General features: G+C 68.0%; 53 protein-coding genes (1 of these 53 cut by a window edge). 27 read left to right on the top strand and 26 right to left on the bottom strand.

The annotated features are described in order from the left end of the window. Positions 1-1,436: 1,436 nt before the first annotated feature. The 5 genes from ASD13_RS16170 to ASD13_RS16150 are packed head-to-tail and all read left to right on the top strand — an operon-like array spanning position 1,437 to position 5,669. Positions 1,437-2,312 carry a ParA family protein gene (locus ASD13_RS16170; RefSeq protein ID WP_229778783.1) on the top strand — a complete coding sequence of 292 codons (876 nt, stop codon included), beginning with the start codon at positions 1,437-1,439 and terminating at the stop codon, positions 2,310-2,312. Beyond that, positions 2,312-3,283: a ParB/RepB/Spo0J family partition protein gene (locus ASD13_RS16165; RefSeq protein ID WP_082524311.1), complete on the top strand. Its 972-nt coding sequence runs from the start codon at positions 2,312-2,314 to the stop codon at positions 3,281-3,283. Before ASD13_RS16170 ends, ASD13_RS16165 begins: the two co-directional genes overlap by 1 nt. Before the next feature lie 60 nt (positions 3,284-3,343). Further along, entirely contained in the window at positions 3,344-4,792 is a 1,449-nt protein-coding gene (locus tag ASD13_RS16160; protein ID WP_200942495.1) for a sugar porter family MFS transporter, read from the top strand. A 9-nt stretch (positions 4,793-4,801) separates the two neighbouring features. Next, a complete protein-coding gene (locus tag ASD13_RS16155) occupies positions 4,802-5,137 on the top strand; it encodes a hypothetical protein (protein WP_017829903.1) in 336 nt (111 codons plus the stop codon). Between the two features lies 1 nt (position 5,138). Beyond that, on the top strand, positions 5,139-5,669 hold the full coding sequence (locus tag ASD13_RS16150) for a GrpB family protein (protein WP_055871512.1): 531 nt from the start codon (positions 5,139-5,141) through the stop codon (positions 5,667-5,669). 89 nt (positions 5,670-5,758) lie between these two features. Here ASD13_RS16150 and trxA read toward each other — a convergent pair whose 3' ends face one another. The 4 genes from trxA to ASD13_RS16130 all read right to left on the bottom strand — a co-directional run bounded on the left by trxA (position 5,759) and on the right by ASD13_RS16130 (position 11,036). After that, entirely contained in the window at positions 5,759-6,082 is a 324-nt protein-coding gene (gene trxA / locus ASD13_RS16145) for a thioredoxin (protein ID WP_017829901.1), read from the bottom strand. A 64-nt stretch (positions 6,083-6,146) separates the two neighbouring features. Further along, positions 6,147-7,127, bottom strand: a complete 981-nt coding sequence (gene trxB, locus ASD13_RS16140; RefSeq protein ID WP_055871509.1) for a thioredoxin-disulfide reductase — start codon at positions 7,125-7,127, stop codon at positions 6,147-6,149. A gap of 119 nt (positions 7,128-7,246) precedes the next feature. Further along, positions 7,247-8,863, bottom strand: coding sequence for a murein biosynthesis integral membrane protein MurJ (gene murJ, locus ASD13_RS16135; RefSeq protein WP_055871507.1), 1,617 nt, complete (start codon positions 8,861-8,863; stop codon positions 7,247-7,249). Beyond that, entirely contained in the window at positions 8,856-11,036 is a 2,181-nt protein-coding gene (locus ASD13_RS16130) for a DUF6049 family protein (RefSeq protein ID WP_055871503.1), read from the bottom strand. Before ASD13_RS16130 ends, murJ begins: the two co-directional genes overlap by 8 nt. Positions 11,037-11,133: 97 nt before the next feature. On the opposite strand from ASD13_RS16130, the gene ASD13_RS16125 reads away from it, so the two are divergent. The 4 genes from ASD13_RS16125 (at position 11,134) to ASD13_RS16110 (ending at position 14,944) form a co-directional block, all read left to right on the top strand. Continuing rightward, positions 11,134-12,645, top strand: a complete 1,512-nt coding sequence (locus ASD13_RS16125) for a DUF7059 domain-containing protein (RefSeq protein ID WP_157535663.1) — start codon at positions 11,134-11,136, stop codon at positions 12,643-12,645. A 28-nt stretch (positions 12,646-12,673) separates the two neighbouring features. Next, positions 12,674-13,729, top strand: coding sequence for an LLM class flavin-dependent oxidoreductase (locus ASD13_RS16120; protein ID WP_055871500.1), 1,056 nt, complete (start codon positions 12,674-12,676; stop codon positions 13,727-13,729). 99 nt (positions 13,730-13,828) lie between these two features. Continuing rightward, positions 13,829-14,479: a dihydrofolate reductase family protein gene (locus ASD13_RS16115; RefSeq protein ID WP_055871497.1), complete on the top strand. Its 651-nt coding sequence runs from the start codon at positions 13,829-13,831 to the stop codon at positions 14,477-14,479. A 36-nt stretch (positions 14,480-14,515) separates the two neighbouring features. Further along, positions 14,516-14,944: a GNAT family acetyltransferase gene (locus ASD13_RS16110; RefSeq protein WP_055871494.1), complete on the top strand. Its 429-nt coding sequence runs from the start codon at positions 14,516-14,518 to the stop codon at positions 14,942-14,944. A 2,047-nt stretch (positions 14,945-16,991) separates the two neighbouring features. Here ASD13_RS16110 and ASD13_RS16105 read toward each other — a convergent pair. From ASD13_RS16105 to ASD13_RS16060, 10 genes are all read right to left on the bottom strand, one after another. Next, complete coding sequence (locus tag ASD13_RS16105; protein ID WP_055871492.1) at positions 16,992-18,758, bottom strand: alkaline phosphatase family protein; 1,767 nt, start codon at positions 18,756-18,758, stop codon at positions 16,992-16,994. A 66-nt stretch (positions 18,759-18,824) separates the two neighbouring features. Next, the gene (locus tag ASD13_RS16100; RefSeq protein WP_055871489.1) at positions 18,825-19,868 is read right to left on the bottom strand and encodes an ABC transporter ATP-binding protein; all 1,044 of its coding nucleotides are present in this window, start codon (positions 19,866-19,868) and stop codon (positions 18,825-18,827) included. Further along, positions 19,868-20,668 carry an ABC transporter permease gene (locus tag ASD13_RS16095; protein ID WP_235562650.1) on the bottom strand — a complete coding sequence of 267 codons (801 nt, stop codon included), beginning with the start codon at positions 20,666-20,668 and terminating at the stop codon, positions 19,868-19,870. The genes ASD13_RS16100 and ASD13_RS16095 overlap by 1 nt, the downstream gene beginning before the upstream one ends. Before the next feature lie 2 nt (positions 20,669-20,670). Then, positions 20,671-21,498, bottom strand: a complete 828-nt coding sequence (locus tag ASD13_RS16090) for an ABC transporter permease (RefSeq protein ID WP_055871484.1) — start codon at positions 21,496-21,498, stop codon at positions 20,671-20,673. Beyond that, entirely contained in the window at positions 21,495-22,574 is a 1,080-nt protein-coding gene (locus ASD13_RS16085; protein ID WP_055871482.1) for an extracellular solute-binding protein, read from the bottom strand. Before ASD13_RS16085 ends, ASD13_RS16090 begins: the two co-directional genes overlap by 4 nt. Before the next feature lie 40 nt (positions 22,575-22,614). Beyond that, positions 22,615-23,085 (bottom strand): DUF3830 family protein, encoded by a 471-nt coding sequence (locus ASD13_RS16080; protein WP_017829890.1) that lies wholly within the window; start codon positions 23,083-23,085, stop codon positions 22,615-22,617. Continuing rightward, positions 23,082-23,840, bottom strand: a complete 759-nt coding sequence (locus ASD13_RS16075; protein WP_055871479.1) for a gamma-glutamyl-gamma-aminobutyrate hydrolase family protein — start codon at positions 23,838-23,840, stop codon at positions 23,082-23,084. Before ASD13_RS16075 ends, ASD13_RS16080 begins: the two co-directional genes overlap by 4 nt. Continuing rightward, a complete protein-coding gene (locus tag ASD13_RS16070) occupies positions 23,837-25,327 on the bottom strand; it encodes an aldehyde dehydrogenase family protein (RefSeq protein ID WP_055871477.1) in 1,491 nt (496 codons plus the stop codon). Before ASD13_RS16070 ends, ASD13_RS16075 begins: the two co-directional genes overlap by 4 nt. A gap of 115 nt (positions 25,328-25,442) precedes the next feature. After that, entirely contained in the window at positions 25,443-26,468 is a 1,026-nt protein-coding gene (locus ASD13_RS16065) for an Lrp/AsnC family transcriptional regulator (protein ID WP_017829887.1), read from the bottom strand. Between the two features lie 224 nt (positions 26,469-26,692). Then, positions 26,693-29,227 (bottom strand): purple acid phosphatase family protein, encoded by a 2,535-nt coding sequence (locus ASD13_RS16060; protein WP_055871473.1) that lies wholly within the window; start codon positions 29,225-29,227, stop codon positions 26,693-26,695. Between the two features lie 151 nt (positions 29,228-29,378). Here ASD13_RS16060 and ASD13_RS16055 point away from each other — a divergent pair, with 151 nt between their 5' ends. Then, positions 29,379-30,806 (top strand): CCA tRNA nucleotidyltransferase, encoded by a 1,428-nt coding sequence (locus tag ASD13_RS16055; RefSeq protein WP_055871468.1) that lies wholly within the window; start codon positions 29,379-29,381, stop codon positions 30,804-30,806. Positions 30,807-30,812: 6 nt separating this feature from the next. Here ASD13_RS16055 and ASD13_RS16050 read toward each other — a convergent pair whose 3' ends face one another. Next, positions 30,813-31,382: a dihydrofolate reductase family protein gene (locus tag ASD13_RS16050; protein WP_055871466.1), complete on the bottom strand. Its 570-nt coding sequence runs from the start codon at positions 31,380-31,382 to the stop codon at positions 30,813-30,815. A 70-nt stretch (positions 31,383-31,452) separates the two neighbouring features. Between ASD13_RS16050 and ASD13_RS16045 the strand changes: the two genes are divergently transcribed. The 4 genes from ASD13_RS16045 (at position 31,453) to ASD13_RS16030 (ending at position 35,553) form a co-directional block, all read left to right on the top strand. Next, positions 31,453-32,019: a TetR/AcrR family transcriptional regulator gene (locus ASD13_RS16045; RefSeq protein WP_055871463.1), complete on the top strand. Its 567-nt coding sequence runs from the start codon at positions 31,453-31,455 to the stop codon at positions 32,017-32,019. Positions 32,020-32,096: 77 nt separating this feature from the next. After that, on the top strand, positions 32,097-33,425 hold the full coding sequence (locus tag ASD13_RS16040) for a GAF domain-containing protein (protein WP_055871460.1): 1,329 nt from the start codon (positions 32,097-32,099) through the stop codon (positions 33,423-33,425). A gap of 110 nt (positions 33,426-33,535) precedes the next feature. Beyond that, complete coding sequence (gene exaC / locus ASD13_RS16035; protein WP_055871457.1) at positions 33,536-35,086, top strand: acetaldehyde dehydrogenase ExaC; 1,551 nt, start codon at positions 33,536-33,538, stop codon at positions 35,084-35,086. A gap of 65 nt (positions 35,087-35,151) precedes the next feature. After that, positions 35,152-35,553: a DUF779 domain-containing protein gene (locus ASD13_RS16030; RefSeq protein WP_055871453.1), complete on the top strand. Its 402-nt coding sequence runs from the start codon at positions 35,152-35,154 to the stop codon at positions 35,551-35,553. Between the two features lie 12 nt (positions 35,554-35,565). On the opposite strand, the gene ASD13_RS16025 is transcribed toward ASD13_RS16030, so the two are convergent. The 6 genes from ASD13_RS16025 to ASD13_RS16000 are packed head-to-tail and all read right to left on the bottom strand — an operon-like array spanning position 35,566 to position 41,204. Further along, the gene (locus ASD13_RS16025; RefSeq protein WP_055871451.1) at positions 35,566-36,321 is read right to left on the bottom strand and encodes an ABC transporter ATP-binding protein; all 756 of its coding nucleotides are present in this window, start codon (positions 36,319-36,321) and stop codon (positions 35,566-35,568) included. Continuing rightward, on the bottom strand, positions 36,318-37,115 hold the full coding sequence (locus tag ASD13_RS16020; RefSeq protein WP_055871449.1) for an ABC transporter ATP-binding protein: 798 nt from the start codon (positions 37,113-37,115) through the stop codon (positions 36,318-36,320). Before ASD13_RS16020 ends, ASD13_RS16025 begins: the two co-directional genes overlap by 4 nt. Continuing rightward, on the bottom strand, positions 37,112-37,972 hold the full coding sequence (locus ASD13_RS16015) for an ABC transporter permease (protein WP_055871446.1): 861 nt from the start codon (positions 37,970-37,972) through the stop codon (positions 37,112-37,114). Before ASD13_RS16015 ends, ASD13_RS16020 begins: the two co-directional genes overlap by 4 nt. After that, complete coding sequence (locus ASD13_RS16010; RefSeq protein ID WP_055871443.1) at positions 37,969-38,931, bottom strand: ABC transporter permease; 963 nt, start codon at positions 38,929-38,931, stop codon at positions 37,969-37,971. Before ASD13_RS16010 ends, ASD13_RS16015 begins: the two co-directional genes overlap by 4 nt. 52 nt (positions 38,932-38,983) lie before the next feature. Continuing rightward, positions 38,984-40,480 (bottom strand): ABC transporter substrate-binding protein, encoded by a 1,497-nt coding sequence (locus ASD13_RS16005; protein WP_055871440.1) that lies wholly within the window; start codon positions 40,478-40,480, stop codon positions 38,984-38,986. A gap of 28 nt (positions 40,481-40,508) precedes the next feature. Continuing rightward, positions 40,509-41,204: a DUF1684 domain-containing protein gene (locus tag ASD13_RS16000; protein WP_055871437.1), complete on the bottom strand. Its 696-nt coding sequence runs from the start codon at positions 41,202-41,204 to the stop codon at positions 40,509-40,511. 119 nt (positions 41,205-41,323) lie between these two features. Between ASD13_RS16000 and ASD13_RS15995 the strand changes: the two genes are divergently transcribed. Both ASD13_RS15995 and ASD13_RS15990 read left to right on the top strand, forming a co-directional pair. Next, positions 41,324-41,608: a type II toxin-antitoxin system TacA family antitoxin gene (locus tag ASD13_RS15995; protein WP_017829871.1), complete on the top strand. Its 285-nt coding sequence runs from the start codon at positions 41,324-41,326 to the stop codon at positions 41,606-41,608. Continuing rightward, the gene (locus tag ASD13_RS15990) at positions 41,601-42,104 is read left to right on the top strand and encodes a GNAT family N-acetyltransferase (RefSeq protein WP_055871434.1); all 504 of its coding nucleotides are present in this window, start codon (positions 41,601-41,603) and stop codon (positions 42,102-42,104) included. Before ASD13_RS15995 ends, ASD13_RS15990 begins: the two co-directional genes overlap by 8 nt. 39 nt (positions 42,105-42,143) lie before the next feature. Here the strand turns inward: ASD13_RS15990 and ASD13_RS15985 are convergent, their stop codons facing one another. Then, a complete protein-coding gene (locus tag ASD13_RS15985) occupies positions 42,144-43,055 on the bottom strand; it encodes a LysR family transcriptional regulator (RefSeq protein ID WP_055871432.1) in 912 nt (303 codons plus the stop codon). Positions 43,056-43,161: 106 nt separating this feature from the next. Here ASD13_RS15985 and ASD13_RS15980 point away from each other — a divergent pair, with 106 nt between their 5' ends. Further along, the gene (locus tag ASD13_RS15980; RefSeq protein WP_031205827.1) at positions 43,162-44,523 is read left to right on the top strand and encodes an MFS transporter; all 1,362 of its coding nucleotides are present in this window, start codon (positions 43,162-43,164) and stop codon (positions 44,521-44,523) included. A 19-nt stretch (positions 44,524-44,542) separates the two neighbouring features. Further along, complete coding sequence (locus ASD13_RS15975; RefSeq protein WP_055871429.1) at positions 44,543-45,289, top strand: 3-hydroxybutyrate dehydrogenase; 747 nt, start codon at positions 44,543-44,545, stop codon at positions 45,287-45,289. Positions 45,290-45,534: 245 nt separating this feature from the next. On the opposite strand, the gene ASD13_RS15970 is transcribed toward ASD13_RS15975, so the two are convergent. Together ASD13_RS15970 and ASD13_RS15965 are read right to left on the bottom strand one after the other, a co-directional pair. Further along, the gene (locus ASD13_RS15970) at positions 45,535-46,635 is read right to left on the bottom strand and encodes a hypothetical protein (protein ID WP_055871425.1); all 1,101 of its coding nucleotides are present in this window, start codon (positions 46,633-46,635) and stop codon (positions 45,535-45,537) included. Beyond that, complete coding sequence (locus ASD13_RS15965) at positions 46,632-47,600, bottom strand: hypothetical protein (RefSeq protein WP_055871422.1); 969 nt, start codon at positions 47,598-47,600, stop codon at positions 46,632-46,634. The genes ASD13_RS15970 and ASD13_RS15965 overlap by 4 nt, the downstream gene beginning before the upstream one ends. An 80-nt stretch (positions 47,601-47,680) precedes the next feature. Between ASD13_RS15965 and ASD13_RS15960 the strand changes: the two genes are divergently transcribed. From ASD13_RS15960 to ASD13_RS15945, 4 genes are all read left to right on the top strand, one after another. Further along, complete coding sequence (locus ASD13_RS15960; protein WP_082531543.1) at positions 47,681-48,346, top strand: Pr6Pr family membrane protein; 666 nt, start codon at positions 47,681-47,683, stop codon at positions 48,344-48,346. An 83-nt stretch (positions 48,347-48,429) separates the two neighbouring features. Next, positions 48,430-49,443 carry a hypothetical protein gene (locus ASD13_RS15955; RefSeq protein ID WP_055871419.1) on the top strand — a complete coding sequence of 338 codons (1,014 nt, stop codon included), beginning with the start codon at positions 48,430-48,432 and terminating at the stop codon, positions 49,441-49,443. After that, entirely contained in the window at positions 49,440-50,030 is a 591-nt protein-coding gene (locus ASD13_RS15950; RefSeq protein WP_055871416.1) for a GNAT family N-acetyltransferase, read from the top strand. Before ASD13_RS15955 ends, ASD13_RS15950 begins: the two co-directional genes overlap by 4 nt. Positions 50,031-50,053: 23 nt before the next feature. After that, on the top strand, positions 50,054-50,410 hold the full coding sequence (locus ASD13_RS15945) for a hypothetical protein (protein ID WP_229778785.1): 357 nt from the start codon (positions 50,054-50,056) through the stop codon (positions 50,408-50,410). A gap of 10 nt (positions 50,411-50,420) precedes the next feature. Here the strand turns inward: ASD13_RS15945 and ASD13_RS15940 are convergent, their stop codons facing one another. Next, positions 50,421-50,957, bottom strand: coding sequence for an Lrp/AsnC family transcriptional regulator (locus tag ASD13_RS15940; protein WP_055871410.1), 537 nt, complete (start codon positions 50,955-50,957; stop codon positions 50,421-50,423). 204 nt (positions 50,958-51,161) lie between these two features. Between ASD13_RS15940 and ASD13_RS15935 the strand changes: the two genes are divergently transcribed. The 5 genes from ASD13_RS15935 to ASD13_RS15915 are packed head-to-tail and all read left to right on the top strand — an operon-like array spanning position 51,162 to position 56,385. Continuing rightward, entirely contained in the window at positions 51,162-52,745 is a 1,584-nt protein-coding gene (locus tag ASD13_RS15935; RefSeq protein WP_055871407.1) for an ABC transporter substrate-binding protein, read from the top strand. 11 nt (positions 52,746-52,756) lie between these two features. Continuing rightward, complete coding sequence (locus tag ASD13_RS15930; RefSeq protein ID WP_055871404.1) at positions 52,757-53,818, top strand: ABC transporter permease; 1,062 nt, start codon at positions 52,757-52,759, stop codon at positions 53,816-53,818. After that, positions 53,815-54,723 (top strand): ABC transporter permease, encoded by a 909-nt coding sequence (locus ASD13_RS15925; RefSeq protein ID WP_055871400.1) that lies wholly within the window; start codon positions 53,815-53,817, stop codon positions 54,721-54,723. Before ASD13_RS15930 ends, ASD13_RS15925 begins: the two co-directional genes overlap by 4 nt. Further along, positions 54,720-55,553 (top strand): ABC transporter ATP-binding protein, encoded by an 834-nt coding sequence (locus ASD13_RS15920; RefSeq protein ID WP_055871398.1) that lies wholly within the window; start codon positions 54,720-54,722, stop codon positions 55,551-55,553. Before ASD13_RS15925 ends, ASD13_RS15920 begins: the two co-directional genes overlap by 4 nt. After that, positions 55,546-56,385, top strand: coding sequence for an ABC transporter ATP-binding protein (locus ASD13_RS15915; protein ID WP_055871395.1), 840 nt, complete (start codon positions 55,546-55,548; stop codon positions 56,383-56,385). Before ASD13_RS15920 ends, ASD13_RS15915 begins: the two co-directional genes overlap by 8 nt. A 105-nt stretch (positions 56,386-56,490) precedes the next feature. Here ASD13_RS15915 and ASD13_RS15910 read toward each other — a convergent pair whose 3' ends face one another. Next, positions 56,491-56,569 carry the end of an NAD(P)/FAD-dependent oxidoreductase gene (locus ASD13_RS15910; protein WP_055871392.1) on the bottom strand. 1,175 nt of this gene lie beyond the right edge of the window, so 79 of the gene's 1,254 nt are visible here — the last part of the coding sequence; its start codon lies off the right edge, out of view; it ends in the stop codon at positions 56,491-56,493.

The following is a 56,569-nucleotide window of genomic DNA, read 5'->3' as shown; positions in this document are numbered from 1 at the left end:
CCTGGGTATGTAGAGGTGTATCGCCGGTCGATCGAAACGCGCGCGAGGGTGATGGCATCGCCAGGGTGGGATTCCGTCAGGAGCGAGGGTAGAAGGGATGCGGGTCTGCGGTGCGGGTGCTGGCACTAGTGCCGGCGCTGCTGATGGGTTGCTGCCGCTCCAGACGCTGCTGTTGCGGTGGACGTTGCTGGTCGTACGGACAGGGTTCGTCGGATTGTTGCGCGCTAGCGGGCTCTGTGAAGGGAGATACCTGCGATATCGGACGCGTATCATGTTCGGTTTCACGTGAAACGCTGACGTACCTGACGTACCTGACGTACCTGACGTACCTGACGTACCTGACGTACCCGACGTGGTCTGCCTGGTGTGCGGTGCGATCTGGTGCCATGGGCGTCTCAGAGATTTCTGCGGCTGGAGTACCCTGGTGTACGGGCTACCCCGCTCGCCTCCACTGCTTTCGAGCATCAAGGGATGCATGTTTCACGTGAAACGTACCCATCCGATCGCCGTCTCTTGGTGTGAATGACCCCTCTACGCAAGGCCGCCGCAAAAAGTAGCGTGGAGAGTGATGCAGACATGGCGGGAAGGTGGGGGAGGGGTGGCTGTCCCTATCCCATGAGCGGTAGAGGCCAGCGGCTGCGGCGACAGCCGTCTCCTGGGTGCGCCTCTCTTGCGTGCAATGCTCCTACGTTCAGGCGACTCCTGATCACGGGTCTTGTGCAGCGCGGTCAGCTTGGGGAGGGTGACGCGTCGTCAGCTTGCAACGCCAGAGCGACAGGGCCGGATCGGATCTCGTGAGAGCTTGTTGAACGGCGCGAGTGGACACCATCCAGGAGTCATGTCGGTGGCTGTGGGGATCCCCTCGGGCGCGTACGGCCACCCAACACATGTTTCACGTGAAACGGCGTCGATGGTGCCATGGGTGTTCCTACGTGTTCTCACTGCGGCCAGTATCCCTTCGGTTGTCAGCCGGCATGAAACGCGCACTTCCGTGCGAGTGTGTGGCGGCCCGATCGGCAGACGTGTGTGGCGATCCGTGTGTGCAGTCCGCAAAGGGTGATGTGGGGGAGGAGGGATCAGGACCAGAGGAGCGCAAGCGCTCGGGTCACGCCGCGGGCCCAGCGTCATGGGAGGTGCGACGTGAACGGGCGTCTCACGCACCGCTTGTCGCATGGACGCGGCGTACCTACGGGGGTAGACAGCCCCCGGACGCGACCGTTTCACGTGAAACATCGACGTTCCTGCTCAAAGCGACCGCCATCCGGACGCAATTTCCAGTGCTGCCCCGCGCCCCAGCTGTCCGGGGATGGAGCGCACCGTGCGCCCCTCCGTCATCGAACGTCACTCCCAGCGGTTAGAGTGGAACGCGGCCCCGAAAGGAGTGGATGTTTCACGTGAAACAATCCGAGAAGACGTCATCGAACGGATCGTTCGGGATGGATACACCGCTTGCGCGGGAACTCGCTGACCTCTCCGCCCGTAGGCGCGCACTCGAGGCCGCCACCGTCGAGTTCACCGGGGAAACCCGTGTGCTGACCGTGTCGAATCAGAAGGGCGGTGTGGGGAAGACCACCACCGCCGTGAACATCGCCTCCGCCCTGGCAGGAATGGGCGCGAAGGTCCTGGTCATCGATCTGGATCCGCAGGGCAACGCCTCCACAGCATTGGGTGTGCCGCATAGCGCCGAGGTCCCCAGCGTCTACGACGTATTGATCGACGAGTTCCCGCTCGCGGACATCATCCAGGAGTCCCCTGAGGACTCGAACCTCTTCTGTGCGCCGAGCACCATCCACCTCGCGGGTGCAGAGATCGAGCTGGTTGCACAGGTTGCTCGAGAGCATCGCCTACGTCGTGCCCTTGAGGTGTATCTCGCCGACCACCCGATGGACTTCGTCATCATCGACTGCCCTCCATCACTGGGGCTGCTCACGATCAACGCTTTCACGGCCGCGACAGAGGTCTTCATCCCCATCCAGTGCGAGTACTACGCACTCGAGGGACTGAGTCAGCTGCTCGGGAGCATCCAGATGATCCAGAAGCACCTGAATCCCGTCCTTCATCTCTCCACGATCCTGCTGACCATGTTCGACGGTCGCACACGCCTCGCGCAGCAGGTCGCGGAAGAGGTCCGCACACACTTCCCGGAACAGGTGCTGGAGACGGTCATCCCGCGTTCGGTCCGGGTATCGGAGGCCCCGAGCTTCGGGCAGACCGTGATCGCGTACGACGGTCAATCCGCTGGCGCGATCGCCTACCGTGAGGCCGCCGTTGAGATCGCATCGCGCACAGCGACGCAGAGCAAGGAGAAATGATGGCGAAGCGCACTGGGCTGGGCCGGGGTATCGGCGCCCTCATCCCCACGACTGATCAGTCGGAGCGTCCTGTCGACGTGTTCTTCCCTGGCGCGAGCCTGCGACAGGCGAATGCGGAGGCAGTACCCGAGGTCGAAGCCGACGCCGCCGAACTCGAGGTCGTCCCCGGCATCCACCTGATCCAGGTCGATCCGAACACGATCGTCGCCAACCCCCGTCAGCCGCGAACGCACTTCAACCCGGAAGATCTCGCCGAGCTCGTCCACAGCGTTCGTGAGTTCGGTGTGCTCCAGCCCGTCGTCGTCCGCAAGAACAGCGAGGGTCAGTACGAGCTCATCATGGGGGAGCGACGTACCCGTGCTGCTCGTGAGGCCGGGCTCGAAGTGATCCCCGCGATCGTTCGCGAGACCGCCGACGAGGATCTCCTCCGTGACGCCCTGCTGGAGAACCTCCACCGTTCCGAGCTGAACCCGTTGGAAGAGGCCTCGGCGTACCAGCAGCTCCTCGAGGACTTCGGGATCACGCAGGAGGAGCTGGCCACACGCATCGGCCGCTCACGTCCGCAGATCAGCAACACGATCCGGCTCCTGAAGCTTCCTGTGCCCGTGCAGCAGCGGGTTGCGGCCGGGGTGCTGACCGCGGGGCACGCGCGAGCCATCCTCAGTCTCGAGACTCCGGAGTCGATGCAGCGTCTCGCGGACAAGGTCGTGAACGAGGACCTCTCGGTGCGCGCCACCGAGGAGGCCGCCAAGTCGCAGCCCAGCGCCGGCAAGTCCGTCAAGCCGACCCCCGGTGCGCGCCGCGCATACCTCGACGAGGTGGCCGGCAAGCTCGGTGACCGACTCAACACCCGCGTGAAGATCGCTCTCGGCGCACGGAAAGGCCAGGTCACGATCGATTTCGCTTCCATTCAGGATCTCAATCGCATCCTGGAGGAGATCGGAGAGAGCGGTTACGGCTCGTCGAAGTGAGGCCCCGGCGACGGCAGCGCTAGCCTAGACTCGCGTCATCGTGACGACGAGGGGGATGTCATGTCGAGTACAGCCGGTCCAGTAGCCATCAAGCGCCGTGTGATCGCGGTGAGCATCGCGGCCGCGTTGGGTGGTTTCCTCTTCGGATTCGACACGGCCGTGATCAACGGCGCCGTGGATGCCCTGGCCGGTGACGTCTCCGGGTTCGATCTCGGCACGGCCCTGAAGGGCTTTGCCGTCTCCTCCGCTCTCATCGGTTGCGCGGTGGGTGCCTGGTTCGCAGGACCGGTCTCCAATAAGTACGGACGCATTCCCGTGATGGTCGTCGCAGCGGCGATGTTCTTCATTTCCGCTATCGGCTCTGGTCTCGCCTTCAGCGTCGTCGACCTCATCATCTGGCGAGTGATCGGTGGACTCGGTGTCGGCGCGGCCTCGGTCATCGCGCCGGCATACATCGCTGAGGTGTCGCCGGCCGCTGTTCGCGGTCGCCTCGGATCCCTGCAGCAGCTCGCCATCGTGACCGGTATCTTCGCTGCGCTGCTCTCAGACGCGCTGCTCGCCGGTCTCGCCGGTGCAGCGGATCAGCCGTTGTGGGGTCTCACGGCCTGGCGGTGGATGTTCATGGTCGCGGCTATCCCCGCGTTGGTCTACGGGCTCATGTCTCTTCGGCTCCCGGAGTCTCCGCGGTACCTGGTGCGCAAGGGAGAGCTGAAAAGGGCGGCTGAGGTTCTCGAAACCGTCACCGGTACCGTCGACGTCCAGGGGAAGATCGACGAGATCACCGGAACCATCGACACCGAACGCTCCGAGTCTCTGCGCGACCTGCGCGGCAACCGTCTGGGACTGAAGCCGATCGTCTGGATCGGCATCCTGCTGTCGGTCTTCCAGCAGTTCGTGGGCATCAACGTCATCTTCTACTACTCGACCACGCTCTGGCAGTCGGTGGGTTTCGACGAGTCCAGCGCATTGCTCACCTCCGTCATCACCTCTGTCACCAACATCGTCGTGACGATCGTGGCGATCCTGCTGGTCGACAAGATCGGTCGACGGATCATGCTGCTGGTGGGCTCGGTGGGGATGACCGTGACCCTGGGCCTCATGGCTGTGGCTTTCTCGTTCGGCACGCTGGACGCGCAGGGGACGGCGACACTCCCCGACCCCTGGGCCACCATCGCGCTGGTCTGCGCGAACGGATTCGTCGTGTTCTTCGGCGCGAGCTGGGGCCCGCTCGTGTGGGTTCTGCTCGGCGAGATCTTCCCGAACTCGATCAGAGCCGGCGCCCTCGCGGTGGCCGCTGCGGCGCAGTGGGTCGCGAACTTCTTCATCTCCACGACGTTCCCGGCCTTCGCGGAGATCGGACTCACCTTCGCCTACGGCTTCTACGCGTTCTTCGCGCTTCTGTCGTTCTTCTTCGTCTTCTTCAAGGTGCCGGAGACCAAGGGGAAAGAGCTCGAGGAGATGACAGAGAACATGAAGGTGCAGCGCCGGAGGGGTCCCCAGCCGACGTAGGCTTGAAGCATGACCGAGTCCGTACAGCGTCGCGCCAGCCTGGAAGTGCTGCGGGCCGAAGCGGCCGACGAACTCGCGGTCCTCATCCAGGAGCGCCTGCTCGGAGGCGAGGATCCGTGGGAGTTCATGGAGGAGCTCCCGAGCGTCGACGAGCTCGTCGTCTACCTTCTTCGCGCAGACAATATCAATGCGAATGACGGCGTGCGTCCCAACGCGGCCCGACACTATCGTGTGCTGCGACAGATCGCACTGGAGTACCCGGAGCTGACCTCCGCCGTCTGGGGCCTGTTGGACGAAAAGCAGCGCCACCGCCGCTGGGATCCGTCCGTCGCCGACGCCTCCTGACGTGGAGGCAGTCCTCGATCCGTACGATCCGGCCTGGCCGGACGCCTTCCGGAGGGTCGCGGCAGAGCTGCGGACGCAGGGGAACCCGAACTGGATCGTCGAGCACATCGGCTCGACCAGCATCCCGGGGATGAGTGCCAAGCCGATCATCGATGTCGCGGTGCGGATCGCCGACGAGGAGGACCTCGACCGGCATCTGCCTGCCCTCGAGACCGTCGGGTGGCGGCTCGGGAGCGGAGTGCGAAGCCACCAGGTCATGGTCTTCGAGGAGGACGGCGTGCGCACTCGAATCGCCCACTTCTTCGAGGCATCCGGGTGGGATGAGGTGAACCAGAGGATCCTTCGGGACTGGCTGCTGCAGAACCCGGAAGATGCCGAGCTCTACGAACGCGCGAAGCACGCTGCTGTCGAGGCCTCGCGCATGGGCGAGGAGTCATACAACGCGGGCAAGACCGCAGTGATCCAGCTCCTCGTCGATCGAGCCCGTGCTGCTCGTGGACTATTACCCGTCTCGGTGTACGACAAAGACTGACGGAGAGGCGCATCGCGCACGACACGGGGCACGGAGACGAAGAAAGGGCCGTACCTCCCCGGGAGGTACGGCCCTTTCGAATCGCAGGATCAGCCGATGAAAGCGGCGAGGTCCTTCTCGAGAGCGAACTTGGGCTTGGCGCCGATGATGGTCGTCTTGACCTCACCACCGTGGAACACCTTCATCGCCGGGATCGACGTGATCTGGTACTTCATCGCCAGCTCGGGGTTCTCGTCGACGTTGAGCTTGAGGATCGTGATCTTGTCGGGGTTGTCGGCCTGGATCTCGTCCAGAACCGGCGCGACCATGCGACACGGACCGCACCACTCGGCCCAGAAGTCCACCAGCACGGGACCTTCGGCCTGCAGAACGTCCTGCTCCCAGGTCGCCTGGCTCGTAGCCTTTGCACTCATCAGAGTTCTCCTTGATTCGAGGTTCGTCTGCTACAACAGCCGACGAGGGAAAAGTGTTCCCGGCCTATGCCCTGGCGGTGAGGATCTCGGCGGCCTCGGCGGCCGGGACCTCCACGGACGCGTCCTCCAGGTCTGCGAGGAAGTGCTCCGCATCGAGCGCGGCGACCGTGCCGCTGCCGGCAGCCGTGATGGCCTGACGGTAGGTGGGGTCGATGACGTCACCCGCAGCGAAGACACCCGGAACCGAGGTCTTCGACGAGCGTCCGTCGACCCAGATGGTGCCCTCGGGCGTCAGCTCGAGCTTGTCGTGCACGAGGTGCGTGCGCGGGTCGTTGCCGATCGCGATGAAGAGCCCGTCGAGCGGGAGGTCACGGAGCGTGCCGTCGACCGTGGAGCGCAGCTGCACACCCGTCACGGAGTCGCCACCGAGGACCTCGGCGACCTCGCTGTTCCACACGAACTCGATCTTCTCGTTCGCGAAGGCGCGCTCCTGCATGATCTTCGAGGCCCGCAGGGTGTCCTTGCGGTGGATGACGTAGACCTTGTCGGCGAAGCGCGTGAGGAACGTGGCCTCTTCCATCGCGGAGTCGCCGCCGCCGACGACGGCGATCGTCTTCTCGCGGAAGAAGAAGCCGTCGCACGTGGCGCACCAGGAGACGCCGTAGCCGGAGAGGCGCTCCTCACCGTCGATGTTGAGCTTGCGGTAGGCCGAGCCCGTCGCGTAGATCAGCGACTGGGTCTCGTGCTCCGCACCGCTGCCGAGGATGACCTTCTTGACGGGGCCGTCGAGCTGCAGCTCGGTGACGTCGTCGTAGACGACCTCGGTGCCGAACTTCTCCGCCTGCTCCTGGAACTTGGCCATGAGCTCCGGTCCCTGGATGCCCTCGGGGAAGCCCGGGTAGTTCTCCACCTCGGTGGTGTTCATCAGCTCGCCGCCGACCTCGACCGAGCTCGCGATGAGCAGCGGCTTGAGGTTCGCCCTGGCGGCGTAGATGGCAGCCGTGAATCCGGCGGGGCCGGAGCCGATGATGATGACCTGACGCATGTGCTCTCCGTCTTTGAAACTGCAGTCGAATGACCTTCGAGTGCTTCAACCCATGGTAACCGCGAGGCATTCCCCGCACACTGTGTGCCGCCGGGCTGGGAGAAGGCTCTGGGCGCCGATCAGCGACCGGGGAGAAAGCGACGGACCAGCGCGCGGCCGGCCGTGAGCTCGGGGGCACGCATGATGGCGAGGATCGCGATGTAGACGATCACGACGGCGAGGCCGACCATCGCGGTCGCGAGGGTGGCGGGGATGACGCCGGAGGTGGCCCAACCCGTGGTGCCGCCGAGAAGCTGGAACGTTCCCCATCCGGCGGATCCTGCCGGGATCGCGGCGATCGTGAAGCGACCGATGGCCGTGATCCACGAACGAATCCTCAGGCCGCCGATTTTCTTGTGCAGCAGCCAGGTGGCGACGATCGTCTGCAGGATGCTCGCGATCGACTGGCCGAGGGCGATCGCCGCGGCGAGAGAGGTGAGAGGGATGATCCCGGCTTCGCGCAGACCGAGCGCGGCGAGGGCGGTGACCACGATGAGGACGCACTGGAAGATCGTGAACCAGAACGGGGTCTTCGTGTCGTCGTAGGCGTAGAAGGTGCGCTGCACGATGAAGAGGATCGTGAGAGGAATGAGCCCGACGAGGTAGGCGAGCAGCACCATTGCGGCGGCTTGGGCGTCTTCGGCGGACTCGGTGAACACCCGAGACGCCGGGATGGCCGCGGCGGCGACGGCCGCGGTGGCCGCGACGATGAAGAAGAGCAGCGTGCGGATGCTCTGCGCGATGTCGGCGCGGACGTCGTCGTCGCGACCGGCAGCCGCGTGCGCGCTGATCTGGGTGAAGTAGGGGGTTCCGATCGAGAGCACGATGACGGAATACGGGAGCATGAAGATCAGCCACGCGTTCGCGGTCACGGTGGCGGAGGCACCGAGACCGGCGACCTCACTGACGATGTAGCCCTGGAGAACTCCGGCAGACAGGCTCGCGAAAGCCATGAGGAAGGTCCAGCCGGCTAGGCGGCCGACGTTGCCGAGACCGACACCGCGCCAACGGAAGTCGGGCTTGAGAGCGAGGCCCGTGCGACGCCAGAAGATGAGCAGGACGACGGCCTGCAGTGCGATGCCCAGCGTGGCCGTGCCGCCCAGCAGGGTGATCATCTCCGGCGTCCAGTCGGTGGCCTTCGTGGAGACGGGACCGAACAGCGCGCCGAGCGCGAGGAAGCCGACGATCGAGACGATGTTGTTGACGACAGGCGCCCAGGTGAAGGGACCGAAGATCTTCCGCGCGTTGAGGGCTTCGCCCAGCATCGCGTAGAGACCGTAGAGGAGGATCTGAGGCAGGCACCAGTAGGCAAGTGCCGTGGCGAGGGCGAGGGTGGCCTCGGTCGCTCTACCGGCGACCAGGTGCACCAGCCACGGTGCCGCCGCCGTTGCGATTCCCGTCACCACGACCAGGACGACAGTGCCCAGGGTGAACAGCTTCGAGATGAAGGCATTGCCGCCGTCGGCATCCGCCGTCGCCTTGACGATCTGGGGGACGATGACCGCCGTGAGGATTCCGACGGAGATCAGAGAGAAGACGCTGTTGGGCAGCTGATTCGCGTAGGTGAACGCATCAGCCGCCTGCGACCCGAGAGAGCCGATCACCGCGACGAGCACGATGCTGCGCAGCAGACCGGTCAGGCGGGAGACGAGGGTGCCCGCGCCGATGATGGCGCTCGCGCGGCCGAGGCTACTCATTCTTGTCTTCGGTCGCGGTGGCATCCGGTCGTGTGTGCACGGCACCCTCTTCGAGCGTCTCGATTTCGGCTTCGACGGCGGCCTCTTCGGCTGCTTCGTGGCGCTTGCGGCGCACGGTGCGGATCACGCCGAGCGCGATCAGGACGACGGCGAGCCCTCCGAAGACGATCAGGCCGATGGTCTCCCACTCGGCACGGACGGCGACCCGGATCTCCTCCTGGCCTTGGATCTGCACGCCGGTGGGGCTGTACAGGCTGAGCCGCAGGTCGACTTCGCCACTGCCGACGCGTGCCGACACGGGAACCTTGACCCGCTTGGTGGAGTTGGCCTCGACCACCGTCTCCGTCATCGGTGTGACCTCGAGACGAGGGTCGGTCGGCGAGACGAAGAGCTGAACCGTCACCGGCCACGGAAGGTCGTTGCGCACGGCGATGGGCAGGTCGGCGTTGGCGGTCAGCAGCTGGATGGTGCTGGACGGCGGCGTGCTCACGGCGCTCAGCGTCTGCGTGGTGCGCTTCTGGTGCTTCTCGACGTTCTTGGCGAAGGCGCTCGCCGGTGTCCCGACGGCCAGCGTGCGCAGGATGCGGATGCGCTCGGGGCTCAGCAGGACCTGCGGATCACTGAGCATCGATGAGAAGGCGGTGAGTGCTGCTTCGTCGGTGAGGAGATCCGTCACCGCCGTTGCCCGTGCCGGGTCGGCTTGGGCTGTGACGGAGGCGGGGATCGCCGGAGTCGCACGCAGCGCCGACAGCTCGAATCCGATCGAGTCGGCGGAGGAGATCGCATCGCGCAGCGCATCGGCGTCACGGTTCTCATCACGGTCGAGACCGATCAGCAGCGGAGCACCGGCCACGCGATCCGCTGCCAGCAGGAGCAGGGCGGATGCCTCGGCGAGCAGACGCTGGCGATCCACCTGATCGGACTCGGCCGCAACCTCCGACAGGGACTCGGACAGAGCGGTGTCCGTGACCAGCAGGTCGTTTCCGCCGGCAGTGGCGTGCGCCGCGCTCTGTCCGCCGACGGCGGCGGAGGAGACGATCGTGGTCGTGCCCTCACCGAGATACCTCGTGAAAGCGGCCAGGTCATCCTCGCTGAGCTCGTCGTCCGGCCACAGGATCTGAGCGAGCGCGCCGTCGATCGCGGTGAGTTCCTCGTCGTCGGGCAGCTGTGGTGTTCCGGTCGGGCCGGGCGTCGGCTCGGGTGTCGTGGTCGGGGTGCCGGTCGGCGCAGGCGTGGCCGGGGTCTGCGAGAAGTTCGCCGCGTCGAGGAACGGGGCCAGCGTCGTCGGCTGCAGGAGTTCGGGCAGACCCGCTTGCGACTGGGCCGCGGCATCAGCATCCCCGAACTGCAACGCGAACCGCGCATTGGGCAGGGCATCGAGGCGACGCAGCCAGTCCTGGGCGCTCTCGGGTGCCGCGGAACCGAGAGCGCGGATGGCCGCGACGATGGCGGGATCGATCGCGAGGACCGCGGTGGTGCCCGCCACGCCGTCGAGCTGGGCGGTGAGAGCGCCCTCGGGGCCGGTGAGGGCAGCGAGCTCTTCCGAACTGAGCAGTGCACCGCCCTCGGGGGTCGCCGTGATGGGGACGAGCACCCCGACCTGAGCGGTCTGAGAGTCGGCGACGACCAGCACGCTGGTGGCGGTGGTCGCCGCTGCGTCATCGTCGTCGGTGTTCTGCGTCTTCGCGCCGGTGAGCTCCGCCCGCAGCGGGTAGACGCCCGGAGCGAGGGCCCCGAGGGTCTCGGCCGGCACGAAGACCGTGGTCATGGCCGACTCTCCGGCATCGAGGGCTGCCGTCGTGTCGGAGCCGATGGCGTCGAACTCGCCCGGGGCCGTGCCGTCGTCGAGCCAGCTCGCGACAGAGGCCTCATCCGTCAGCGGCGTCCTGCTGAGCTCCACCTGCACCTGACCGCCGGAGAGCTTCGACTCGGTGTCGTTCTGCACCGTGAGCATCGCCGTGGTCGCGGAGCCGGGGGCGACGAGGCCGCGCAGGCCCGCAGAGATGTGGAAGCCCACCCGTGCATCGTCGTCCGCACCCGATGCCCCGGCTGCACTGGCCGCGCTCGGTACGACGACCGCGCAGGCGCCCAGCACGATCGCGAGAACAGCGGTCCTGCTTGCGAGCCTTCGAAGGCGCGCACGGAGGCCGTGCTCGGGGGTGATCGCGGTCATGGAGGTCTTCCTCGAACGCCCGGAGACGGGCTGATCGTGAGTACTGACCTCCCGATTCTAGGAGGCGCAGGGAAAGAGAACCCTGAAGACGCGTAGAGTGACGGCCGTGTCCGACACCCCCGCACCGCTCCCAGACCCCCTTCGCTGCGCCGCGCTCGCTGCCGATCTCGACGCCGCCGACCTCCGTTCCGAGCCGCTTCGTCGTCTGTGGGGGGAGGAAGCGGACGACGCTCTCGCGCGCGGCATGCACGAGCCGATCCTGCGCGCCATCGCCGGCGACTCCGGCGTGCTGGCGACGCTCGGGCGGTTGCTCGTGCTCGGGAAGCCGCAGCCGCGGGCGGCCGTCGCCGCCGCGTTGCCGCACCTCGGAGTGGACGGGCTCGTAGCTCTCGGACTGGGCACGTCCGACGCCGAAACGGTGACCCCGACCGCGCTGCTGCGTCCGCAGTCTTTCGTCGATGCGGATGGTGTCGGGGAGTGGTGGATCGCCAGCGACCTGGACGAGGTGGCGCTCGATGGCCCTCTTCCTGCCGACCATGTGCTCGGGGTCGGGGGAGCGTCGCGCACGCTCGCCGAGACGATCGTTCCCATCCAGGTCGATCGGGCTCTCGATCTGGGCACCGGCTGCGGTATCCAGGCGCTCCTCGTCGCCCGTCGCGCCGGCACGGTGATCGCGACCGATATCTCGGAGCGCGCCCTGGCCTTCGCGGAACTCAACGCCCGCCTCAACGGGGTGGTCAACATCGAGTTCCGGCACGGCAGCATGTTCGAGCCCGTCGCGGGAGAGGCCTTCGACCTGATCGTCTCCAACCCGCCGTTCGTCATCACGCCGCGGGTGGAGGGGGTCCCGGCCTACGAGTACCGAGACGGCGGACTGGTGGGCGATGCGTTGGTCGAGCAGTTCGTGCGGAGCGCGCCTGCGTACCTCACGCAGAACGGCATCGCGCAGCTGCTCGGCAACTGGGAGTCCAGGTCCGGCATCACCGGCCTCGCCCGTCTCGAGGCCTGGGTGCCGAGCGAGCTCGACCTCTGGGTGATCGAACGCGAGGAGCTGACCCCGCTCGGGTATGCCGAGCTGTGGATCCGTGACGGGGGGACGACGCCGCGTGACCCGGCCTTCACGCCACTGCTGACCGCCTGGCTCGACGACTTCTCCGCCCGGGGCGTGACCTCGATCGGCTTCGGTTACGTGCTGATGCGCCGCGGGGCGCCGGAGCATCCACTTCGACGCACGGAGAGGATCGCCCAGCAGGTCTCGAACGTCGGGACCGCTCTGGGCACGGGCCTTGCCGCCCACGACGTGCTCGCCGAGGGCATTCCCTCGACCCTGGTGACGGCTGCGGACGTGACCGAGGCGCGGCACCTGCTGCCGGGCAACGACGACCCCAGCGTCATCGAGCTGCGACAGGGCGGTGGTTTCGCCCGCACGGTGAACGTCGATCCCGCGCTCGCCGGGTTCGTCGGCGCCTGCGACGGCGAACTCACCGTCGTGCAGATCGCTTCGGCGCTGGCCGACCTCTTCGAGGTGCCGTTGCCGGATCTGTGGGCCGAGCTCGAGCCCCGCATCCGCTCCCTGGTGCTCGACGGCATTCTGGTGCCGGGGGAATAGTCCCCAGATCTATGCGTTGGAATGGATCATGAAGGCTTTCGGATTCCTCTCCTTCGGGCACTACGCGGATGTGCCCGGCTCAGCGACCCGCACGGCGGGCGACATGCTGAAGCAGACCATCGAGATCGCCGAGGGCGCCGACGAGATCGGTGTGAACGGCGCCTACGTGCGCGTGCACCACTGGGCGCGTCAGGCCGCCTCGCCGATGCCGCTGCTGGCGGCCATGGCGGCGCGCACGAAGCGCATCGAGGTCGGCACGGGCGTGATCGACATGCGCTACGAGAACCCGTTCCAGTTCGCGGAGGAGGCGGCCGCTCTCGACCTGATCTCCGACGGTCGCATCGCGCTCGGCGTGAGCCGTGGTTCACCCGAGACGGCTCTGCGCGGATACGAGACGTTCGGCTACGTCGATGAGGAGGACACCGAGCGCGGAAGCGTCATCGCGCGGGAGAAGTTCGACCTGTTCCTGCGTGCGATCGACGGGGAGGGAATCGCCCCCGGCGACCCGCGCATGGTGGGGGCTGGTCGCTATCTCGCGATCGAGCCGCAGTCGCCGACACTCCGCGATCACATCTGGTGGGGATCGGGTTCGCGCCCGACCGCGATCGAGACGGGTCGCAAGGGCCTCAACATGATGAGCTCGACCCTCGTCACCGAGGCCACGGGGCAGCCGTTCCACGAACTGCAGCGTGAGCAGATCGACCTCTTCCGGTCCGCATACAAGGAGGCCGGGCACACCGGCACCCCGCGGGTCTCGGTCAGCCGCAGTGTGTTCCCGCTGGTCTCCGACATGGACCGCGCCTACTTCGGCCTTCGGAGCGAGGAGAACGCCGATCAGATCGGCATCATCGACGGGTTCCGCTCCACGTTCGGCAAGACCTATGCGGCCGAGCCCGACGTGCTGATCGAGCAGCTTCGACAGGACGAGGCGGTGATGGCCGCGGACACCCTGATGCTGACGATCCCGAACCAGCTCGGACCGGAGTACAACCTGCACGTGCTGGAGGCGTTCGCGAAGCATGTGGCCCCGGCGCTGGGCTGGAAGCCGAACACCGAAGGGCCGGTCCAGGGCGATCCGGTCTGATCACGACCCACCTCCTTGACACGGCGTCGTGGAACCCTGACGCTGGGTGACGGCGCGTCGATGGACGCACCGTCACCCCGCGCAGCTCCGGAGGCAGCGATGACCCGTGTTCGCGTCGATCTCAACATCTCGCTCGATGGCTTCGCCACGACGACCGATCAGACTCCGGAGAACCCCTTCGGGGAGGACTGGGGAAGACTGACCGCTGCGTACACGGCCACCCGCACCTTCCACGAACGCGTCTTCCTCGACACCAGTGGCGCCGGCACCACCGGTGTCGATGAGAAGTACGCCGCGCACTACTTCGAGAACATCGGCGCCGAGATCATGGGCGCCGGGATGTTCGGGCTCCACGCGAACCCCGACGACCCCGACTGGCGTGGGTGGTGGGGAGAGGAGCCGCCGTTCCACGCTCCGGTGTTCGTGCTGACCCACACACCGCGACCGTCGATCGAGTTCGCCAACGGCACGAGCTTCCACTTCCTCTCGGCCGCGCCGGACGAGGCGCTGCGCACGGCGGTGGCTGCTGCGGATGGACGCGACGTGCGCGTCGGAGGTGGGCCGACCACGGTGCGCGAGTATCTGCGTGCCGGTCTCGTCGACGAGCTGCACGTCGGCATCACCCCCATCCTCATCGGGAGCGGGATCCGTCTGTGGGACGACCTGCGCGGGTTCGAGTCCGGCTATCGCGTCAGCTCGGAGGTCGCGGAGTCGGGTGTGACGCACATCACGTTCTCCCGCGAGGGCTGACTCTCGCGGGAGGATCGGATCTGGGAGGCTGGACCTGTGCGCATCCGACCGTTCCAGCCTGAAGACACCGACGCCGTCGTCGCTCTGTGGGCGGACGCAGGGCTCACACGACCGTGGAACGATCCTCGGAAGGACATCGCGCGGAAGCTGACGGTGCAGCCCGAGCTCTTCGTCGTGGCGGAGGACGAGACCGGGCGCATCCTCGGCGCGGTCATGGCGGGCTACGACGGGCATCGCGGGTGGATGAACTACCTCGCCACGCAGCTCGACTCCCGTGGGCTCGGGGTGGGCAGGGAGCTCGTGACCCACGTCGAGACCCGTCTGCGCGACCTGGGCTGCCCGAAGGTGAATCTGCAGGTGCGTGCGGGCAACGCGCAGGTGGTCGACTTCTACCGGCGGCTCGGCTACGAGATCGATGACACGGTCGATCTGGGCAAGAGGCTCATCCCCGACCTGAAGTCGTGAGGCCGCCGCGCAAGAGATCGACCGATACCTGGCTGAGGTCGCGCGGGAGATCGACCCTCGGTGCCGAGTACAACACCATGCACCTGGTCGCCGGCGACGCCGATGAAGCCCGACCCATCTTCACGGATGGCCTGCGGCGTGAGTCTGGAAACCGCGGAGTCGAAGCTTGGGCGAGTGTCGGGCACTCGGTTGGAGCTAACCACCGGGAAACGTAGAACGCCGAGGACCCGTGAGGGCCCTCGGCGTTCTGCACGCTACGTCCGGCGACGGCGACCGGATCGTAGCAATCGTGCGATGCCGTGGCTGGCGGCAGCCGGAGCGTTCACCGAGCGCGACCCGGCATACCGTTCACTCCCCCCGCATGCTCGCGGCTTCAGTGCGCCGGTTCGCGGGGAAACTCTGGGAGTGAGGGTGGCATTCGGCTCTTTGCAGCGATTGCTCAGCGCATCCTGAGGTCGAGTAGTCCTCTAGCCACACTGGAGCTTGTAGTCACCTGAGCTATGCGGAGCCTCCGCAGCGATGACATCCTTCGCCCCGGAGGCTTTGAAGTACGACACAACGCGGAACGTGTGCTGCCCATTCCCATTGCATTTGTAAAGGACGCTCTTCTGCTCCATATTCCCGGTGCCAAAACTCTCGAAGGCCTCGGTTACAGCAACCCAAATCCACCCATTGTGCATGAAGACGATTGACCTGATGAACGTCTTTGTTACCGCTCCCCAACAACTAGAAATAGCTGGCTTCGCGCCAACCCCGCCGTGGGGAAGCCCTTTTGCGGAGGATCGTTTCCACATATTTCCCACGGCAAAAAGGCGTCAGCCGGAAGTGGCGTTCCTTTCTGGGTAGACGAGATATTCGTCCGGGACATTCTCCGAACTTGTCGCTGTGAGCGGCGGGAGATCGAGTTCATCGCTCCCCGAAGAGGCTGCGTAGGCCGGGCCACCGGCTGCCATCATCCCGAGGATCAGCGATCCCGTGGTAAGAAGACCGACCTTACGGTCGTGGAGTTGAAATTGCTTCAAGATAGTCGCCGAATGAAGCGCGTTGCGCACTTATGGCGTCTATTGTGAGTAGAGAGACGCATTTTTTCCTGTGGCCCGGTAGGGCACCGTAACAGGGGTAAGCAGAACGGAGAGGCCGCTGTCAGCTGCGTATCTCTCCTGGAATTCGTACGCGTCATCTTCAGCGTCGAACACGCCGATGAAACCAGGAGTATTTTCCAAGTACACGATCCACACCACCATAGATGGAACGTAGCACTTGCGGCTCGATCATCGGGAGATCTGGTTTTCAATGCTCCTGATGATCCCCCTGGCCTATCACCGTTGTGGCCCCGCCTGACAATGCCCTCAAGAACTTCCTCGTCATGACCTCCTCTCATTGAAGAACCGGAAGCCTCAGTGTCTCCGACCCGTTAGCTCCGTGTCTGTAGGGTGTCTGGCCGACAGACAAAGCCCTGGCGACCGACTGAGATTTCCGCCGCTCCGTCCAGCGATCGAGCTCGTCACCGCGAAGACCGTCAACATAACGCGTGCGGTGCGCGAGCCGGCGGAAGGGAGCGGTTCCCGTTATCGAATACGGTTCGGCAGCTGCGACTGGTCTGCCAGGTCGCCGCCCTCATCGATCGAAGCGGGGGTGACGGTGTCGCTGCCACCTGGTTCCAGGGAATGAAACCTCAGCTCAGAGACCTCTCCCCGGTCCCAGTGCTGAATGAAGAGCGCACAGACGATGCCCGGCTTCGGGTGCTCCGCGTCGCCCTGGGTTTCGTCGGCGCGTGCTGGGATCCTTGGAGCTGGTCGACGCGGTCTGCATGCCCGTATGGCGGGTCGGCTGCGCCCCAGAGATCCGTGGGCATGGATCGATCGAGACTACGCCTGCAACCCACGCTGGGATGATCCCTTCGTGTCGTTCCGCACACCTACACGGCCGATTCACTGTGGGCTCGCGATTTGAAACGTCGAGACCGTTTTCGGTCGCCGATGAGGTCGGACATGTTGCGGTAGAGCGATGCGGATGAGTTTCCGCCCGTGCACCCTTGGAGCGCGGGTCAGCTGCCCGTCGGCGGGCCGAACAGCTCCTCGCCGTGCTCGTGCAGGAGCTTGTAGGCGTCGGCGAAGGTCTCCGGCTCCGGTTCGCCGGGCTTGCCGTATCGCGCCAGGAGCAGACCCAGCAGGCCGCGCGCGGGCGGCGTGAGCGGCTTCAGCTGGTCTTTCTCCCCGGGCTGCGGTGCGGAGTCCTCGGGATTCGGCGGCGTGTAGGCCGGGGTGGTGACCGGCCAGTCGGACGGATGCCGCGGCTTGTCGAGGTTCACGACGTTCAGCAGCGTGTTCGCGGACTGATCGCGGTCGTTGAGCGGCTCGAGACCGTGCAGGCGCGACAGGGTGGCGGTGACCGAGCCGTGGTGCATCTCGTCGTGGATGATGCTGCCGCGCTTCGTGTAGGCCGACACGGCGATCGCCGGCACCCGGCATCCGAGTCGATCGAACGTGAAACCCATCTCGCCCGGTCCGGTCTCGGCTGTGGGCTTGGTCACGGCAGGGGGCGGCACATGGTCGTAGCAGCCACCGTGCTCGTCGAACGTGATCAGCAGCAAGGTGTTGACGGCGTTGGAACCCTTCGGGGAGGAGCTCGTGCGCACCGCCTCGTAGATGTCGTGGATGAGGCGGTCGCCGGCCCGCACATCTGAGATGGCGCTGTCGAACACGGCCTCGCCGTCGACCTCGCTCTCTCGGGGCGATCCGAACGGAGGGTGGAAGTCGTTGTGGTCATAGACCATCCGCGGCTCGATGAAGGCGTACGCGGGGAGCTTCCCGGCCTTCGCCTCGGCGTAGAAGTCCTCCATCGTGCCGAAGTGCTCGGTGCGCCAGTACTTCTCCAGCACGGCCGCATGCAGCATCCCGGTGAACGAGACGAGCTGGAGCTTGTCGATGTAGATCTTCCAGCTCACCTTCTTGTCTTCGAGCCGGTTGAACACCGTGGGCGCTGCCGGCGCATCCAGCCACTTGCGGTAGCCGCCGCCCGCCTGATTGGTCACGAACCCGTGAGAGGTGGAGGCGTGGAAGAACGAGCGGTTGCAGAAGGTCTGGGAGGGGACGCCGGCGTACCAGTGGTCGAACACCGCGAACTCCGCAGCGAGCGTCGACAGCACCGGCAGCATCTCGGGGGAGAAGGAGCCCATGATGTGCGCGGCCTCTTCGGGCTTCGGGGCGACGCCTTTGCGCAGACGCCGGAAGTTGATGATGTAGTCCTCGAGGAACCCCGACATCGTGGCCTTCTCGCCGTGCGTCGGGGCGTTGAAGGGCGCGGTCATCTCGTCGACGAAGAGGTCGGCGTTCGTCGGAGGGTCGACCGTGCCGAAGATCTGGGTATTGACGTGCGGATACTCCTCGCCCGGATCCGGATCGGGGAGGCTCATGATGCGGTCGGTGTCGCCCTCGTACACATGGGCGTCGACGACCGTGCCGTCGGAGGCGGTGTTGCTGTAGGAGCCGAAGGCGAGGCCCTCGAACTTGTCGCCCTGCGGCAGGCTCTCCTTCGAGTACAGATATCCGAGGAGGTTGTCGAACGAGCGGTTCTCGCCCATCACGACGACGAGGTGGTCGAAGCCCGGTTCGCTGCGCGGGGTGAGGGCGGCGAACTGATCGGGTTCGGCCGCGAATCCGTCACGCGCGTTGCCGGCGATCGATGCTCCGATGGCCGCACCCCCGGCTCCACCGATCACGGCGCCGGCGAGGGCGGCCCCGCCCACCTTGAAGAAGCCTCGGCGGGAGGAATCGCGGGGAGCGTCGGGGGAGGAGGGTACTTCTTCGGCCATGCCGCGATCCTATGACCGACTGCTCCTCGTCGGAGGACGACCTCCGACGAGGAGCGGATCCGGCCCTCAGGCGGCGGCGATCCAGAGCACGGCACCCTCACGCCAGCCGAGACCGGCCGTGCCCTCGGGGATCGGCTCCTCGTGCCGCGGACGCACGACGCGCATCCGCTTGCCCGCGAGTTCGACGATGTAGACGATGTCCGCTCCACGGTAGACGTGCGTGACGACCTCGACGCTCACCGGGGCGTCGGGGCCGACGACGGGGGAGAGGCGCAGGTCTTCCTGACGGAGCACCACTTCTCCTGCGCCATCGGGTCCTGCGCCGGTCATCGGCACTGAGATCGCGGTGCCGTCGAGCGTGGCGACCGCACCGGAGCGGGTGGCCGGGAGCAGGTTGGCGGCGCCGATGAAGTCGGCGGCGAACGGGGTGCGCGGCGCGCCGTAGAGCTCGGCCGGTGCGCCCTCCTGCTCGATCACACCGCCGTCCATCAGGACGATGCGGTCGGAGAGGCTCATCGCCTCCTCCTGGTCGTGGGTGACGAACACGGTGGTCAGGCCGAGCGTGCGGTGCAGCTCCTTCAGCTCGACCTGCATGTCCTCCCGCAGGCGGGCGTCGAGGTTCGACAGCGGTTCGTCGAGCAGGAGCACACGGGGCTCGAACGCGATCGCACGGGCCAGCGCGACGCGCTGCTGCTGCCCGCCCGACAGCTGTGCCGGCATCCGATCGGCCAGATGGCCCATCTGCACCCGCTCGAGCGCGCGGACGGCGAGTTCCTTCTGCTCCGACTTGGATTTCTCGCCCGACATGCGCAGACCGAAGCGCACGTTCTCGACCACGCTCATGTGCGGGAAGAGTGCGTAGCTCTGGAACATCATGCCGAGATGGCGCTTCTCGGGCGGAAGGTTGGTGACATCCTCTCCCGCGATCTCGATGGTGCCGCCGCTGGGCGACTCAAGCCCGGCGATGCAGCGCAGGAGCGTGGTCTTGCCGCAGCCCGAGGGGCCGAGCAGCGAGACGAACTCCCCGGACTGCATCGAGAGGTCGATGCCCTTGAGCACCGAGGTCCCCTTGAAGTCCTTGGTGAGAGCAGTGATGGTGAGTGTTGTCATCAGACGAACAACCTTCCCAGGCCGATGATGCGTTCGAGGACGATCATGAGGACGACGGTGAGCAGGACCATGAGAGTCGAGACCGCCGCCACGGTGGGCGACGTGCTGAACTCCAGCTGGCCGTAGATGGCGATGGGGAGCGTCTCGAGCTGCGGGGTGCGCAGGAAGAGGGCGATGACCGCATCGTCGAACGAGATGTTGAAGGCGAAGAACGCTCCGGCCGCGATGCCGGGGCGGGCGATCGGGAGCACCACCAGGCGGTAGCGGTTCCAGGCGCTGGCGCCGAGGGTGCGCGCGGCCTCCTCGGTGAAGTGGTCGGCCCTGGTCATGACGCCCGTGACGGTGCGCATCACGTACGGGATCGCGATCACCACGTGGATCGCGATCAGGACGCCGACGTTCGGCGCCCCGATCGTGAGGGACGAGATCGACAGCGCACCGATGGCGAGGATGATCGTGGGGATCGTCAGCGGTGACATCAGCAGCCCCTGGATGGCGGCACCGCCCGGAACCTTGAACCGGGTGAGCGCGAGCGCGGCCGCGGTGCCGATGGATGCGGCGACGATCGCGACCGTGATGCCCACCAGCAGGCTCAGACGGAACGGCTCGAGGTAGGTGTCGGAGGTGAGCGCCTCGACGTACCAGTCGAGCGTGAAGCCCTGACCGGGGAATGTCAGGAAGCGGTTCTCGCCCACCGATGCACCGGCGACGACCATGAGCGGCACGAGCATGTAGAGCGTCACGACGACGCCGAGGATGATGGCGAGGACCCTGCCGAGGATCGGAACGGAACGGACCATGGTCACACCTTCTGCTTCCCGAGTCGGGACGTGGCTGCGAGCACGAGCATGACCCCGGCGAACAGCAGCACGGCCTGTGCGGCCGCGAACGACCAGTCGAGGTTGGTGGTCGCGTCGATGTAGATGGTCTGGGCGAACACCGGGATCTGCGCCCCGCCGATGAAGCGCGGCGTGATGAACGAGCTGACCGACAGGACGAAGACGAGCGAGGCGCCGGCGACGATGCCGGGGATCGCGAGGGGGAGGACGACGTGCCACAGCGTGCGCCAGAATCCGGCGCCGAGCGTGCGTGCGGCCTCTTCGAGCTGCGGCCGGATGCCCGACACGACGCCGAGGATGCTCAGCACCGCGAAAGGCAGGAGCACCTGCACCATCGCGATCACGACACCGGTCTCGGTGCCGAGGAAGCCCTGTGTGCCGCCGACGAGGAGCTCGGCTCCGGGGATCTTCATCAGCAGACCCGACGGGCCCATCAGCACCACCCAGCCGAAGGTGCGGACCACGACGCTGGTCATGAGGGGGAGGATCACGACGATCAGCAGGAAGGAGCGCACCTTCGAGCCGGCGCGGGCCATGACGTAGGACAGCGGGATCGCGATGATCAGCGTGATCACCGTCTGGATCACCCCCAGGCGGAGCGAGCGCAGCGCCGCCTGGAGGTGATATTCACTCGTGAACAACCGGGTGAAGTTGTCGAGGGTGAACCCGCCTGCCGACGATTGCACGCTCATGAGGAGCATGCCAGCCACCGGGGTGATGAAGGCGAGCGCGAGCAGCACGATCGCCGGCAGGAGCAGGAGCCAGGGCTCCCTACGGGTTCGCACACTCATTTGGTGATCAGCGCATTCCACTCATCGGTCCAGGCCGGTCGCGAGGCCGCGACATCGCCCGGAGCGTAGACGACGACCGTCTCGAGCTCGTCACCGGTCAGCACGGCGTCCGCAGCCTCGTCGGAGAGCTCGGTCTTGGTGTTGACCGGCGAGTACCGCATGCTCTCCGCGAAGACGGCCTGCGCTTCGGGGCGCAGTTCGAAATCGATGAAGAGCTTCGCGAGGTCGGGGTTGTCCCGGCCCTCGACCACGTTCGCCGTGATGAGAGAGGCGGTGACGCCTTCTTCCGGGACGATGAACTCTACCGGAAGGCCCGCGTCCTGCAGCGTGCCGGCGTAGTCCATCGCGTACGGTGCGAGCCAGGTGTCGCGCTGGGCGAAGGCGGTCTGCAGATCGGGCGAGGTCGGGACGACGATCGCGTCACCCGAGGAGGCGAGGGCACCGAGGTCGGTGATCGCCTGCGACGGGTCGTCGATGCCCCCACCGAGCGCGTCGGCGACACGGAGCATCGAGAGCACGCCGTACGTGTTCGAGAAGTCCGTGAGCGCGACATGGCCCGCGTAGGCCTCGTCGAACAGGTCGAGCCAGGAGGTGGGCGCCGGAGCGTCCGCCTCGGTGTTGTAGACCAGCCCGATCGGGGCGAGCTGGATGACCGGACCTTCACCGCGCTCGAGCCCGGCGGTCGCCAGGTCGATCAGGTCGCCGGACTCGGACAGCTCGTCGGCCGCGATCGGCGCGATGAGACCGTCCGCGGCGGCGGTGAACTCCTGCCCTCCGGAGAAGTGCACGACATCGATCTGCGGGCTCGCCTTCTGGGCGGTGACCTGCGCGAGGGCGTCGGCGCTGTAGAGCGTGATCAGCTCGACCTTGGCGCCGGTCTCCTCCTCGAAGGGATCGACGACGGCCTCGATGAAGGCCTTCTCCCAGTCGCCGCCGAACGAGGTGACGACGATGGTCTCGCCGGCGAACTCCTTGTCGCCGGACGAAGCGCTGTCATCACCGGCAGCACAGCCGGCGAGGACGAGGGCGCCGGTGGCGACGAGCGCACCGGTGGTGAGGATTCTTCGGGTATTCATGCACTGCTCCTTCGGGATGGGTCCAGCACTGAGTAGACGCCTAGACCAGGCGTCCGATGGTGAGCTGCTTCGCTCCGTCGATGCGGATCGCCGCGCTCTCCTTGGCGAACTCCGCGAGTCCTTCGGTGATGCCGCCCCAGATGTTGACGGGTGTCCATCCGAGCGGGCCGAGAGTACGGGCACCACGATCGTAGAAGACCCCGATCTCGTACCACTCGAACGGCAGGCCGCCCATCTGCATAGGGCGCTGCCAGTACCACTGCAGATCACCCGGCGCCGGCACGACCTGCTGGTTCTCGAACGGCACCTTCTCGGGGTCGAAGTTCTGCGCCTCTTCGGGGAGGCCGACCATGACCTCGGGGCCGGCGTACATCGCGTGCATCGCCTGCATGGTGACCGGCTTCTCCAGCGCACCCCACATGGCCTCGCAGGTGCGAGGGGCGAGGTCCTCGAACAGGGTGGCGACGGCGCGGACGCCGTTCTCGTACTCGAGGAAGACCTGCTTGGTCATCGTGTTCCTTTCTCCGCAGCGGGGTGTTCCGCTGCTCGTTCACGGGCGGCCGAGACGAACGCCGCGAACAGCGGCATCTCCTCTGCGGCCTCATCGGGGGCGATCATCTTCTCGGGGTGCCACTGCACCGCCCAGAAGGGCCAGTCGTCGTCGGCCTCGACGGCTTCGACGATGCCGTCCGGTGCCCACGCGACCGCGTGGAGGCCGGGGGCGGGGACGTCGATCGACTGGTGGTGGATGGTGTTCACGATCCGCTGCCTGGTGCCGTAGAGCGCGGCGAGACGGCTGCCCTCGCTGAGGACGATCGGATGCCGAGCCGAGAGCTGCTGGTCGGCCCCGCGGACGGGTTCGTGGTGCTCGGTGGACGGGATGTCGACGACGAGGGATCCGCCGAAGGCGATGTTGCTCACCTGGAGTCCGCGGCAGATCGCGAGTACGGGGATCCCCCGGCGGCGCGCACCGAGGGCGAGCGCGATCTCGAACCCGTCGCGGGACGGGTCATAGCTCTTCCCCTCCTGCGCCTGGGCGCCGTAGCGCGACGGGTGCACGTCCTCTCCGCCGGAGAGGACCAGCCCGTCGAGACGGTCGAGCACGTCGTCGACCCCTGCCGTCGGGGGCAGCAGCACGACCGCGCCGCCGGCTGCCTCGATGGGGGCGGCATACTCCGTGCCCAGGCTGTGCGCCGGGCGACCGCTGCCCAGGTCGGTGTCGATGAAACGACGCCAGGTGGTGATGCCGATGAGCGGTCGGGTCATGAGAGCTCGATCCAGGTGGTCTTCAGATCGGTGAACTTCTCGAGCGCGTGCAGGCTCTTGTCCCGGCCGAAGCCCGAGCCCTTGACCCCGCCGAAGGGGATCGTCATATCGCCCTCTTCGAAGCAGTTGACCCATACGACACCCGCGCGCAGGCGGCGTGAGAGCGTGTGCACGGCGTTGAGGTCGGTGCTCCACAGGGCGGCAGCGAGGCCGAACTCCGTGCCGTTGGCGATCGCAAGTGCGTCCTCGACATCGTCGTAGGCGATGACCGAGAGCACGGGTCCGAAGACCTCGCGCTGCGCGACCTCGTGCTGAGGCGTGACGCCGAGCACGACGGGCGCGAAGTAGCTGCCGCCGTCGACGGCGTGGAATCGCTCGGCGCTGCCGGCCGCGAGTTCGCCGCCCTCGGCCTGGGCACGCTCGACGAAGCCGGTGATGCCCGCGAGCTGTCTCTCGCTGACGATCGCGCCCATCGAGGTGGAGACCTCGAACGGGTCTGCAGGCAGGCTGGTGCGTGCGACGTCGGCGGCGATCTCCAGCGCGCGGTCGCGCTGGGCGCGCGGGACGAGAAGGCGGGAGGATGCCGTGCACATCTGGCCCTGGTTGTAGAAGCAGCCGTCGGCGGTGGCCCGCACGGCGCGCTCCAGGTCGGCATCCGGCAGCACCAGACTCGCGGTCTTGCCGCCGAGCTCCGGCCAGACGCGCTTGCCGTTGGAGGCGGCCGAGTAGCCCAGGAACTTGCGGCCCACTTCGGGCGAACCCGTGAAGGTGACGACGTCGACGTCGTGGTGCTCGCCCAGAGCGCGGCCGGCGACCTGTCCGGTGCCCGGCGTGACGTTGAGGACGCCGGCGGGGATTCCGGCCTCGTGTGCGAGCTCGGCCAGACGGAGCGCGGAGAAGGTGGTGTGCTCGGCGGGCTTGAGTACGACGCTGTTGCCGACGGCGAGGGCGGGGGCGAGCTTCCAGGCGGTCATGGTCAGCGGGAAGTTCCACGGCACGACGGCCGCGACCACGCCTGCCGGCTCCCGCGTGACGAGGGCCAGGCTGCCCGGGGCCGTGACCGGGATCTCGTCGAGGACCTTGTCTGCGGCCTCGCCGTACCAGCGGAAGCAGTTCACGACGGCGCGGAGCTCTGTCTGGAGCGCCTCGCGGACGGGCTTGCCCATCTCGAGCGAGATGGTGAGCGCGAGTTCTTCGGCGTTGTCGTGGATCCTCTGGGCGAAGGCGATCAGCAACTGCCCGCGTTCACGAGGGGCGATCCGCGACCACACGCCGGAGTCGAAGGCTGCGCGGGCGGAGCGGACGGCGCGATCGACATCGCCCACCGAGGCGGCGCTGATCTTCGGGAGCGCACGTCCGTCTCGCGGAGCCACCGGAGTCAGGGGCTCGGCCGAGCCCTCCTCCCACGCGCCGCCGATGAACATGCGCGTGTGCAGGGGCAGGGTCGCCGCGCGATCCGCCCAGTCGTCTCCAGTAGCCGTGAACACGTTCGTCCTCTCCAGGGGTGATGGCCCTGGAGAGGATACTTGCTCTATTTCGCCACTAGGTCAAGCTGTTAAGAACGATCTCGCCATTTCGTTACATGCCAGTAACAGAATCAGACTACAAACGGATGGCTCCGGTGGGCATGTCATTCGCCAGCGCCTCCGGGGCCTCGTCCACGATCAGCGATCCGCGCAGCACCGGTGTGATGACCACCAGCGACTCCACGACCTCCAGGCCCTCGTGGCCTGCCACGGCCGGCCCGGTGAGGAATTCGTAGAACTCGTCGGCGTCCTTCACGAGCACGTTGGCGAGCAGCTGCGAGGTGCCGGTGGTCGCGGCGATGAACTTCACCTCGGGCGCCGCCGCCAGAGCGGTACCCACCTTCTCGAGGCGCGCCATCGGCACGCGGAGCCAGACGAGCGCCTCCAGTCCCAGGCCGAACAGGCTCGGTACGACCTCGGTGCGCGGATGCATCAGGCCACGGCGATTCAGGGACTCCATCCGCCGCCGGGTGGTCGTGACGTTCAGGCCGAGCGAACGTGCCAGCTGGGCGACCGGCATGCGCCCGTCCTTCAGCAGCAGCCGGATGAGTGCCTCTTCGTCTTCGCTCAGCGAATCGGCCGGGTCGACCTCGGAGCCGGACGACTCGTCGAGCAGGCGCGCCTGTTCGTCGGTGAGCACTCCCGCGCGCCAGTCATGCCCCGAGCGGAAGAACTTCAGCACCGTCGTGACGTTGATCGAGTCGATGCCCTCGAGCTCGGGGAAATCGGTGAAGAGCAGCTCTCGGATCGAGGCGTCGTCGTGGGGGAGCAGCATCCCGGCGATGTCGCTGCTGCCTTCGAGCACCGATACCGACGAGGCATCGGCTCGCCGCGCCAGGGTGCGCGCCACGTGCCACAGGGCGTGCGGCTCGGTGGTGATGCGGAAGAGCACGGCCCTGGCATGGAGAACGCGCGAAGGATCGACGTACGTGGAGACACGCACCAGACCTCGGTCGAGCAGCCGCTGGCCGCGACGGGCGACGGTACGCTCCGGCAGATCGACCACGCGGGCGATCTCCCCCCAGGACGCACGGCCGTTCACCTGCAGGGCCGCGGCGACGATCCGATCGGTCTCGTCGGCCATCACATCGTTCGCGGGCACTTGCTCTCCTTCACCGGGGACGGACTCGGTGGAAGGTTATCCCAGTACGGGGCCGACTCCCGGTGCGCGACTTCGCAGAGGGCGGCCGACACGCCGCCCGTGGTGCCGAAACGACGGCGTGTCATCGACGGCATCCGTCACGGTGCGCCGCGTCGGCCGGAGCGCGGCGAAGGGCGCCGTCGAGACCGAAGCCTCGACGGCGCCCTCGTGGACGGATGCCTCTGCTACTCGGCGTCCGCCTCCGCGTGCTGGCGACGGCGGCGCATCGCGAACAGGCCGAGACCCGCCGCGAGCAGGACCACCGCGGCGATCACGTACGGCGCGCTGTCGGCGCCGGTCGTGGCGAGGTCGCCGCCGGTCGACCCTCCGGTGTTCGTGCCCGGGGTTGTGTTGCCACCACCGGCTGCCGCGGTGACGGTGAGCGAGGTGGTGATCTCGGTGCCGTCGGCGCGGATCACAGCGAGCGTGTGCGCGCCGGCCGGGGTGTTCGCGGGGATCGTCAGCGTGCGCTGGAACGAGCCGTCCGTGCCGGCGGTCGCCGTGCCCAGCTGCACCGGGTCGGACCGCAGCTCGAACCGCAGCTGAGCGCCCTCCGCGAAGCCGCTTCCGGACACCGTGACGGTGCCACCGGCCTTCACGGATGCCGCGCCGAGCTCGACCTTCGCCGGGACCTCGGGCTCCGGAGGCGTGACGCCGTCTTCGGTGACCCACTTCTCACCGGCATCCGACTTGGTCACGGTGAACGTGTCGTAGACGGCGCCGAGGGGAAGGTCGGTCGTGGCGCCCGGCTGCTTCTCGGCGAGGTACGAGCGGTAGACCAGCTGGTTCTTCGACACGTCGATCACCTGATAGGTCGTGACGCCCTGGCCGCGCAGCACCTGGGTGGCGCCGTTGTTGGTCCAGACGTTCTTCTCGGGCGTCTCCAGGTCGTAGTGCTTCGCACCCGAGTTCGACACGACGTAGACCGGGCCGGTGGTGAGTCCCGGGGTCTCGGTCGCATCGGTGTTCACGTAGCCGCGGGCGTACGTGTGGTCGTGGCCCATGAGCACCAGGTCGATGTCGTTGCGCTGGAAGACCGGCAGCCACTCGGCGCGCAGCACCGGCTCGTCACGACCCTCGGATGCCGAGAACACCGGCTGGTGGAACGTGACGACATTCCACTTCGACGGGCTGTTCTGCAGCAGCAGGTCGAGCCAGGCGCCCTGGAAGCGGGTCCAGAGCACGCCGATCTGCGAGGAGGGGCACTCCGCGCCGGTGCAGGAGGGGAGGCCGGCGGGGGTGAGGAAGGTGGTGTCGCGGGTCGCGTTCAGCGTGATGAACCGCACGCCCTGGTAGTCGGTGTAGTACGCGGTCTCCGCGGCGAACGAGCTCCAGTGGTCGAAGAACGCGCGGTACTGCTGTGCGACCGCGGAGTCGCCCTTCGCGAGCTCGGCCAGCTCGCCCACCGAGCTCGTCGACGGGTTGTTGTGCGGGTACTCGAACGCGGCCTTCCATGCCGTCAGCAGCTTGTCGCCCGAGTACTCGTGGTTGCCGGGGGCGGCCATCACGTTGGTGCGGACGGCCGAGTCCTTCATGCCCTTGAACCAGTTGACCCATTCGTTCTCGTTGCTCGACGAGTTGATCAGGTCGCCTGCGTGCACCGAGCCGATGGAGCGAGGCGCCTTGGCCTCGGCCTGCTTCACGACGCTCGGCCACGTGGTGTCGAGGCCGATCTGCGCGTCGCCGTAGTAGATGAACTGGAAGTCCGTGGCCGCAGGATCGGCGGTGCGGAAGGTGAACCAGTCGCTCCAGCTGCCGGGGAGGCCGACACGGTAGCGGTACTCGGTCGCGGCGGTGAGTCCGGTCACGGTGGCCGAGAAGTGCTTGTTCGGGTTGCCGTTCACCACACCCGCGTCATAGGCGTCGATCGTGCGGGAATCGCCGCCGGCGGACGGAGCGATCTCGACCTGTCCGACCGTGTGCGAGGCGTCGCCGGCGAGCCAGGAGAACGACTGCGAGACGGCGGGCTGCTCGGTCGGTGTGAGGATCACCCGGGTAGGCGGCGCGACGACGGGGGTGCCGGGAGCGGATGCTTCGACGAGGGTCAGCGACGACATGTCGAAGAAGATGTCGGAGCTGGTCTCGCGGTCCTGGAACAGCGACACGGCGATGGTGTTCGTGCCGTCGTGCAGCAGGTCGCCTTCTGCGCTGAACGTGCTGGTGAGCGGGCTGCCGTTGCCGTCTCCGGCATACTCGACGTTCACGGTGTCGGTGATGCGTCCGTCGACGTAGCGGGCGACCTCGGTGCCGTTGATCCAGACGATGATCGCGTCGTCGTACGTGATGGTGCTCTGCAGAGCCGCGACCTGCTCGGCGACGCCGGCTTCCAGCTCGAACGTGGTGCGGAAGAAGTAGGTGGGAACGGTGGGGGCGGCCGCACCGTCGAGGTAGTGGTTCAGCAGCGTCTTCGGCGTCTGCGAGCCCACAGGCGCGAGCTTTCCGCCCTTGGCGCCGAACGAGCCCGCTGCCGACTTCCATGCACTGTCGTCGTAGGCGGGCAGGGTCCAATCGCGCAGAGCTGCGGGAGCGGGAGACGGGTCGGAGCCGTCGTCGAGGTAGTGCCAGGCCGTGTCGCCGGTGATCAGCGATCCCGTCGGCACCTCGGGGTCGGGAGCAGCGAGGGCCGCGGGGGCGACGACGGCGCCGCCGAGCAGGGCGAGCAGCGCGACGGAGGTCAGTCCGCGACGCCGCCACCGCACCGCAGGGGTGGGGGAGGTCATGTCAGTCCTTCAGGGTGGGGGTTTCCGTGCGCAGTCGCACGATGCCCCTCCACCCCATCGAAGACGGATGACCGGGGGTTGGCCTTCGGGCGACCGGGAGGTGAACGGGCGTCGCGGGATCGGGCGCACCCGCCCCGGTACGCTGGAACCCATGCTCAACATGGCTGACGGCCTCGCCCGTCTCGGTGCGCTCGCCGAGAATCCGGTCGTCCGCACCCTCGCGACGGCGTTCGAGGATGCCGGGTTCGATCTGGCCGTCGTCGGCGGCCCGGTGCGCGACGCGTTGCTGGGACGCACGACCCACGACCTCGACTTCACGACGAACGCCTCGCCCGACGAGATCCTGTCCATCGTCACGCCGATCTCGACCGCGCAGTGGGACATCGGCCGTGCGTTCGGCACGATCGGCGCACGCGTGCAGCGTGAGCAGGTCGAGATCACGACCTATCGAGCCGACAGCTATGACGGCGTGACCCGCAAACCCACCGTGGAGTTCGGCGACACGATCGACGGCGACCTCGTGCGCCGTGACTTCACCGTCAACTCCATGGCACTGCAGGTGCCGGCCGTGAAGCTCGTCGACCCGACCGGCGGCGTCGAAGACCTCATCGCGGGGGTGTTGCGCACGCCCGCCGATCCTCGGGTCTCGTTCGGCGACGATCCGCTCCGGATGCTGCGGGCGGCTCGCTTCAGCGCGCAGCTCGGCTTCCGTGTCGAGGACGCCACGGCCGAGGCGATCACCGAGTTGCGCGAGACGCTGAAGATCGTGAGCCCCGAGCGCATCCAGTCCGAACTCGTGCGCCTCATGCAGACCGACGACCCGGTGCGCGGCATCCGCGTGCTGGTCGACACCGGACTGATCGACGAGTTCCTCCCCGAGGTCACCGACCTGCGCCTCGAAGTCGATGAGCACCACCACCACAAGGACGTCTACGAGCACTCGCTCACGGTGCTCGCCCAGGCGATCCAGCTCGAGCACTCCCGGCACCCCGGCGCCGCCCCCGACGTGCCGCTGCGCATCGCTGCTCTGCTGCATGACATCGGCAAGCCGCGCACCCGCAAGCTCGAGGCCGGGGGAGTGGTCACCTTCCACCACCACGACGTGGTCGGCTCGCGCATGGCCCGCAAGCGACTGCAGGCGCTGCGCTTCGACACCGACACCACCGACGCCGTCGCGACGCTCATCGAGCTGCACCTGCGCTTCTTCGGATACGCCGAGGGGGCGTGGACGGACGCGGCCGTGCGCCGCTACGTGCGCGATGCCGGCGACCTGCTGGAGCGTCTGCACATCCTCACCCGCGCCGACGTGACCACCCGGAACAAGCGCAAGGCAGGTCGCCTGGCCAGCGCATATGACGACATCGAGGCGCGCATCGCCGCACTGCGCGAGCAGGAGGAGCTCGACTCCATCCGTCCGGAGATCGACGGCAACCGCATCCAGCAGGTGCTCGGCATCAGCCCGGGGCGCGAGGTCGGCGAGGCGTACAGGTTCCTGCTGGATCTGCGTCTGGACGAGGGCGTGCTCGGAACCGAGGTCGCCGAGCAGCGGCTCCGGGAGTGGTGGGCCGCACGCGGCTGACCCGGCTCACCCCTCGCGTCGGCGTTCGAGCTCGGTGAACACCACGCCGCTGTCGTAGGTGACGGTCTCGACCGCGTCGAACTGTTCGGGGCGATAGGGGCGCTCGCCGAACAGGGGGATGCCCGAGCCGAACAGCAGGGGCTGCCGCTTGAGGACGAGGCGGTCGATCTCGTCGGCGAGTGTGGCGGCCAGAGCACCGCCGCCGCAGAGCCATATGGCGGCGCCTTCCTCGAGTTTCAGCCGGCGCACCACGGCGATCGGGTCTTCGGACGTGACCTCGAGGTTCTCTCCCTCTGCGGTGCGCGAGCGGCTGAAGACGATCTGGCGCAGGTGCGCGTAGGGGCTGGGCACACCGCCCACCTGATACGTGTTCCACCCCATCAGCACGGTGTCGAAGAGCGCGCGCTTCTGGGGGATGCCGAGCGCTGCGGCCGCGACGGTGGGGAGGGTGTCGGCGAACCGGGCGTTGATGCCCTCCATGTGGTCGCCCTCGATGAGGAATGCGTCGAACTCGCCGTTCGGGCCGGCGATGTAGCCGTCGAGGGTGACGGCGGCGTAGTACACGAGCTCTCGCATGATTCTCCAATCACTACATCTGTCGCAGTTACGGTACAACAGGCGTAGTGATTGCGCTAGTGTTCCGTGCATGGTGAAGAACGACTCCCGGCGACGGCTCATCGCGGATGCAGGACTCACGGTGCTCGCACGAGAGGGATCGCGAGGTCTCACGCACCGCGCGGTCGATACCGCCGCGCAGGTTCCGACGGGCACCACCTCGAACTACTTCCGCAGCAGGGACGCCCTGATCGAGGGTCTGGTCGAGCGGATCGGAGAGCGTCTCGCCCCCACCTCCGAAGACCTGGAGCGTCGTGCGACGGCGGAGCCCGGGCCCGCCCTGTTCGCCGACTACATCCGCGACATCGTGCGGCGACTGACCGAGGACCGCGACGTGACGCTCGCGCTGTTCGAGCTGCGACTCGAAGGCGGTCGGCGTCCCGAGGTCGCCGCCGTGCTCGCTGCCTGGCAGCGCGCCGGCTTCGACGGCGATGTGGCGTTCAACACCGCGGCCGGGCTCCCGGGCGGACGCCGCGAGATCGCGCTGTTCCACTACGCGATCGACGGGTTGCTGCTCGACAGGCTCACGACGCCGATCGATCCGGACACCTCCACCGACGAGGTGATCGACGACCTGGTCGCCGGGCTCCTGCGCTGACACGGTGAGGTGTTCCCTCCGGGGCAGTGCTCCTCGTACACTGAGGCAACGCACGCTCTCGACGATCGGAGACCGCTGTGTCTGCGCCGTGGCAGGTATCCCGCGAGTCCCTTCCCCCGACATCGCGACTTCTCATCGAGCGTGCGCACGAGGAACTGCTCGCCGGAAACCTCGACGATCGGCGTCTGCAAGAGGTGCGACCCCTCGTCCGTGAGTCGTGGGAGAGGTCCTGGCGCGGGCGGGTCGGCCCTGAGGGCGCTCCGCCGCTCGACCTGGTCAGCGACGAGCTCGACGCCTACCGTCTCGCGCATCCGCTCGCCTCGGTGATGGACATGATCCGTGCGCTGCTGCTGCCGGGTGAGGCAGAGGACACGGGAGTGATCATCGCGGTCGGCGACCAGGCCGGTCGCCTGCTGTGGATCGAGGGCGACAGCCAGCTGCGCTCGCTCACCGACGGCATGGGTTTCGTGGCCGGGGCCAACTGGTCGGAGGATGCCGTCGGCACGAGCGCGCCGGGAACCGCCCTCGCGCTCGGGCAGTCGGTGCAGATCCGCGGCGCGGAGCACTACAACCGACTCGTGCATCCGTGGTCGTGCACCGCGGCCCCCGTACGCGACCCGGAGACGCAGCGCGTGCTCGGCGTGATCGACATCACGGGCGGCCCCGAGGTCGTCTCGCTGCAGGCGCGACTACTGGTCGATGCCACGGCCCGCGCCGTCGAGTCGGAGCTGATGGTCGCCCGGCTCCGGCAGCGGAGCGAGGGATCCCGACCCCGATCCGCTGCGACGAAGGGACGCACTCCGGCGACCGCCAGGGCGACGCTGCATGTGCTGGGCCGCGACAGGGCGCGGCTGGAGACCGAGTCCGCGCACGACGAGTCGATGATCGAGCTCAGTGCGCGCCACGCTGCGATACTGCTCATGCTCGCCGTGCATCGCCAGGGCCTCTCGGCCGAGCGCCTGTGCGAGCTCGTCTACGGCCCCGGTGTCTCACCCGACACGCTCCGCCCGGAGATGGTGCGCCTGCGCAAGGTGCTCGAGCGCACCGCCCCCGACCTCGTGCCGGAGTCGCGTCCGTATCGCCTTCCCGTCGCCCTCGACACCGACGCACACGACGTGCTGTCCCTGCTCGATCGCGGCGCGCACCGGGTGGCGCTCACGGCCTATCGGGGTCCGGTGCTGCCCGAGTCGACGTCGCCCGGTGTCGAGGAGTTCCGCGAGTCGGTGAGGGCAGCGCTGCGTGAGGCGATGCTGTCCGAGGCGAGTCTCGACGTGCTGCTCTCCTACGCCGAGATCCCCGAGGGTCAGGGCGACGCCGAAACCCTCCGACTGGCGCTGGAGATGCTCCCCGCCCGGTCGCCGAAGCGCGCGGGACTGGTCGCCCGTATCGAGCGTCTCGAGGCCTGACCGAGCCTTGCAACCCGGCGCAACGTTGCGCACCAGGGTGCAACCTCGTGCGACCTACCTTCGAAGGACAGCCGCTGCACCGATGCGCGGCCCCGTCGAAGGAGACTCCCATGAGCATCGTCGAAGAAGACGTGTCCCTCGCCTACGCGGCCCCGGGCCAGCCGGGCGCCCTCGCGAACTACCGGCCGCGCTACGGCCACTACATCGGCGGCGAGTTCGTCGAACCGGTCAAGGGCCAGTACTTCGAGAATGTCAGCCCCGTTAACGGCAAGGCGTTCACCGAGGTCGGCCGCGGCACCAGCGAAGACATCGATCGGGCCGTCGAGGTCGCGTGGCAGGCGTTCGCGGGCTGGGGCAAGACGAGCCCGGCCGAGCGCTCGGTGATCCTCAACAGGATCGCGGACCGGATCGAGCAGCACCTCGAGGAGATCGCGGTCGCCGAGACGTGGGAGAACGGCAAGCCGGTGCGCGAGACGCTGGCCGCCGACATCCCCCTCGCCGTCGACCACTTCCGCTACTTCGCTGGCGTGCTGCGGGCGCAGGAGGGCGGCATCAGCCAGCTCGACGAGAACACGGTCGCGTACCACTTCCACGAACCGCTCGGTGTGGTCGGGCAGATCATCCCCTGGAACTTCCCGATTCTGATGGCGGTCTGGAAGCTGGCGCCCGCGCTCGCCGCAGGCAACTGCGTCGTGATCAAGCCGGCCGAGCAGACGCCGGCGTCCCTGCTGTTCCTGTTCGAGATCATCGGCGACCTGCTGCCCGCCGGCGTCGTGAACATCGTCAACGGATTCGGCATCGAGGCGGGCGCTCCCCTCGCGCAGCACAAGCGCATCCGCAAGGTCGCCTTCACGGGTGAGACCACGACCGGTCGTCTGATCATGCAGTACGCGTCGCAGAACCTGATCCCGGTCACGCTGGAGCTCGGAGGCAAGAGCCCGAACGTGTTCTTCGAAGACGTCGCCCGCTCGACCAGCGACCCGTTCTACGACAAGGCGCTCGAGGGCTTCACGATGTTCGCGCTGAATCAGGGCGAGGTGTGCACCTGCCCCTCGCGGGCGCTCATCCAGCGCTCGATCTACGACGGGTTCCTCGCGGACGGACTCGAGCGCGTGAAGAAGGTCGTGCAGGGCAACCCGCTCGACCCCGCGACGATGATCGGCGCGCAGGCATCGAACGACCAGCTGGAGAAGATCCTCAGCTACATCGACATCGGCAAGCAAGGCGGCGCGCGCCTGCTGACCGGTGGCGAGCGGGTCGACCTCGGCGGGGATCTGAGCGGGGGCTTCTACGTCGCCCCGACCGTGTTCGAGGGCACGAACGACATGCGCATCTTCCAGGAGGAGATCTTCGGGCCCGTGCTCTCGGTCACCTCGTTCGACGGATTCGACGACGCGATCTCGATCGCCAACGACACGCTCTACGGTCTCGGCGCCGGCGTCTGGAGCCGCAGCGGTGACACCGCCTACCGGGCGGGCCGGGCGATCGAGGCCGGACGCGTGTGGACCAACACGTATCACCAGTACCCGGCGCATGCCGCGTTCGGTGGGTACAAGCAGTCGGGCGTCGGTCGCGAGAACCACAAGATGATGCTCGACCACTACCAGCAGACGAAGAACCTCCTCGTCTCGTATGCAGAGGGCCCGATGGGCTTCTTCTGAGTTCGATCCCCGGGCGGGCGCTGCTCCCTCAGCGTCCGCCCGGCTCCCCCCGGAAGGCGGCAGTCATGGTCAGCATCGGCACCTACCAGCGCGTGGACGTGACGGAGGCTGCGGCCTCGCTCATACGCGAGCTGACCGCCCAGCACGGGCCGCTCATGTTCCACCAGTCCGGCGGCTGCTGCGACGGCTCATCCCCCATGTGCTATCCGGTCGGAATGTTCATCACGGGGCCGGGCGACGTGCTGCTCGGGGCGCTCGATGTCGGGCTTGATCAGTCGGTCGAGGTCTTCATGTCGCAGTCTCAGTTCGAGTACTGGAAGTACACGCACCTCACGATCGACGTCGTGCCGGGGCGCGGTGCGGGATTCAGCGTCGAGGGGCCGACGGGCATGCGGTTCCTCATCCGCTCCCGGATGCTGAACGACGCGGAGCTTGAGTACTTCGGGCTGGCGTCGCCCTCGGCGTGACTCGCCCGGTACTCAGCGCGGCAGTCGCGGAACAGCGTCGACGAGCGCCCGCGTGTAGGGGTCCTGCGGGGCGTGCAGCACGGCCGATGTCGCGCCCTGCTCGACCACGCGGCCGTCCTTCAACACCACGGTCCGGTCGCAGGCCGAGGCGATCGCGGTCAGGTCGTGCGACACCATCACGAGCGACAGGCCGTTCTCGCGGCGCAGCCGGTCGAGCAGCTCGAGCACCTGCACGCGCGTCGTCACGTCGAGTGCGCTGACCGGCTCGTCGGCCAGCAGCACCCGGGGGCGCGAGACCACGGCGCGCGCGATCGCGATGCGCTGACGCTGTCCTCCGGAGAACTCGTGCGGGTAGCGACGTGCGGTGTCGGCGGGGAGTCCGACCGAGTCGAGGGCTTCCGCGATGCGGCGCTGCGCATCGGCGCCGGATGCCAGACCCAGCGAACGGAGCGGTTCGCCGACGATCCGGTCGATGCGTTGGCGAGGGTCGAGAGACGAGTACGGATCCTGGAACACCGGCTGCACGCTCGCGCGGAACCGACGCATCTGTGCGCGGTCGCGCAGAGCGAGCGGGGCGCCCTCGAACAGCACCTGTCCGTCGCGCGGGGCGGTGAGCCCGAGCATCAGCCGCAGGATCGTGGACTTGCCCGCCCCCGATTCACCGACGAGGCCCAACGAGTCGCCCTCATCGATGCGCAGCGACACGTCGTCGAGAACGCGGCGCGATCCATAGGCGAAACCGGCCCCGCGCAGTTCGAGCAGCGTCATCGTCCGACCTCCCCGGCGTCGAGGAACGCATCGAGCGCACGGGCGCTGTCGACCAGCATCCGCGTGTACGGCTCGGCCGGCTCCTGCAGCACCTGCGCCACCGACCCCGCCTCGACGACGAGCCCGTCGCGCAGCACGACGATGCGATCCACCATGCGCGAGACCACGGCCAGGTCATGGCTGATGAACAGCAGCGCCATGCCGCGTTCGTCGACCAGGCGTTCCAGCAGTGCGAGCACGCCGTCCTGCACGGTCACGTCGAGCGCGGTCGTCGGCTCGTCGGCGATGAGCAGCTGCGGGCGGGCCGCGAGGGCGATGGCGATCGCCACGCGCTGACGCTGACCACCCGAGAGCTCATGCGGGTAGGCCCGCGCGATGCGGGTGTCGGACAGGGAGACCTCGTCGAGGGCCGTGGCGACGGCGCTCGTCAGCTCCGCCCCGCGCAGCCCGAGATGGCGTCGCAGCGGCTCAGCGACCTGCCGCCCCACCCGCATCAGCGGATCGAGCGCGGTGAGCGGCTCCTGGAACACGATCTGCGCGACGGGCCCGCGCAGCGGTCGGAGGTCGGCGTCCCGCGCTCCGATCACCTGGCGGCCGTCGAGCAGCACCGAGCCCGAGGCGCTGAGGGCATCGGGCAGCAGGCCCGTGACCGCGAGCGAGGTCAGCGACTTGCCCGAGCCGGACTCGCCGATCAGGCCCAGGCGCTCACCGGGCGCGAGGGAGAACGAGACATCGCGCACGAGCGCGCCCGCGCCGGAGCGGACCGTGAGGCCGGAGACGTCGAGGATGCTCATCGGCTCCTCCTGCGGGTCGGGTCGGCGAGGTCGCGCAGACCGTCGGCGAGGAAGTTCACACCGAGCACCAGCGCGATGATCGCGACGCCGGGAGCGATGGCGCCCACAGGGGCTGTGAGGACTGTGCCCTGCGCCTCCTGCAGCATCCGTCCCCACGACGCGTTGGGCGGCGGTGCTCCCAAACCGAGGTACGACAGGCTCGCTTCGGCCAGCACGGCGGCGCCGAACTGCAGCGCCAGGCTCACGGCGAGGGTGGGCGCGATGTTCGGCAGCACGTGCTGGAACACGACGCCGAGCACGCCGGTGCCGCTGGTGCGCGCCGCGGTGATGAACTGCTCCTGCAGGACACGCCGCGCAAGGATGCGGGTGAGACGGGCGACGACGGCCGACATCGCCAGGCCGATCGCGAGCACAGCCGACCACAGCGACGCGCCCTGCACGGCGACGACCAGCATCGCCAACAGCAGCACGGGGAACGCGATCACCACGTCGAGTCCTGCCGAGAGCGTGTCGTCGACCCACGGCCGGGCGAACGCCGCCAGGAGCCCGACGATCGTGCCGAGGAGAGCGGCGATCGCGACCGCGCAGGTGCCGACCACGAGCGCGATCCGCGCGCCCCACATCAGCTGTGAGAGCAGGTCGCGTCCGAGCCGATCGGTGCCGAGCAGGTGCAGGGTGCTCGGCCCCTCGAGACGGCCCCCGCTGGTGTCGGCGAGCGGGTAGGGCAGCCAGAACAGGGAGACCAGGGCCATCAGCACGATGAGACCCGTGAGCATGATTCCGATCAGCAGGGTCGCCTTCGGACGTCGGCGCACGGGCGCGGATCCGGTGACCAGCTGTTCGGCGACGCGGCTCATCGGTTCCCCGAGACACTCGTGCGCAGGCGCGGATCGATCAGCCGCTGCGCGATGTCGGCGGCGAAACCGACCAGCAGCACGAAGAGCGTGCTGACGACGAGGACGCCCTGGATGACCTGGAAGTCATGCTGCTCGATGGCGGACAGCAGGAGGCTGCCGAGACCGGGAAGCGTGAAGACGCTCTCGACGACCACTGCGCCGAGGAGGGTGGTCGACAGTTCGATGCCGAGGACCGCGACGACGGGGACGGCGCCGTTGCGCACGCCGTGGCGCAGCAGAGCCTCACCCATGCGGGAACCGCCGGCGCGGGCGGTGCGCAGATAGTCGCTGCCCAGCACGTCGAGCGTCGCCGAGCGGACGTAGCGACTGAGGGAGGCGCTCATGACGATCACGATCGTGATCACCGGCAGCGCGAGCGAGCGCAGTGCGTCCGCCGGATCCTCCCAGTCCTTTCGGGGGAAGCCGCCGGAGGGCAGCACGCCCCACCCGAGCGCGAACACCCAGACCAGCACCACACCCACCCAGAACACGGGCACGGCGACACCGAGCTGCGCGAAGCCCGAGAGCGCGATGCCGTACCAGCGGTCGGCCTTCACGGCGGCGGTGATGCCGATCACGAGCGAGACGAGCAGCGCGATGGTGAAGGCGATGAGGGTGAGCGGGAGCGTCACGGCGAGGCGATCGGCGATGTCGGGTCCGACGGGACGGGAGCTCAGGAACGACTCGCCGAGATCGAGACGGAGCAGCTGCGTCGCCCACGTCGTGAACTGCTGCAGCAGGGGCTGGTCGGAGCCGACCTGGGCGCGCGCGGCGGCGATCTGCTCCGGGGTGGCGTTCACGGAGAGCAGCGCGTTGGCCGGGTCGCCGGGGAGGAGGCGCAGCAGCACGAAGATCGCGACCATCGCGACGACGAGCGATACCGCGAGGAACGCGAGGCGGCGCAGCAGGTAGGCGAGCATGGCTTCTCAGGATGAGGTGGGGGATGCCGACGCGCGGCATCCCCCACGCACGTCAGGACTTGACGATGTCGTAGGCGAAGAACTGCGAGTTCAGGCCGTTGACCGGGTATCCGCTGAGGTCACTGGAGGCGACCACGATCTGCGGGTACAGGTACAACCATACGCTCGCGGCATCCGCGGCGATCTTCTCGTTGACCTGCTTCAGCAGGGCCGTCTGCTCGTCGGTCGTGGCGGCCTGCTCGGCCTGGGCGACCCACTGCTGCACGTCGGCGTCGTTGTAGCCCCAGTAGAAGTCGGGGTTGCCGTACCAGACCACGTCGCGGTCGTTCACGTGCTCCTGCAGAGTGGCCTCGAAGTCCTGCTCCTTGAACACCTTCGTGTACCACTCGTCGGCGCTGATCGTGTTGATCTCGACCGTGATGCCGACCTCGGCGAGCTGCGACTGCAGGAACTCCGCCACGGCGGGGTGCGGATCGTAGCTCGGGGTGTCGAGCGTGAACGTGAAGCCGTCGGCGTAGCCGGCCTGCGCGAGCAGGTCCTTCGAGAGCTCGACGTCGTACGGGTTCACGGAGGTGAGGTCCTCGTACCAGGGGTCGGTCGGCGGCACCATCGACCCGATCAGCGTGCCGTAGTCGCCCCAGATCGACTCGAGGAGCTTCTTCGTGTCGATCGCGGAGTAGACCGCCTTGCGCACGAGCGTGTTGTCGAAGGGGGCGACGCGGTCGTTGAAGGCGAGCAGCTCCTTCGTGGTCGAGGTGCCCTCGCTCACGACGTAGTCGTCGGAGTCGAACTGCGTCAGCGAGTCCGGGTTCTGCACGCTGGTGATGACGTCGATCTCACCCGTGAGGAGGGCGTTGTTCTCCGCCGTCGCGTCGGTGAAGTACGTGTAGACGACCTCGCCGTTCTTGGCGGGCTCGCCCCAGTAGTCGTCCCAGCGCTGCAGGGTGAGCGTCGAGCCCTTCTTCCACTCGTCGAGCGTGTAGGGGCCGGTGCCGTCTTCCGTGCTGGTGATGTCGCCGGCCTCGTCGTTCACGATCCACACGTAGCTGAGGTTGTACAGGAACGAGATCGACCGCTGCGACAGCGTGAACACGACCGTCTTGTCGTCGGGGGTGGCGATGTCGGCGATCGTCTTGAAGCTCGACTTGCGGGCCGAGACCGAGTCCTCGGCGGTGACGGCTTCGACGCTCGACTTCACGTCGGCGGAGGTGAGCGGGTCGCCCGAGTGGAAGGTCACGCCGTCGCGCAGAGTGATCGTGTAAGTGAGGCCGTCGTCGGACACCTGGGCGTCTTCGGCGAGGAGAGGTTCGACCTCGCCGTCATCCGTGAGCCGGTACAGGCCCTCGTAGACGTTGCCGGTCAGAGCCTCGGTCACGCCCTGCCCGCCGCCCTGGGTGTTGCTCAGGTTGGTCGGCTCGTACAGCGAGCCGATGAAGATCGTGGCGTCTTCGCTCGCGGTGGCGTCGTCGCTCGTACCGGACGCGCAGCCGGCCACGAGGGCGAGCGTGGCGACGGCACCGAGCGCGCCGAGGATGCGGGTTCTTCTCATGAGTGCTCCAGGGTGAGGGTGTGCGGCGTCACGCCGCGTAGATGTCGAAGCCGTCGTGGAACACGACGTTCTTCTCGCCTGCTCGGATAGGCAGGGGGAAGCGGTTGGAGGCCGGCGGCAGCGGGCAGTTGTACTGGGCGCTGAAACCGCACGGCGGTACGAACGCACGGTTGAAGTCGAGGACCACCGAGCCCTCGTCGTCGCGCAGCTGCACGAACAGGAAGCGACCGGATCCGTAGGTCTCCGATCCGTTGGTCTCATCGCCGAAGACGAGCAGCAGGGTGCCGCCGTCGTCGAAGGCGGCGAGGGTGTACTCCTGGCCGTCGAGCTCGAGGCGGATGTCGCCGGGGACGACCAGGTCGCGCGTGCCGCCGTTGTCGCGGATGTGCTCGAAGGACACGCGACGGTCGCCGGAGACCGGGGTGAAGTGTCCTTCCAGAACCCACGCAGGGTCGTAGTCGTAGGTGTCGATGCGGTCGAAGGCGCGGATGGCGGGCGCCTCGGCGTCCCATGCACGCAGGCCGTGTTCGGCCTGACCGGTCTCGATGTTCGTGCGCTCGATCGGGGTCACGGTCACCGTGGGCGGCGCGTCGCGCTGCGCAGCGTCCAGGTCAGGGCGCTCGCCGGTCCAGCGGGTCTCGATCAGGGCGAGGTTGCCGGTCGCCGACGTGACGGCGGCGCGGCGCTCGGCCTGCCAATGGGTGTGATCTTCGCGTTCAGACATCACTTTCAATTCTCTTGCATGGAGAACGCGGTCGGGTCGCGCACGTCACTCGGAGTAACGCATGGCGGCGCATCGCCTCAGCCCTTTCGGCGTACGGGTATCTGCCGTACACTCCGAGGATGAGCACTTCGACTTCTCCGCTGAAGAGCGCCCGCCTGGAGTTCCGCGTCACCGCGGACCAGAAGGAGGTGATCGAGGAGGCAGCCGCGATCGAGGGTCGCACTGTGACGGACTTCTCGGCGTCTGTGCTGGTGGAGAGGGCGCAGGAGGTCATCGAGCGCGAGCGTCGGTTGCGCGTCGATGCCGTCCGGTTCGACGCCTTCATCGAGGTCATGGAGCGTCCGCCCCGCACCGTCGAGGGTCTGCGAGAGCTGATGAGACGCGATTCGGTCTTCGTTGACTGAGTTCCTGACCCCGCGACCTCTCGCGTCCGGCGACAAGCTCTCGGACTTCCGCTGCGGGGAGGAGAGCCTCGATACCTGGTTGCGGGGACGAGCCCGCTCGAATGAGAAGAGCGGCGCTTCGCGCACGATGGTCTCGGTCACGCGGGAGGGGAGGGTCGCGGGGTACTACTGCCTGGCTTCCAGTGCCATCGACCGCGGCGACGGGCCGCCGCAGCTGGCGGGCGGCATGCCCGTGTCTGTTCCCATCGTGCTGCTCGGGCGTCTGGCTGTGGACCGGGAGTACGCCGGTCGGGGTCTCGGGTTCTCCCTCCTGCAGCACGCGACGATGCGAGCGCTCGAAGCCGCAGACGCCATCGGCGTCCGTGCCATCCTGGTGCACGCGATCAACGACGACATCGTCCCGTTCTACGAGCGATTTGGCTTCACCGCCTTCCCCGAGGCGCGTCGTACCCTCTTCCTCCTCGTGCAGGATGCACGCGCGACCCTCGCGCGGTGATCCGGCTGCCCCGCTCCTCGGAGTAACGCATGGCGGCGCTCAGCCGCTCGCGCCGTCGAGCATCGCCTTCGACGCACGCGTCTGCGCGCGCAGGGCTGCGGCGAGAGCGGAGACGGCCGGCAGGCGCAACGACTCGGGCCGTGCGACCAGGTAGTACGGCAGCTTCTCGGCGAAGACCGTGGGCAGCAGGCGCACGAGATCGGGATGGCGGTCGGCCGCGAAGCAGGGAAGGAGCCCGATGCCGGCGCCTGCTCTGGTCGCCTCCACGTGCACGAAGACATTGGTGGAGGTGAGTCCGTCCTGCATGCGCGGGACGAGACGGCGGGGGAGATCGAGGGCGTCGACCTGCAGCATCGAGTCGACGAAGTAGACCAGCTGGTGCTGCTCCAACTCGGCGGCAGAGCTCGGCGTTCCGACCCGAGCGAGGTAGTCGCGCGACGCGTACATGCCCAGCGTGTATGTGCCGAGCTTCACCGCATGGGCGCGACGCGTCTGCGGAGCCCCCACCACCACTTCGAGATCGAGGCCGGCGCGGTGCTCGGCGGCGCGTCGGGTCGCCGCGACGATCTCGACCGTGAGCCTCGGATGCGCGATGCGCAGAGCGGCGACGGCGGGGGCTGCGATGTAGGCGCTGAAGCCGTCGGTCGCCGACATGCGGACGACTCCCGAGACCGGATCGGGTGTCTCGGCGCCGCCGTCGAGCTGAGACAGCGCCGCTTCGATACGGCCCCCCGTCTCCGCAGCGGATCGGCCGAGGTCGGTCAGCTCCCATCCCGTCGCCGACTGTGCGACCACGCGACCGCCGAGCGCGTCTTCGAGGGCGGCGATGCGCCGGGCGACCGTCGTGTGGTCGAGGCCCAGATGGGTGGCGGCGCTCGTGTAGCGCCCGGTGCGCGCGACCGCGAGGAGCACGAGCAGGTCGTCGGCGCGCGGGCGCTTGGCGGCATCCATTCTGCAATTATGCACATGCCATGTGCAGCACTGGGCGTTGTTGCAAAGCGGCGGGTGCCTGACACTGGGACGCGGGTGTCACCGGCGACATCCGAAGGAGACAGACATGACATCCTCAGTGAGCGCGGCCCCCACCGCCCCCTCCGTCCCGACCTCGAAGCTCAAGCGGGTCGTCGCGGCCTCCATGGCCGGCACGGTCGTGGAGTGGTACGAGTTCTTCCTCTACGCCACCGCGGCCAGCCTGGTGTTCGGCACCTACTTCTTCCCGGCGACCGGTTCGCCCCTCGACGGCATCATCGCGGCCTTCGTCACCTACGCGATCGGCTTCATCGCCCGCCCCCTCGGCGGCATCGTCTTCGGCCAGATCGGCGACAGGTTCGGCCGCAAGCCCACCCTCCAGGCGACGATCATCATCGTCGGCGCGGCGACCTTCCTGATGGGGTGCCTCCCCGGCTTCCAGAGCATCGGCTACTGGGCACCCGCGCTGCTGGTGGCGCTCCGCTTCCTCCAGGGCTTCGCCGTGGGAGGGGAGTGGGGCGGTGCGGTGCTGCTGGTCGCCGAGCAGAGCCCCGACCGCTCGCGCTCCTTCTGGTCGAGCTGGCCTCAGGCCGCTGTTCCGGTGGGCAACCTCCTCGCCACCCTCGTGCTGCTCGTGAGCTCGTGGGTGATGAGCTCGGCCGCCTTCCTCGAATGGGGATGGCGCATCGCCTTCTGGCTGTCGGCGGTGATCGTGCTGGTCGGGTTCTACATCCGCCGCCACGTCGAGGAGGCGCCGATCTTCCTCGAGGCCAAGGCGCAGGTCGAGGCCGAGAAGGCCACGTCCTACGGTGTCGTCGAGGTGCTGCGCCGGTACCCGAAGGGCATCCTGCAGGCCATGGGCATCCGCTTCGCCGAGAACATCGTCTACTACATCGTGGTCAGCTTCACGATCGTGTACCTGAAGACCGTGCACGAGTACGACACCAGCCAGCTGCTGCTCGCTCTGCTCATCGCGCACGTCGTGCACTTCGCGATCATCCCGCAGCTGGGGCGACTCGCGGATCGGTGGGGGCGCAAGCCCGTCTACCTCACCGGGGCCATCCTCAGCGCGACGTGGGCGTTCTTCGCGTTCCCGATGTTCGACACCCTCAACCCGGTGCTGATCGTGCTGGCCGTCACCATCGGGCTCTGCTTCCACGCGTTCATGTACGCCCCGCAACCGGCGGTGATGGCAGAGCTCTTCCCCACCCGCATGCGCTACTCGGGAGTCTCGCTCGGCTCCCAGGTCACGGCCATCCTCGCCGGGTCGCTCGCGCCGATCCTCGCGATCCAGTGGCTGCGCGACTTCGGCTCCTGGCTGCCGATCGCGATCTACATCGTCATCGCCTGCGTCGTGACGGCCGTCGCCGTGGTCTCGCTGCGCGAGACGAAGGGCATCTCGCTGCAGGCGATCGACGACGCCGATGCCGCCCGCACGGCCGCGGCTTGACACACCGAAGGAGCACGACATGACCGATCTGCGAGGACGCACGGCGCTCGTCACGGGTGGTGCGAGCGGGATCGGCGCCGCGTGTGCCCGGGAGTTCGCTTCGGCGGGCGCGCGGGTCACGGTCGCCGATGTCGATCGTGAGGCCGCGGAGGCTCTCGCCACGGAGATCGGCGGGCAGGCGTGGTGCGTCGACCTGTCCGACCTCGGTGCGCTCGCCGATGCCCGCATCGACGTCGACATCCTCGTCAACAACGCCGGAGTGCAGCACGTGAGTCCGATCGAGGACTTCGCACCGGAGCGGTTCTCGTTCATCCTGCGCCTCATGCTCGAAGCGCCGTTCCTGCTCATCCGCGCCGCACTCCCGGGAATGTACGAGAGGGGCTTCGGGCGGGTGATCAACGTCTCGAGCGTGCACGGCCTGCGCGCCTCGGCCTACAAGTCGGCGTACGTCGCGGCGAAGCACGGTCTGGAGGGGCTGTCGAAGGTGACGGCGCTGGAGGGTGGGCCGCGCGGGGTGACGAGCAACTGCATCGATCCGGGGTACGTGCGCACGCCGCTCGTCGAGAAGCAGATCGCCGATCAGGCCCGGGTGCACGGCATCCCCGAGGAGGAGGTCCTCGCGAACGTGATGCTGACCGAGTCGGCCATCAAGCGGCTCGTCGAGCCGAGCGAGGTCGCCTCCCTGGCGCTGTGGCTCGCGGGCGACACTGCGGGGATGGTGACCGGGGCGAGCTACACGATCGACGGCGGGTGGTCGGCGCGCTGACCGGTCGGCAGAAGCGCATTCGTGCGAATGGATGCAAGGGGTTGCAACCTCGCCCGGTATACCATTTCGCCATACGCCCAGCAGTGTCAGTCCCCAGCTGACCGTGGGCGGGGCGGCTCAGCCGTCATGCGGAGGGAGAGTGGATCTCTTTTCGATCCCGAGGGGGGATGGGGTGGGAGTTCGGTCCCCAGCCGGCACCCACCCCCACACTCGGCCCCTCCGCCACTCCGCGCGGTCGCATCGGCTCAGTTGATTCTGCTCACGATCCAGAACCCGGCGATCATGAGCGCGATGACGATGGGTATCCAGGTGCCGCCGCGTTTGAGTCGCCGCCCTTGAGGGGCGACTCCGGGCGGCGGGGTGAGCAGGCCTGCAGGCGGCGCGAACGGCAGCGACGGACTCGACGTCGGGGCCGATGCCCCCGCTCCCGTCTCGGCGACGAGCCGCTCATCGCGCCACCGCGCCCACTGCTCGAACTTCGTCAGCAGGGCGCCGACGGTGCCGAACAGCCACGCCCAGGTGTCGGGATCGAGGGTCGACACCTTCCGCTGCGTGTAGAGGAAGAGCCAGTCGTCGACGATCTCCACGTCGAGCTCGGCGGCGTTGTCGATGAACCGCGCCATGATGTCGGGCGTGAAGAGATAGAGCGCGTCGCGTTCGTAGCCCTCGGGGCAGTAGAGCGTGAAGTGCTGGTCGAAGTCGCCCTCGAGCGACAGCCGCTGGCTTCGCTGGAACGATGCCGGCAGGTTCGAGCCGAACCCGTTGTTGCCCTTGGCGTCGAGGACGATGTTCGGCAGCGGTGCATCGAGCTTCACGGCCACGTAGCCCCAGCGGTAGGTCGTGGAGTTCTTTCCCGACTGCACCGTGTACTGGTAGTTGCCGAATTCGACGAAGCGTGGCCTGGTACCGCGGATCAGATCGGTGGACTGCCGTCCGCGCCCGAGGTGGAAGATCATGCCGGGCAGCGGCGGGTCGACGACCTTGGGCTCGTAGGTCATGCCGTTCGTCTGCGCGAACCGATGCAGGCGGAACCGCGTCGTCTGGGCATTGCGCACGCCCAGCCAGATCATGACGCCCGCGGCGGCCAGCAGAAGCGCGATCAGCACGAGGGGGATCGCTGCGGACGCGGGGGAGCCGCCGAAGGATGCCAGGCTCAGGACCACGCTGATGAGGACAGGCAGCATCACCACGGCGACGATCGCGACCGCCACGATGCCGATGATCGTGGATGCCCCGATGCTACCCGTCGGCCGGGAACGGAGCTCCGCGGCGAAGGCGCGCACCGCGCTCGCGTCGACCGGATCGGTGAGGGGTCGGGCGTCGAAGGTCATCGGCGGGGACGTCACCTGTTCACCGCATCGGCGTCCCACGTGAGATCGGCGCCCTCCGGGAGCGGGAGGGCCTCCAGGTGCTCGTCCGCGCACAGCGCCTCGATCAGTGCGGGCGAGCCGGCCACGATCGTGGAGTCGAAGTCGACCTCGCTCACCAGCACCCAGGCGTGATCCTCCGGCCAGAGGAGGCTCGGGCTCTGTGCCGCCGGCGGGAATCCGCGCTCCTCGGCGGGGAGATCGCGCCAAGGCACGTGCAGCACCCACTCCGGATCGGCGAACGCACGCGGGGCAGCGGAGAACAGCACGTGTCCCCGTCCTGGCAGCTCGAACCTCGGCCCCTCCGAGATCTCCTTCGAGAGGATGCCCTCCTGCCAGGTGGGCTTGCGGAAGACGTTGTTGAACGGATCGCGCGCGCTGCGGTCGAGCATCGCCTGATGGTTCGGATCGTCCGAGAATGTCGGGAACGAGCGCGATGGGGTGATGCCGACAAAGCCCAGCAGATCGCCTCGCCCCTCCCAGAGCGCGGCGAAACCGGCGTCCGGCGTCTGCGTGTGCTCGACGAGGTGGGTGACGATGTTCGCCAGGTGGGCAGGTTCCAGCTCGCCCTCCATCGGCGCGGTGAACTCGCGACCGTCGGGGGCGATCCGCGTGCGCCAGTCGCCGTCGGACGGGGTGCGCACGAGCCGGTTCCACTGCGCGAGCGGGTGGAGGACGGTGCCGAACGCCGCCGCCGTCTGCGCCCACGACACCGGCTCGTCGACGAATCGGGCCATGAGCGCGTGCTGCGCGGACTCGGGCATCCGCACCCACTCGTCCGCCGTCGGAATCGCCCGATCCGGCGATGAGCGGACGATGGCCGGATGGAAGATGCGCGCATACGCGGGAAAGCCGCGGGGCACCACCACATGCATGGTCTCGTTGCCGGCGTCGAGCCGCTCACGCAGCCATGCCCCCGCCGAGGGATCGGGCGTCCACTCCATGCGACCACGCTACCGGGCACTGCGCTGTTCGTGCGGTCGGCGGACAGCGGGTGCGCACAGAGCCGCCCTAGGCTGACGTCGTGGAGACCGAGAACGAGATCGAGACCGTCGCGCCGCAGACCCGCCGCGCGTGGGGAATCGGCCGCATCGTGGTCGGCGCCTCGGTCATCGCGGTCCTCCTCTACGCCTACGCTCTGCGCATCTCCGTGGGGGACGCGAGCCCGTTCGACTACTTCGGGTACTTCACCAACCAGACCAGTCTCATCGCGGCGCTCGTCCTGATCGGCAGCGGTGCGCTAGGGGCGACCGGCCGATCGGTTCCCTCGTGGTTCGCGTTGCTGCGCGGCATCGTGACCGCCTACCTGCTCGTGGTCGGCGTGATCTACAACGTGCTCGTCCCCGGCACGGGCTCGGCGCCGCCCTGGGTGAGCGTGCTGCTGCACGTCGTCTTCCCCCTGCTCGTGGCGCTCGACTGGCTGCTCGTCGGCGATCGCCCCCGGCTGCCGTGGTCCCGCCTCTGGATGCTCGTGCCTTACCCCTTGATCTGGCTGGGCGTGGTGCTGTGGCGCGGAGTCAACGACGGCTGGGTGCCTTACGGTTTCCTGCTCCCCGAACGCGGGCTCGGTTCGCTGATGCTCCACGTGCTCGGGCTGCTCGTCGCCGTGCTGCTCGCCGGCGTCCTGGTCTGGACGGCCAGCCGATTCCGCGGCGTGTCGTTGAGGGAGAACGCATCCCCCCTCGACTGAGCCGATTTTCCTTGGTGCTCCCCGGGCGGGCACTACGGTGGGAATCGCGTCACGCGAGCCGACTGTCATGGGGGAGAGTTCGAATGCTGAATCAGGCCGAAGCCGTGTCCGGCGAGCGGGTCTTCCGCAGGAACCCGCTCCGCTCGGCCGTCGGCGCGATCGTGCTCTCCGCGGTGCTGTCGGCGGTGACGCTCTTCGTGCTCCCTAAGTTCCTGCCGCGCACCATGAACATCTCGACCCGCGGCGTGCTGGTGCTCGTCCTCGCGAGCGCGCTGACCGTGGCGGTGTTCGCCGGCTTCTTCTGGTTCCGCAACATCCGGATCGTCATACGCCCCGATGCGGTCGAGATCGGCAAGGCCGGCAACCGCGAGACGTTCCTGCGCGCCACGACCGCCTTCCGCTCGAAGATCACCGAGCACCGCACGAACGGACTCCCCAGCGGCACCACGCGCGCCCTGATCGTGCACACCGGCGACCGCGAGATCACGATCGAGCTGCCCGGGTACTCGCGACCCCTGTTCAACGAGCTCATGGCGACGCTGAACCCGATCGCGCTGCCGGTGTTCGACGACCCTGTCGCGGCCGCGCGCGCCGGAGCCCAGCTGCCGACGCAGTTCACGATCGACGCCACGGGGGAGCGGCGCCTGGCCACGCGGATCACGGTCGCCGCCGTCGTATTCCTCGTCATCGCGATCGGCGTCGGGCTGCTCGTGGCGGTGCCCGGTTTCGTCGACAGCGAGCTCTCGGCACTCATCCTGCTCGCGCCGTTCGCCGCGGTCGCTGCCATCGGCTTCGGGATCGGCGCCGTGCAGCGTCGGCGCCTGGTGCGATCGATCCCCGCTCAGGTGTCGGTCGACTCCCAGGGCATCCGCATCGACGGTGTCGACACGCCCTACGCGCAGCTGGCTCGCATCTGGTTGACCCCGCCCGCGTACCCGGTCAAGCGACTCCGCTTCGACCGCGCTGCCGGCAAGACCACGACGCACCTGCTCGCCTCCTCCCGCGTCGGCATCGCGCCCGACTACGGCGATCTCCTCCTGGCTGTGCGCGCCCGTACGGCGCATCTGCCCGGCCTGCTCTCCCTGGACCTCGAGTGACGGGGGAGTCGGGGTACGACCCCGAGTACCCGATCATCACGGAGCGTCTGCTCCTGCGCCCGATCGCGCCCGCCGATGCCGCACCGATGCACGTCTACAAGTCCGACCCTGATGCCGTGCGGTACGTGCCCTACGCGCCGCTGGAGCTCGCGGAGGTCGAACAGCGCATCGCCACCACCTGGTCGAACACGCGCTTCGCGAAGGAGGGCGACGCGGTCTCCCTCGCCGTCGAGGAGCGTTCATCCGGCGCACTCCTCGGCGACGTGGTGCTGTTCTGGCGCAGCGAGAGCGACCGATCCGGCGAGGTCGGGTACATCTTCGACCCGCGCGCCGGCGGCCGTGGCTATGCGACCGAGGCGGTCGACGCGCTCCTCGCGCTGGGCTTCGACGGCGTGGGCCTGCACCGCATCGTGGCGCGCATCGACGAGCGCAACACGGCATCGGCCGGGGTCGTGGAAAGGCTCGGCTTCCGCCGCGAGGCCCGTCTGGTGGAGAGCGAATGGTTCAAGGGCGAATGGACGACGTTGCTCGTCTACGCCCTCCTCGAAGACGAATGGCGGGGGCGCGACGGCGCGGACGGCTCGTGACGGGATCCCCCATAATCGAGGATGTGACTGCGACTGCAACCCTTCCCTCCCTCGACGGCCGCCGATTCCGCATGGTGTCGTCCACGACCTCTGCGGTCGACCCGGAATCCCCGAGCATCTTCGAGTATTTCGAGCGCGACGGCGCGATCTGGGGCGGGTACGAAGGTGACACGGTCACCTTCGGCAAGTTCGTCGGCACCCGCACGGGTGACACGATCTGGGTGTCTTTCGTGCACGTGCTCAAGGCCGACGGCACGGTCGTGACCGGCGACGGCGAGAGCGAGCTGGAGCTGACCGACGAGGGCGGCATCCGCCTGGTCGAGCACTACGAGATGCACGGACTCCCGCAGCTGAGCGTGTGCGAGGAGATCACCGCCTGAGGCCTGCGCCTCAGCGCGGCGGCAGCGCGTCGCGACCGGGCGAGGCCGGCGTCCACCGTGTCATCCCGAGCGGTGCGGTGACGCTGCTTCGTTCCGGCAGGTCCCCCGGCAGCAGGTAGGGGCGGCGGATCACCTCGTCGAGCACCACCACGCTGACCACCGTGCGCACCTCGGGCAGCTGAGCGATCACTCCGGTGGAGAACTCGTGCACGCCGCTGACATCGACGGCGCGGATCAGCAGCATCGCGTCGTGCTCGCCTGTGGTGATCGCGCACCACTCCACATCGGGCATCTCCAGCACCCGCTCCCGGAACGACGCCCAGGCCTGCGGCATCACGGTGACGAAGACGAGGGCGCCGATGGAGAGCCCCGCCTTCGCCTGATCCACGCGGGCGCTGAAGCCCGTGATGACGCCGTCGTGCACGAGCGACTCGACGCGCGTGTAGGCGTTCGCGCGTGAGATCCCCACCTTGTCGGCGAGAGCCGCGATCGAGACACGACCGTTATCACGCAGGACTTCGAGGATTCTGTACGCCGTCTCGTCCAATGGGGCGGCACTTCGTCCAGAATGCTTCGAATCTTCCGCATTCTTGCTGGACATATTGTTCCTCACATCCGAGGTTCTGGACAGAGCGTGTCGAGGTGACCCACTCTTGCTGGACACATCGTCGCATATGATGCGAATCTGATCCACGGTCGTCCACATCGGTGGCGACTCACCCGAATGTACTCCTCGCCTCTGGAGGCCCTCATGTCGTCACGCCGTATCACGCCGGTCATCGCGCTCGGAGCCACAGCGCTCCTCGCGCTCGCAGGTTGCTCTGGAGGGAACTCGGCGACCGGCGGCGGGCAGTCCGGATCCGACTCCCTCGTCATCGACACCGCGTTCTCGATCGAGACCACCGACCCGGGACACACCTACGACCCGACCGGCAACATGATCGCGAAGGCCCTGTACGAGACCCTCGTCGACTTCGAGGGCTCCGACGTCTCCACCCCCGTCCCCGGCCTCGCGTCGTGGGAGCAGAACGACGAGGCGACCGAGTTCACCTTCACGCTCGACGGCGACCGCGTCTTCTCCGACGGCTCGCCGATCGAGGCGAAGGACGTCGTGTTCTCGCTGCAGCGCATCCAGGGCATGGAAGACGCCAAGCCCAACTTCCTGCTCGGCGGGCTCACCATCACCGAGGTCGACGACAAGACGATCGAGTTCACGTCCGAGACCCCGCTGCTGCAGCTGCCCGCGATCCTCGCGAACCCGGCGCTCGGCATCGTCAACTCCGACGTCGTCATCGAGAACGGCGGCGCGACCGACGGCACCGACTCGGCGCAGAAGTTCCTCGACGGCGCCTCCGCGGGCTCCGGCCCCTTCGTGCTCGACACGCTCGACCTCAGCTCGCAGGTCGTGCTGACCAAGAACGACGAGTACAACGGCGACGAGGCATCCGACTACAAGCGCGTGGTCGTGCGCAACGTCTCGGAGAGCGCCACCCAGCTCGCCAACCTCAAGGGCGGCGACTCCATGGTCGCGATGGACCTGAACGGCGACCAGGTCGCCGGCCTCGGCGACGGCATCACGGTCGACTCCGTCCCCTCCGGCCAGACCATCTTCCTGCTGCTCAACCAGTCCGAGGCCGTCGCCGGTGACCTGGCGAACGTCAAGATCGCCGAGGCGATCCGCTACGCCCTCGACTACGACGCACTGCTGGAGCTGGCCGGTGCCGGTTCCGTGCAGGCGACCGGCGTGATCCCGCCCGGATTCGAGGGCGCCCTCGACGGCGGCGTGGAGCAGGACCTCGACAAGGCGAAGGCCGCGCTCGCCGAGGCCGGCTACACGGGCCAGACCCTCAAGCTGCAGTTCCCGAACGACTACCCGGTCGGCGGCGTGGAGTTCACCCCGCTCGCCGAGCGCGTGCAGGCACAGCTCGAAGACGCCGGCATCACGGTCGACCTCGCCCCCGCGCCCTTCGCGACCGAGCTCGACGCCTACGTCAACGGCACCGAGGGCTTCGGCCTGTGGTTCTGGGGCCCGGACTACGCCGACTCCGCGAACTTCCTGCCCTTCGCCCCGGGTCTGAAGGTCGGCCTCCGCGCCGGCTGGGCAGCCGAGGCCAACCCGGAGATCGCCGGTATCGCCGCCGGTGCCGCCGCCGCGACCGACCCCGACCAGCGCACGGCCGCCTTCACCGAATTCGCCGAGGCGATGCAGGCCGAGGGCCCGTTCGTGCCGCTGATCGTCCCCGGTCGCAACATCTCCTCCGCGGACAGCGTGAAGGGTGCGGTGTACAACTCCGTCTGGGAGATGGACATCGCCGAGATCACGCCGGCCGGCTGAACGGACATCTCATGACGACAGTGGCGGTGCAGAGGCAGGCGCAGCGGCGCCGGTCGCCTCTGCTCGGATACCTGCTGCGGCGGGCCGGCACCTCCCTGCTCCTGTTGGTGGGCGTGACGATCGTCACGTTCGCGCTCACCAACCTGGTGCCGGGAGACCCGGTCTCGGCCGCGCTCGGTGAGGGTGCGTCGCAGAACCCCGCGACGCGTGACGCGTTCATCAAGGAGCACGGTCTCGACCAGCCACTGTTCGTGCAGTACTTCATCTATATGGGGAACCTGCTGCGCGGGGACCTCGGCACGTCGCTGGTGACCGGACGCCCGGTCACCAGCGACCTCGCCACCGCGGTGCCGGCGACCATCGAGATCGCGATCGGGGCGATCATCGTCAGCCTCGCGGTCAGCATCGTGCTCGGTACGCTCGCCGCCTACCGTCGCGGACTCGTCACCGACCAGGTCATCCGCGTCGTGACGCTGGTCGGGCTCAGCGTGCCGACCTTCTGGCTGGCACTCGTCAGCTTCTACGTCTTCTTCCTCGAGCTGCGCATCGCACCGGGATCCGGCCGCATCTCCCCGTCGATCACGCCGCCGCCGCGCGTGACGGGGCTCTACACGGTCGACTACCTTCTGGGCGGCGACGCCGTCGGCTTCTTCGACGCCCTCGCGCACCTCGCGCTTCCCGTCATGGTGCTCTCGCTCGTGACCATCGGTCTGCTCACCCGTTTCATCCGCACCTCGGTGCTCGAGGTCCTCGGGAGCGATTACGTGCGCGCCGCCCGAGCCAAGGGGCTCCCGGCCATGCGGGTGATCCTCGACTACGTGCTGCGGGGAGCGTCGCTGCCGATCCTCACGGTGGTGGGTGTCGCGTTCGGCGCTCTGCTGTCGGGCACGGTGCTCGTCGAGTCGGTGTTCGCCTGGCCGGGCCTGGGCACCTACGCCTACAACTCCGCCGCGAACCTCGACCTGCCGGGCATCATGGGCGTCGGTCTCGTGGTCGGCGTCATCTACCTCCTCATCAACTTCATCGTCGACCTGCTGTACGGCGTGCTCGACCCGAGAGTGAGGATCGCATGAGCCGCATCGCCGCCGCCTCCCCGGCCGGGCGCTTCCGCTTCCGCTGGCCCCGCGCCTGGCGCACGCCGCTGGGGATCATCGGCACCGTCATCGCCGGAGCCTGGATCATCGTGGCCTTCACTGCCCAGTGGTGGGTCCCGTACCCGCCGAACGCGCAGGTGCTGCCGCGCCTGCAGCCTCCGGGGATCGACACGCTCCTCGGGACCGACGGCAACGGACGCGACATCTTCTCCCGCCTGATGAACGGCGCCACCGTGAGCCTGCCGCTCGCCCTCATGCTCGTGATCGCGGCCATGATCATCGGCACGCTCATCGGAGCGCTCGCCGGGTACTTCGGCGGCTGGGTCGACGAGACGCTCATGCGCATCACCGACCTGTTCATGGCCTTCCCGACCGTGATCCTCGCGATGGTGGTCACGGCCTCGCTCGGCCCGTCGCTGTTCAACGCGGTGATCGCGGCGATCGTGGTGTCGTGGCCGCAGTACTCCCGTGTCACGCGCAGCATCGTGCTGGGGCTCCGCGGCCAGAACTACGTGATCGCGGGACGACTGCTCGGGCACTCGCCGGCACGCACGCTGTTCGTCGACATCCTCCCGAACATCGCCGGCCCCGTCCTGGTGCTGGCGACGCTCGACATCGGCGCGGCGATCCTCCTGCTCTCCGGACTCTCCTTCCTCGGTCTCGGTGCGCAACCGCCGACGGCCGAGTGGGGGTCGATGATCTCGGGTGCGATGCAGAACTTCGACGCCTGGTGGCTCGGGGTCTTCCCGGGTCTCGCGATCCTGACCGTGGTGCTGGCGTTCAACTTCCTCGGAGATGCGATGCGCGACGTGCTCGACCCGACGGCCGAGATCACGCACGAGAAGGCTGCGGAGCACAAGGCGTCGGCGGGGGTGGCCGCATGAGTGCCCAGAGCGCTGTCGCGCAGCAGGCCGCGACGCTCAGCATCCGCGACCTGACGGTCGACATCGGGCGTCCGCTCGTCAAGGGTGTCTCCCTCGAACTCGAGGCGGGTCGCATCCACGGTCTGGCCGGAGAATCCGGGTCCGGCAAGACCCTCACCTCGCTCGCCGTTCTGGGACTGCTGCCGCGTCAGGCCCATACCGGGGGATCGATCCTGCTCGGCGGCGAAGAGCTCCTGGGACTCAACCGGCGCGCGCTCAACAGGGTGCGCGGCAAGCGGATCGCGATGGTGTTCCAGGATCCGTCGGCCTCGCTGCACCCGCAGCTGCCCGTCGGCCGCCAGCTCACCGACCACATGCGGGTGCACCTCGGTCTCAAGGGCGCCGCCGCCCGAGCGCGGGCTGTCGAGCTGCTCGAGACCGTGCAGGTGCCGAACCCGGCCGCGGCCCTGGGGCGCTACCCGCACCAGTTCTCGGGCGGGCAGCGTCAGCGCATCGCGATCGCGTGCGCTCTGGCCTGCGACCCCGAGGTGCTGCTGGCGGATGAGCCCACCACCGCTCTCGACGTCACGGTGCAGGCGGGCATCCTGAAGCTGCTGCGCGACCTCGCGATCGAACGCAACCTCGCCGTGCTCCTCGTGACCCACGACCTCGGCGTGATGAGTGCGATCGCCGACCGTGTCGCGGTCATGAAGGACGGCCGCATCGTGGAGCTCGCCGACCGCGAGACGCTGTTCCGCGATCCTCGGCACGAATACACGCGCATGCTGCTCGCGGCCCTCCCGGGTTCGCGCATCGACGAGGCACCGGAAGGGCAGGCCGCAGATGAGTGAGGTAGCAGTCCTCGACGCGCGCGACGTGGTCGTGCGCTACCCGGGCAACCCGCCGGTGATCGCCGTGAACGGTGTGTCGATCAGCGTCGCCGCGGGGGAGACCGTCGCGCTGGTGGGTGAGTCCGGCAGCGGCAAGTCGAGCCTCGCCCGTGCCGTGGTCGGCATCGAGAAGATCGCCGCGGGGACCGTGCTCTTCCGTGACGCCCCGGTGTCGCCGCTCGGCATCCGCCGTCGCTCGATCGCCCTCACCGGCATCCAGATGGTGTTCCAGGACCCGGCGACGTCGCTCAACCCGCGGCGCCGCGTCGGCGACCAGATCGCGGACGGCATCGCCACCGCCCGTGCGCGCGGCGCCGAGGGATCGACCGTGGACGAATGGCTCGAACGCGTCGGATTGCCGACGAACGTGAGCACGCGCTTCCCGCACCAGTTCTCGGGCGGGCAGAAGCAGCGCATCGCGATCGCCAGGGCCCTGGCCGCGCGGCCGTCGCTCCTCGTCGCCGATGAACCGATCTCGGCGCTCGACGCATCGACCCAGACGAGTGTCGCCGGACTCATGCGCGACCTCGTGGCGGAGTCGGGTGCGGGAATGCTGTTCATCTCCCACGACCTGGCCGTGGTGCGGCGCATCGCCGACCGCACGTTCGTGATGTTCGGCGGGCGCGTGCTCGAGTCGGGTCCGACGGACCAGCTCTGGGCGGCACCCGGGCATCCCTACACGCAGGCGCTCCTGGCCGCGATCCCTGAGCCGGACGGATCCGGGCGCATCCCGGTCGCGCCGACAACGGAGGAGCGGATCGTCTGGTCGGAAGTGCCGCCGGTCCTGAACTGAGGTCGCTCGCAACCGCTCCGCCCGGCCGGGACGATTCGTCAGCGCACGAGCCTCCACACCGCGTCGCTGCGAGCAGCCGCGTTCACCGGACCCGGAGAGAGCCGATCACTCTCGAACCCCCGCGTCGACCAGCACCGCTCGGGCCGCGCGTTCTCCCGACGCCAGGGCTCCCTGGATCGATGCG

It is taken from the genome of Microbacterium sp. Root1433D1 (assembly GCF_001426835.1).
Taxonomy (GTDB): domain Bacteria; phylum Actinomycetota; class Actinomycetes; order Actinomycetales; family Microbacteriaceae; genus Microbacterium; species Microbacterium maritypicum.
This window is presented reverse-complemented; position numbering and strand designations above follow the sequence as displayed.

Bases quoted from the DNA above. Each gene is read 5' to 3' on its own strand.
- ASD13_RS16015 (WP_055871446.1), bottom strand. From the start codon at position 37,972: ATGAGCCGCGTCGCCGAACAGCTGGTCACCGGATCCGCGCCCGTGCGC.
- ASD13_RS15915 (WP_055871395.1), top strand. From the start codon at position 55,546: ATGAGTGAGGTAGCAGTCCTCGACGCGCGCGACGTGGTCGTGCGCTAC.
- ASD13_RS16055 (WP_055871468.1), top strand. From the start codon at position 29,379: ATGCTCAACATGGCTGACGGCCTCGCCCGTCTCGGTGCGCTCGCCGAG.
- ASD13_RS16085 (WP_055871482.1), bottom strand. From the start codon at position 22,574: ATGAATACCCGAAGAATCCTCACCACCGGTGCGCTCGTCGCCACCGGC.
- exaC (WP_055871457.1), top strand. From the start codon at position 33,536: ATGAGCATCGTCGAAGAAGACGTGTCCCTCGCCTACGCGGCCCCGGGC.
- ASD13_RS16160 (WP_200942495.1), top strand. From the start codon at position 3,344: ATGTCGAGTACAGCCGGTCCAGTAGCCATCAAGCGCCGTGTGATCGCG.
- ASD13_RS15965 (WP_055871422.1), bottom strand. From the start codon at position 47,600: ATGGAGTGGACGCCCGATCCCTCGGCGGGGGCATGGCTGCGTGAGCGG.
- ASD13_RS15930 (WP_055871404.1), top strand. From the start codon at position 52,757: ATGACGACAGTGGCGGTGCAGAGGCAGGCGCAGCGGCGCCGGTCGCCT.
- ASD13_RS16030 (WP_055871453.1), top strand. From the start codon at position 35,152: ATGGTCAGCATCGGCACCTACCAGCGCGTGGACGTGACGGAGGCTGCG.
- ASD13_RS15995 (WP_017829871.1), top strand. From the start codon at position 41,324: ATGAGCACTTCGACTTCTCCGCTGAAGAGCGCCCGCCTGGAGTTCCGC.
- ASD13_RS16170 (WP_229778783.1), top strand. From the start codon at position 1,437: ATGGATACACCGCTTGCGCGGGAACTCGCTGACCTCTCCGCCCGTAGG.
- ASD13_RS16050 (WP_055871466.1), bottom strand. From the start codon at position 31,382: ATGCGAGAGCTCGTGTACTACGCCGCCGTCACCCTCGACGGCTACATC.
- ASD13_RS16095 (WP_235562650.1), bottom strand. From the start codon at position 20,668: ATGGTCCGTTCCGTTCCGATCCTCGGCAGGGTCCTCGCCATCATCCTC.
- trxB (WP_055871509.1), bottom strand. From the start codon at position 7,127: ATGCGTCAGGTCATCATCATCGGCTCCGGCCCCGCCGGATTCACGGCT.
- ASD13_RS16075 (WP_055871479.1), bottom strand. From the start codon at position 23,840: ATGACCCGACCGCTCATCGGCATCACCACCTGGCGTCGTTTCATCGAC.
- ASD13_RS16045 (WP_055871463.1), top strand. From the start codon at position 31,453: ATGGTGAAGAACGACTCCCGGCGACGGCTCATCGCGGATGCAGGACTC.
- ASD13_RS16000 (WP_055871437.1), bottom strand. From the start codon at position 41,204: ATGTCTGAACGCGAAGATCACACCCATTGGCAGGCCGAGCGCCGCGCC.
- ASD13_RS15935 (WP_055871407.1), top strand. From the start codon at position 51,162: ATGTCGTCACGCCGTATCACGCCGGTCATCGCGCTCGGAGCCACAGCG.
- ASD13_RS16100 (WP_055871489.1), bottom strand. From the start codon at position 19,868: ATGACAACACTCACCATCACTGCTCTCACCAAGGACTTCAAGGGGACC.
- ASD13_RS15975 (WP_055871429.1), top strand. From the start codon at position 44,543: ATGACCGATCTGCGAGGACGCACGGCGCTCGTCACGGGTGGTGCGAGC.
- ASD13_RS15920 (WP_055871398.1), top strand. From the start codon at position 54,720: ATGAGTGCCCAGAGCGCTGTCGCGCAGCAGGCCGCGACGCTCAGCATC.
- ASD13_RS16060 (WP_055871473.1), bottom strand. From the start codon at position 29,227: ATGACCTCCCCCACCCCTGCGGTGCGGTGGCGGCGTCGCGGACTGACC.
- ASD13_RS16165 (WP_082524311.1), top strand. From the start codon at position 2,312: ATGGCGAAGCGCACTGGGCTGGGCCGGGGTATCGGCGCCCTCATCCCC.
- murJ (WP_055871507.1), bottom strand. From the start codon at position 8,863: ATGAGTAGCCTCGGCCGCGCGAGCGCCATCATCGGCGCGGGCACCCTC.
- ASD13_RS15955 (WP_055871419.1), top strand. From the start codon at position 48,430: ATGCTGAATCAGGCCGAAGCCGTGTCCGGCGAGCGGGTCTTCCGCAGG.
- ASD13_RS16090 (WP_055871484.1), bottom strand. From the start codon at position 21,498: ATGAGTGTGCGAACCCGTAGGGAGCCCTGGCTCCTGCTCCTGCCGGCG.
- ASD13_RS16020 (WP_055871449.1), bottom strand. From the start codon at position 37,115: ATGAGCATCCTCGACGTCTCCGGCCTCACGGTCCGCTCCGGCGCGGGC.
- ASD13_RS16010 (WP_055871443.1), bottom strand. From the start codon at position 38,931: ATGCTCGCCTACCTGCTGCGCCGCCTCGCGTTCCTCGCGGTATCGCTC.
- ASD13_RS16005 (WP_055871440.1), bottom strand. From the start codon at position 40,480: ATGAGAAGAACCCGCATCCTCGGCGCGCTCGGTGCCGTCGCCACGCTC.
- ASD13_RS15985 (WP_055871432.1), bottom strand. From the start codon at position 43,055: ATGGATGCCGCCAAGCGCCCGCGCGCCGACGACCTGCTCGTGCTCCTC.
- ASD13_RS15925 (WP_055871400.1), top strand. From the start codon at position 53,815: ATGAGCCGCATCGCCGCCGCCTCCCCGGCCGGGCGCTTCCGCTTCCGC.
- ASD13_RS16025 (WP_055871451.1), bottom strand. From the start codon at position 36,321: ATGACGCTGCTCGAACTGCGCGGGGCCGGTTTCGCCTATGGATCGCGC.
- ASD13_RS16120 (WP_055871500.1), top strand. From the start codon at position 12,674: ATGAAGGCTTTCGGATTCCTCTCCTTCGGGCACTACGCGGATGTGCCC.
- ASD13_RS16155 (WP_017829903.1), top strand. From the start codon at position 4,802: ATGACCGAGTCCGTACAGCGTCGCGCCAGCCTGGAAGTGCTGCGGGCC.
- ASD13_RS16130 (WP_055871503.1), bottom strand. From the start codon at position 11,036: ATGACCGCGATCACCCCCGAGCACGGCCTCCGTGCGCGCCTTCGAAGG.
- ASD13_RS16115 (WP_055871497.1), top strand. From the start codon at position 13,829: ATGACCCGTGTTCGCGTCGATCTCAACATCTCGCTCGATGGCTTCGCC.
- ASD13_RS16105 (WP_055871492.1), bottom strand. From the start codon at position 18,758: ATGGCCGAAGAAGTACCCTCCTCCCCCGACGCTCCCCGCGATTCCTCC.
- ASD13_RS16080 (WP_017829890.1), bottom strand. From the start codon at position 23,085: ATGACCAAGCAGGTCTTCCTCGAGTACGAGAACGGCGTCCGCGCCGTC.
- trxA (WP_017829901.1), bottom strand. From the start codon at position 6,082: ATGAGTGCAAAGGCTACGAGCCAGGCGACCTGGGAGCAGGACGTTCTG.
- ASD13_RS15980 (WP_031205827.1), top strand. From the start codon at position 43,162: ATGACATCCTCAGTGAGCGCGGCCCCCACCGCCCCCTCCGTCCCGACC.